The organism is Flavivirga jejuensis, from assembly GCF_030540765.1.
GTDB lineage: Bacteria > Bacteroidota > Bacteroidia > Flavobacteriales > Flavobacteriaceae > Flavivirga > Flavivirga jejuensis.
This window is the reverse complement of the sequence record NZ_JAUOEL010000006.1, coordinates 346,028-403,698: the sequence shown is the minus strand read 5'-3', so window position 1 is coordinate 403,698 and position 57,671 is coordinate 346,028. Positions and strand designations below refer to the sequence as shown.

At 31.9% G+C, this 57,671-nt stretch carries 51 protein-coding genes and 1 other RNA gene (1 of these 52 cut by a window edge); 24 read left to right on the top strand and 28 right to left on the bottom strand.

Going from position 1 to position 57,671, the window contains the following annotated elements; all coding sequences use genetic code 11:
• Window positions 1-27 precede the first annotated feature (27 nt).
• The 5 genes from pyrR to Q4Q40_RS17835 all read left to right on the top strand — a co-directional run bounded on the left by pyrR (window position 28) and on the right by Q4Q40_RS17835 (window position 3,329).
• A complete protein-coding gene (pyrR, locus tag Q4Q40_RS17855; RefSeq protein ID WP_303303321.1) occupies window positions 28-567 on the top strand; it encodes a bifunctional pyr operon transcriptional regulator/uracil phosphoribosyltransferase PyrR in 540 nt (179 codons plus the stop codon).
• 117 nt (window positions 568-684) lie between these two features.
• Window positions 685-1,614, top strand: a complete 930-nt coding sequence (locus Q4Q40_RS17850; RefSeq protein WP_303303320.1) for an aspartate carbamoyltransferase catalytic subunit — start codon at window positions 685-687, stop codon at window positions 1,612-1,614.
• A 3-nt stretch (window positions 1,615-1,617) separates the two neighbouring features.
• Window positions 1,618-1,950: a ribonuclease Z gene (locus tag Q4Q40_RS17845; RefSeq protein ID WP_303303319.1), complete on the top strand. Its 333-nt coding sequence runs from the start codon at window positions 1,618-1,620 to the stop codon at window positions 1,948-1,950.
• A gap of 1 nt (window position 1,951) precedes the next feature.
• Complete coding sequence (locus Q4Q40_RS17840) at window positions 1,952-2,419, top strand: DUF3291 domain-containing protein (protein ID WP_303303318.1); 468 nt, start codon at window positions 1,952-1,954, stop codon at window positions 2,417-2,419.
• A gap of 4 nt (window positions 2,420-2,423) precedes the next feature.
• Entirely contained in the window at window positions 2,424-3,329 is a 906-nt protein-coding gene (locus Q4Q40_RS17835) for a ribonuclease Z (protein WP_303303316.1), read from the top strand.
• Here Q4Q40_RS17835 and Q4Q40_RS17830 read toward each other — a convergent pair.
• Complete coding sequence (locus tag Q4Q40_RS17830) at window positions 3,326-3,739, bottom strand: hypothetical protein (RefSeq protein ID WP_303303315.1); 414 nt, start codon at window positions 3,737-3,739, stop codon at window positions 3,326-3,328. The two genes, Q4Q40_RS17835 and Q4Q40_RS17830, sit on opposite strands and share 4 nt — an antisense overlap.
• A gap of 87 nt (window positions 3,740-3,826) precedes the next feature.
• Between Q4Q40_RS17830 and pdxH the strand changes: the two genes are divergently transcribed.
• Both pdxH and Q4Q40_RS17820 read left to right on the top strand, forming a co-directional pair.
• Complete coding sequence (pdxH, locus tag Q4Q40_RS17825) at window positions 3,827-4,474, top strand: pyridoxamine 5'-phosphate oxidase (RefSeq protein WP_303303314.1); 648 nt, start codon at window positions 3,827-3,829, stop codon at window positions 4,472-4,474.
• Window positions 4,475-4,639: 165 nt separating this feature from the next.
• Window positions 4,640-5,137 (top strand): CAP domain-containing protein, encoded by a 498-nt coding sequence (locus Q4Q40_RS17820; protein WP_303303313.1) that lies wholly within the window; start codon window positions 4,640-4,642, stop codon window positions 5,135-5,137.
• A 292-nt stretch (window positions 5,138-5,429) separates the two neighbouring features.
• Here the strand turns inward: Q4Q40_RS17820 and Q4Q40_RS17815 are convergent, their stop codons facing one another.
• The 5 genes from Q4Q40_RS17815 to Q4Q40_RS17795 all read right to left on the bottom strand — a co-directional run bounded on the left by Q4Q40_RS17815 (window position 5,430) and on the right by Q4Q40_RS17795 (window position 17,894).
• Window positions 5,430-7,352, bottom strand: a complete 1,923-nt coding sequence (locus tag Q4Q40_RS17815) for an OmpA family protein (RefSeq protein ID WP_303303312.1) — start codon at window positions 7,350-7,352, stop codon at window positions 5,430-5,432.
• An 85-nt stretch (window positions 7,353-7,437) separates the two neighbouring features.
• On the bottom strand, window positions 7,438-9,357 hold the full coding sequence (locus tag Q4Q40_RS17810; RefSeq protein WP_303303311.1) for an OmpA family protein: 1,920 nt from the start codon (window positions 9,355-9,357) through the stop codon (window positions 7,438-7,440).
• Between the two features lie 13 nt (window positions 9,358-9,370).
• Window positions 9,371-10,297 carry a PorP/SprF family type IX secretion system membrane protein gene (locus tag Q4Q40_RS17805; RefSeq protein WP_303303309.1) on the bottom strand — a complete coding sequence of 309 codons (927 nt, stop codon included), beginning with the start codon at window positions 10,295-10,297 and terminating at the stop codon, window positions 9,371-9,373.
• 106 nt (window positions 10,298-10,403) lie between these two features.
• Entirely contained in the window at window positions 10,404-17,342 is a 6,939-nt protein-coding gene (locus Q4Q40_RS17800; protein ID WP_303303308.1) for a T9SS type B sorting domain-containing protein, read from the bottom strand.
• A gap of 33 nt (window positions 17,343-17,375) precedes the next feature.
• Window positions 17,376-17,894, bottom strand: a complete 519-nt coding sequence (locus tag Q4Q40_RS17795; RefSeq protein ID WP_303303307.1) for a hypothetical protein — start codon at window positions 17,892-17,894, stop codon at window positions 17,376-17,378.
• Between the two features lie 488 nt (window positions 17,895-18,382).
• Here Q4Q40_RS17795 and Q4Q40_RS17790 point away from each other — a divergent pair, with 488 nt between their 5' ends.
• The 4 genes from Q4Q40_RS17790 (at window position 18,383) to Q4Q40_RS17775 (ending at window position 22,651) form a co-directional block, all read left to right on the top strand.
• Window positions 18,383-18,868, top strand: coding sequence for a SixA phosphatase family protein (locus tag Q4Q40_RS17790; protein WP_303303306.1), 486 nt, complete (start codon window positions 18,383-18,385; stop codon window positions 18,866-18,868).
• A gap of 182 nt (window positions 18,869-19,050) precedes the next feature.
• Complete coding sequence (gene ppk1 / locus Q4Q40_RS17785; RefSeq protein WP_303303305.1) at window positions 19,051-21,114, top strand: polyphosphate kinase 1; 2,064 nt, start codon at window positions 19,051-19,053, stop codon at window positions 21,112-21,114.
• Between the two features lies 1 nt (window position 21,115).
• The gene (locus Q4Q40_RS17780; RefSeq protein WP_303303304.1) at window positions 21,116-22,021 is read left to right on the top strand and encodes a Ppx/GppA phosphatase family protein; all 906 of its coding nucleotides are present in this window, start codon (window positions 21,116-21,118) and stop codon (window positions 22,019-22,021) included.
• A 102-nt stretch (window positions 22,022-22,123) separates the two neighbouring features.
• A complete protein-coding gene (locus Q4Q40_RS17775; protein WP_303303303.1) occupies window positions 22,124-22,651 on the top strand; it encodes a porin family protein in 528 nt (175 codons plus the stop codon).
• A gap of 162 nt (window positions 22,652-22,813) precedes the next feature.
• On the opposite strand, the gene Q4Q40_RS17770 is transcribed toward Q4Q40_RS17775, so the two are convergent.
• From Q4Q40_RS17770 to dnaX, 3 genes are read right to left on the bottom strand one after another with little or no spacing between them, the layout of a single operon-like run.
• On the bottom strand, window positions 22,814-23,395 hold the full coding sequence (locus Q4Q40_RS17770) for a MiaE family protein (RefSeq protein ID WP_303303302.1): 582 nt from the start codon (window positions 23,393-23,395) through the stop codon (window positions 22,814-22,816).
• A 2-nt stretch (window positions 23,396-23,397) separates the two neighbouring features.
• On the bottom strand, window positions 23,398-23,967 hold the full coding sequence (locus Q4Q40_RS17765) for a hypothetical protein (RefSeq protein ID WP_303303300.1): 570 nt from the start codon (window positions 23,965-23,967) through the stop codon (window positions 23,398-23,400).
• 10 nt (window positions 23,968-23,977) lie between these two features.
• Window positions 23,978-25,717, bottom strand: a complete 1,740-nt coding sequence (gene dnaX, locus Q4Q40_RS17760) for a DNA polymerase III subunit gamma/tau (RefSeq protein WP_303303299.1) — start codon at window positions 25,715-25,717, stop codon at window positions 23,978-23,980.
• A gap of 274 nt (window positions 25,718-25,991) precedes the next feature.
• On the opposite strand from dnaX, the gene rnpB reads away from it, so the two are divergent.
• An RNA gene (rnpB, locus tag Q4Q40_RS17755) (RNase P RNA component class A) lies at window positions 25,992-26,341 on the top strand.
• Window positions 26,342-26,524: 183 nt separating this feature from the next.
• Here rnpB and Q4Q40_RS17750 read toward each other — a convergent pair.
• From Q4Q40_RS17750 to Q4Q40_RS17730, 5 genes are all read right to left on the bottom strand, one after another.
• Window positions 26,525-27,271 (bottom strand): hypothetical protein, encoded by a 747-nt coding sequence (locus Q4Q40_RS17750; RefSeq protein ID WP_303303297.1) that lies wholly within the window; start codon window positions 27,269-27,271, stop codon window positions 26,525-26,527.
• 50 nt (window positions 27,272-27,321) lie between these two features.
• Complete coding sequence (locus tag Q4Q40_RS17745; RefSeq protein ID WP_303303296.1) at window positions 27,322-27,840, bottom strand: ester cyclase; 519 nt, start codon at window positions 27,838-27,840, stop codon at window positions 27,322-27,324.
• Between the two features lie 156 nt (window positions 27,841-27,996).
• Complete coding sequence (locus Q4Q40_RS17740) at window positions 27,997-28,536, bottom strand: RsmD family RNA methyltransferase (RefSeq protein WP_303303295.1); 540 nt, start codon at window positions 28,534-28,536, stop codon at window positions 27,997-27,999.
• The gene (locus Q4Q40_RS17735; RefSeq protein WP_303303294.1) at window positions 28,536-29,357 is read right to left on the bottom strand and encodes a DUF3822 family protein; all 822 of its coding nucleotides are present in this window, start codon (window positions 29,355-29,357) and stop codon (window positions 28,536-28,538) included. The genes Q4Q40_RS17740 and Q4Q40_RS17735 overlap by 1 nt, the downstream gene beginning before the upstream one ends.
• On the bottom strand, window positions 29,341-30,078 hold the full coding sequence (locus Q4Q40_RS17730) for a hypothetical protein (RefSeq protein ID WP_303303293.1): 738 nt from the start codon (window positions 30,076-30,078) through the stop codon (window positions 29,341-29,343). The genes Q4Q40_RS17735 and Q4Q40_RS17730 overlap by 17 nt, the downstream gene beginning before the upstream one ends.
• 118 nt (window positions 30,079-30,196) lie before the next feature.
• Here Q4Q40_RS17730 and Q4Q40_RS17725 point away from each other — a divergent pair, with 118 nt between their 5' ends.
• The 6 genes from Q4Q40_RS17725 (at window position 30,197) to Q4Q40_RS17700 (ending at window position 35,589) form a co-directional block, all read left to right on the top strand.
• Entirely contained in the window at window positions 30,197-31,624 is a 1,428-nt protein-coding gene (locus Q4Q40_RS17725; protein ID WP_303303292.1) for an ATP-dependent DNA helicase, read from the top strand.
• 185 nt (window positions 31,625-31,809) lie between these two features.
• The gene (gene kdsB, locus Q4Q40_RS17720) at window positions 31,810-32,538 is read left to right on the top strand and encodes a 3-deoxy-manno-octulosonate cytidylyltransferase (protein WP_303303291.1); all 729 of its coding nucleotides are present in this window, start codon (window positions 31,810-31,812) and stop codon (window positions 32,536-32,538) included.
• A 47-nt stretch (window positions 32,539-32,585) separates the two neighbouring features.
• Entirely contained in the window at window positions 32,586-33,290 is a 705-nt protein-coding gene (locus Q4Q40_RS17715) for an HAD family hydrolase (protein ID WP_303303290.1), read from the top strand.
• Window positions 33,291-33,806 (top strand): CatA-like O-acetyltransferase, encoded by a 516-nt coding sequence (locus Q4Q40_RS17710; RefSeq protein ID WP_303303289.1) that lies wholly within the window; start codon window positions 33,291-33,293, stop codon window positions 33,804-33,806.
• Between the two features lie 150 nt (window positions 33,807-33,956).
• Entirely contained in the window at window positions 33,957-35,039 is a 1,083-nt protein-coding gene (locus tag Q4Q40_RS17705) for an iron-containing alcohol dehydrogenase family protein (RefSeq protein ID WP_303303288.1), read from the top strand.
• A 1-nt stretch (window position 35,040) separates the two neighbouring features.
• Window positions 35,041-35,589: a 1-acyl-sn-glycerol-3-phosphate acyltransferase gene (locus Q4Q40_RS17700; protein ID WP_303303287.1), complete on the top strand. Its 549-nt coding sequence runs from the start codon at window positions 35,041-35,043 to the stop codon at window positions 35,587-35,589.
• Between the two features lie 277 nt (window positions 35,590-35,866).
• Here Q4Q40_RS17700 and Q4Q40_RS17695 read toward each other — a convergent pair whose 3' ends face one another.
• Window positions 35,867-38,464 carry a zinc-dependent metalloprotease gene (locus Q4Q40_RS17695; RefSeq protein WP_303303286.1) on the bottom strand — a complete coding sequence of 866 codons (2,598 nt, stop codon included), beginning with the start codon at window positions 38,462-38,464 and terminating at the stop codon, window positions 35,867-35,869.
• Between the two features lie 155 nt (window positions 38,465-38,619).
• On the opposite strand from Q4Q40_RS17695, the gene Q4Q40_RS17690 reads away from it, so the two are divergent.
• Window positions 38,620-39,348 carry an NYN domain-containing protein gene (locus tag Q4Q40_RS17690; RefSeq protein ID WP_303303285.1) on the top strand — a complete coding sequence of 243 codons (729 nt, stop codon included), beginning with the start codon at window positions 38,620-38,622 and terminating at the stop codon, window positions 39,346-39,348.
• Window positions 39,349-39,434: 86 nt separating this feature from the next.
• Here the strand turns inward: Q4Q40_RS17690 and Q4Q40_RS17685 are convergent, their stop codons facing one another.
• The 10 genes from Q4Q40_RS17685 to Q4Q40_RS17640 form a co-directional block, all read right to left on the bottom strand.
• Window positions 39,435-40,430 carry a Gfo/Idh/MocA family protein gene (locus Q4Q40_RS17685; RefSeq protein WP_303303284.1) on the bottom strand — a complete coding sequence of 332 codons (996 nt, stop codon included), beginning with the start codon at window positions 40,428-40,430 and terminating at the stop codon, window positions 39,435-39,437.
• A gap of 570 nt (window positions 40,431-41,000) precedes the next feature.
• Window positions 41,001-41,492: a DUF6169 family protein gene (locus Q4Q40_RS17680; protein WP_303303283.1), complete on the bottom strand. Its 492-nt coding sequence runs from the start codon at window positions 41,490-41,492 to the stop codon at window positions 41,001-41,003.
• Window positions 41,493-41,497: 5 nt separating this feature from the next.
• Window positions 41,498-41,629, bottom strand: a complete 132-nt coding sequence (locus tag Q4Q40_RS17675; protein ID WP_303303282.1) for a hypothetical protein — start codon at window positions 41,627-41,629, stop codon at window positions 41,498-41,500.
• Between the two features lie 352 nt (window positions 41,630-41,981).
• A complete protein-coding gene (locus Q4Q40_RS17670) occupies window positions 41,982-42,701 on the bottom strand; it encodes a YebC/PmpR family DNA-binding transcriptional regulator (RefSeq protein ID WP_303303280.1) in 720 nt (239 codons plus the stop codon).
• A gap of 185 nt (window positions 42,702-42,886) precedes the next feature.
• Entirely contained in the window at window positions 42,887-43,180 is a 294-nt protein-coding gene (locus Q4Q40_RS17665) for a 4a-hydroxytetrahydrobiopterin dehydratase (RefSeq protein ID WP_303303279.1), read from the bottom strand.
• 249 nt (window positions 43,181-43,429) lie between these two features.
• Window positions 43,430-44,269, bottom strand: coding sequence for a sugar nucleotide-binding protein (locus Q4Q40_RS17660; protein WP_303303278.1), 840 nt, complete (start codon window positions 44,267-44,269; stop codon window positions 43,430-43,432).
• A gap of 74 nt (window positions 44,270-44,343) precedes the next feature.
• Complete coding sequence (gene gcvT / locus Q4Q40_RS17655; protein WP_303303277.1) at window positions 44,344-45,426, bottom strand: glycine cleavage system aminomethyltransferase GcvT; 1,083 nt, start codon at window positions 45,424-45,426, stop codon at window positions 44,344-44,346.
• A gap of 375 nt (window positions 45,427-45,801) precedes the next feature.
• Window positions 45,802-47,232 (bottom strand): SDR family oxidoreductase, encoded by a 1,431-nt coding sequence (locus tag Q4Q40_RS17650; protein ID WP_303303276.1) that lies wholly within the window; start codon window positions 47,230-47,232, stop codon window positions 45,802-45,804.
• Between the two features lie 128 nt (window positions 47,233-47,360).
• Window positions 47,361-47,783: a 3-hydroxyacyl-ACP dehydratase FabZ family protein gene (locus tag Q4Q40_RS17645; RefSeq protein WP_303303275.1), complete on the bottom strand. Its 423-nt coding sequence runs from the start codon at window positions 47,781-47,783 to the stop codon at window positions 47,361-47,363.
• 150 nt (window positions 47,784-47,933) lie between these two features.
• Window positions 47,934-48,929: an AraC family transcriptional regulator gene (locus tag Q4Q40_RS17640; protein WP_303303274.1), complete on the bottom strand. Its 996-nt coding sequence runs from the start codon at window positions 48,927-48,929 to the stop codon at window positions 47,934-47,936.
• 83 nt (window positions 48,930-49,012) lie between these two features.
• Between Q4Q40_RS17640 and Q4Q40_RS17635 the strand changes: the two genes are divergently transcribed.
• Window positions 49,013-49,264: a DUF983 domain-containing protein gene (locus Q4Q40_RS17635; protein WP_303303273.1), complete on the top strand. Its 252-nt coding sequence runs from the start codon at window positions 49,013-49,015 to the stop codon at window positions 49,262-49,264.
• A gap of 178 nt (window positions 49,265-49,442) precedes the next feature.
• Window positions 49,443-49,757, top strand: coding sequence for a Dabb family protein (locus Q4Q40_RS17630; RefSeq protein ID WP_303303272.1), 315 nt, complete (start codon window positions 49,443-49,445; stop codon window positions 49,755-49,757).
• Between the two features lie 157 nt (window positions 49,758-49,914).
• On the opposite strand, the gene thrC is transcribed toward Q4Q40_RS17630, so the two are convergent.
• From thrC to thrA, 3 genes are all read right to left on the bottom strand, one after another.
• Window positions 49,915-51,207 carry a threonine synthase gene (gene thrC, locus Q4Q40_RS17625; protein WP_303303271.1) on the bottom strand — a complete coding sequence of 431 codons (1,293 nt, stop codon included), beginning with the start codon at window positions 51,205-51,207 and terminating at the stop codon, window positions 49,915-49,917.
• A 110-nt stretch (window positions 51,208-51,317) separates the two neighbouring features.
• Window positions 51,318-52,241, bottom strand: coding sequence for a homoserine kinase (locus Q4Q40_RS17620; RefSeq protein ID WP_303303270.1), 924 nt, complete (start codon window positions 52,239-52,241; stop codon window positions 51,318-51,320).
• Window positions 52,242-52,327: 86 nt separating this feature from the next.
• Window positions 52,328-54,772: a bifunctional aspartate kinase/homoserine dehydrogenase I gene (gene thrA / locus Q4Q40_RS17615; protein WP_303303269.1), complete on the bottom strand. Its 2,445-nt coding sequence runs from the start codon at window positions 54,770-54,772 to the stop codon at window positions 52,328-52,330.
• A 398-nt stretch (window positions 54,773-55,170) separates the two neighbouring features.
• Between thrA and Q4Q40_RS17610 the strand changes: the two genes are divergently transcribed.
• The 3 genes from Q4Q40_RS17610 to Q4Q40_RS17600 form a co-directional block, all read left to right on the top strand.
• Window positions 55,171-56,724, top strand: coding sequence for an NAD(P)H-hydrate dehydratase (locus Q4Q40_RS17610; protein ID WP_303303268.1), 1,554 nt, complete (start codon window positions 55,171-55,173; stop codon window positions 56,722-56,724).
• Between the two features lie 153 nt (window positions 56,725-56,877).
• A complete protein-coding gene (locus tag Q4Q40_RS17605; RefSeq protein WP_303303267.1) occupies window positions 56,878-57,414 on the top strand; it encodes an RNA polymerase sigma factor in 537 nt (178 codons plus the stop codon).
• A gap of 110 nt (window positions 57,415-57,524) precedes the next feature.
• Window positions 57,525-57,671, top strand: the 5' end (the start) of a protein-coding gene (locus Q4Q40_RS17600) for a FecR family protein (protein ID WP_303303266.1). The gene runs 783 nt beyond the window's last position; only the first 147 of its 930 coding nucleotides appear in the window; its start codon is at window positions 57,525-57,527; the stop codon falls past the right edge of the window.

The window sequence follows — 57,671 nt, the reverse complement described above, 5'->3', positions numbered from 1 at the left end:
TACTCCAAACACGTTTGGATAGTATATATGAGTCAAAAAGTTTTACTTAACGCAAAAGAGGTAAACATCATTCTTCATCGATTGGCTTGTCAACTTATTGAAAAACATACCGACTTTTCTAATACCGTTTTAATTGGATTACAGCCACGTGGCGTATTTTTGGCAGATAGAATAGCAAAAATATTAGAGGAAGATTATAAGGTTAAAAATATTCAATTGGGACAGCTGGATATTACATTTTATAGAGATGATTTTCGTAGAGGAGAAAAGACACTTGAAGCTAATGCCACTAAGATTAACTTTTTAGTTGAAGATAAAAACATAGTCTTTATTGATGATGTTTTATATACAGGACGTAGTATTAGGGCAGCTTTAACAGCAATTCAATCTTTTGGCAGACCAAATGAAATAGAACTATTAACGCTAATAGACAGGCGTTTTAGCAGACATTTACCTATACAGCCAGATTATAGAGGCAGGCAGGTAGATGTTATAAATAACGAAAAAGTTAAAGTAAACTGGAAAGAGCATGACAATGAAGATTCCGTTTATTTAATTGAAAAATAATAATTTAGCTAGGAGCTAGGAGCTAGGAGCTAGGAGCTAGGAGCTAGGAGCTAGGAGCTAGGAGCTAGGAGCTAGAAGATAGATCGAGGAATACTGGTAACTGAATATTAAAAAAACATGAGCGAATTAAGTGTCAATCACTTATTAGGAATAAAATATCTTAAAAAACAAGATATCCAACTTATTTTTGAAACTGCCGATCATTTTAAAGAAGTGATTAATAGACCCATTAAAAAAGTGCCTTCGCTTAGAGATATTACCATTGCAAATCTTTTTTTTGAAAATTCAACAAGAACAAAATTATCATTCGAATTGGCAGAAAAACGTCTGTCTGCTGATGTTATAAATTTTTCGTCGGCACAATCTTCTGTAAAAAAAGGGGAGACTTTAATTGATACCGTTAATAATATATTATCTATGAAAGTAGATATGGTTGTGATGAGACACCCTAATCCAGGAGCAGGTGTCTTTTTATCAAAACATATTGATGCGAGTATTATTAATGCTGGTGATGGCGCTCATGAGCATCCAACGCAGGCGCTTTTAGATTCGTATTCTATAAGAGAAAAGCTAGGAGAAGTCGCAGGGAAGAAGGTTGTTATTGTAGGTGATATTCTTCATAGTCGTGTAGCGCTTTCAAACATATTTGCACTACAACTTCAAGGTGCGGAGGTAATGATTTGCGGACCAAAAACCTTAATACCCAAGTATATAGGTGGTATTGGAGTAAAGGTTGAAACAGACTTGCGCAAAGCCTTGAATTGGTGTGACGTAGCAAATATGCTACGTGTGCAAAACGAACGTATGGATATTAATTATTTCCCATCAACAAGAGAATATACACAACAGTTTGGTGTTAATAAAGAATTGCTAGATTCATTAGACAAAGAAATAACGATCATGCATCCAGGACCTATTAACAGAGGTGTGGAAATTACCAGCGATGTTGCCGATTCAAAACAATCTATTATTTTAGACCAAGTTCAAAACGGAGTAGCTATTAGAATGGCAGCTATTTATTTATTAGCATCCAAAATAAAACAGTAGATCATGATTTTAGACCAAAACGGAAACACTTCTATAATCACACAAGAAAAAGCCACGATTATAGAATTAGTTAAAAAACTACAGGCTTTATATCCAAAGTTTAAGAGCAATAATATTATAGTTGTTTTAACCTCTTTGAAAGAACTGAATTTACAAGATATTATTGAATTTCTTGAAATATCGAATACGCATCGCGCATCTAAGCAATCCTTTGTTGTTGTCTCAGATAAGATCAATTTAGAGGATATTCCAGAGGAAATTATATTAGTGCCTACTATTCAAGAGGCCTATGATATTATTGAGATGGAAGAAATAGAACGCGATTTAGGGTTTTAATATGAACGAATTACATCTTGCGCAGGTAAACATAGCAAAAAGGTTGGCTCCAATGGACGACCCCATCATGCAAGATTTTGTAAATAATTTAGATAAGATCAATGCTTTAGCTGATAGAAGCGAAGGTTTTGTATGGCGTTTAAAAGATGAGGATAAAGATTTAGCCAATCAAGTTTTTCAAGACGATACGTTACTTATTAATATGTCTGTCTGGGAAAATTTAGAAACGTTATTTAATTATACATATAAATCAGATCATATTGAGGTTTTTAAGCGTAAAAAAGAATGGTTCAGTAAAATGAAAATGATGCATATGGCATTTTGGTATGTCCCAAAAGGTTATGAACCAACGTTTCAAGATGCTAAAAATAGATTAGATTATTTAAATAAACATGGTGATACGCCATATGCTTTTAGTTTTAAAACTAAATTCACGGTATCAGATTCACTAAGCTACACACCTCTTTAGTAATATGAAATTAACTATTCTGGGTTGTTATAGTGCAACTCCAAGAACACTAAATAATACAACATCTCAAGTACTAGAAATTAATAACCACATGTTTCTAATTGATTGTGGAGAAGGGACACAGGTACAACTTCGTAAGCATAAAATTAAGTTTAATCGTATTAAACATATTTTTATATCACATTTACATGGTGATCATTTTTTTGGCTTGATTGGCTTAATATCAACTTTTAGATTACTTACAAGAGAAGCAGATTTACATATTTATGGACCAAAGGGCATTAAAGAAGTTACTATAATGCAACTAAAATTAGCAGATTCCTGGACTAATTATAATCTTATTTTCCATGAATTAACTTCAGATAGTTCTGAATTGGTTTTTGAAGACGAAAAAGTTGAAGTGTTTACGATTCCATTAAACCATAGGGTATATACAAATGGCTTTTTATTTAAAGAAAAAGAAGGAGATCGTAAGTTAAATATTGGAGCCGTTGAGGATGCGAACATAAATGTTGCATATTACCGAAAACTAACACAAGGTTTTGATGTTGTTAACGAAGCTGGTAAAACCATAAAAAATGAATCGGTTACCAAAGCGGGATTAAAACCAAAAAGTTATGCGTTTTGTAGTGATACTATGTACAAAGAGGACATTGTACCCATTATTAAAAACGTAGATGTTTTATACCATGAATCCACTTTTCTGGAAAAGCATGCGCATTTAGGCCCTAAAACAAAGCATTCTACAGCAAAAGAAGCGGCTACAATAGCGAAATTAGCAGACGTAGGCACTTTATTGTTAGGGCATTATTCGACGCGTTATGATAACTTAAATGCTTTTAAAGATGAAGCTCAAGAAGTTTTTGATCACGTAGAATTATGTGAAGACGGTAAAACGTTTGATTTTTAAACGAGTTCCTTCATACTTGAAACCCAATCCATAGCTTCAGTTAAACTAGTACAGCGTTTGATTTTTTTTGAAGAAAACTGTTTCTCAAGTTTTGCATTCATAAGTGTAAAGTTATTGTATGCTATAATGGCACTAAATTGAATAATGCCATATTTTTTATATACTTTTTCCCAAGATTGCGGATCTAATGAATAAGAATTTATTCTATTAGAAACATAGCCTAGTTTAGCATCTTTGCCATAAAAATCACGTACTTCATTCATAAGATAATCAACCATATCCCACTCAAAATGTATACCTTCAAATATTTCTCCAATAAAAAAATTATCGCAAAAATAAAAGTCTCCATAGGTTGTTTCTAATTTATAATGCTTTAAATTTTTATAATATTCGGAATTTTCAAATCTCATGTTAGTTCTATTTGGGGGGTACTAAATTAAGAAGTTTATGAGAACATTATAACATAAAAAAGTTATTTTTTTTGTTATTTTGTACTTATGGAAAAGGATTTAAGTAATTATAGAAAATCTTACGAAAAACACGAATTACTTATAAAAGACGTGCCTAAAAACCCGATGGAATTATTCCAGAAATGGTTTCATGATGTAGATGAATTTTTTACTCAAGATGAAACTAATGCTATGACGGTTTCTACAATTGGGTTAGATGGATTTCCGAAAAATAGGGTAGTGCTACTTAAACGTTTTACATATGAAGGGTTTATTTTTTATACGAATTATAACAGTGAAAAAGGAAAAGCAATAGCTAAAAACCCCAATGTATGTTTATCTTTTTTTTGGCATGGAGCAGAACGTCAAATTATTATTAAAGGGCAAGCAGAAAAGATTGCTGAGAATTTAAGTGATGGTTATTTTGAGTCCAGACCCAGAGGAAGTCAATTAGGGGCAATTGTTTCAAATCAGAGTGATGTTATTGAAAGTAGAGACATTATTGAAAAAAGGCTTTTAAAATTAGAAAAAGAATTTGAAGGTAAAGAAATTACAAGACCTGCCAATTGGGGAGGCTATATTGTAAAGCCATTAGAAATAGAATTCTGGCAAGGCCGTCCTAATAGATTACACGACAGAATTAGATATAAACTCGATGCAGATTACAATTGGGTGATAGATCGATTATCTCCATAAATTATCGTTTAAATACTATGTTTTTGTTTGTAAAATCGCACTTAGTCGATTAAATGCTGAATAACTCGATAAAAACCAAGTTTTTAATCGATTTTAACATTTTATTAACATTTACTTCAGAGGTAGGTTGCTAATTTTACAGAACCTAATCTAAATTACCTACTTATGAAGTTATTAATAAAACTGCCTTTATTGGTATTGTTTGCTGTATTGACAATTACTTCTTGTTCAACAGACAGCATAGATGATAAGGCTGATACTATAGAGTTAAGCCTTATAACACAAGAAACAAAAACCATTGAATTAGAGATACTAAAACGCATTAATGATTATAGATTGTCATTAGAATTGACTGCTTTAGATGATATGTCTTTAGTGAAATCTGTAGCATATAGTCATACTGATTATATGTTGAATAATGGCAAAGTATCGCACGATAATTTTTATACTCGTAGTGATTATTTAAAAGCTAATGCTGGTGCTGAGAAAGTGTCTGAAAATGTTGCATATGGATATAGTACTGCTGAAACTGTTGTAACGGCTTGGATAAAGAGTGATGGACATAGAGGGACTATAGAAGGCGATTTTACAAACTTTGATATTTCAGCAGAAAAAAACGAAAATGGAAGATGGTATTTTACTAACATCTTTATAAAAAAATAAGATTGCTTTTTAAAAAAGCAATTAAAATATAGCCTAATTTAATGTACTAATTTTTAGCAAAAAACGCATGACTTAATTGTGCAACGTAGAATTAAATGGGTTATTTATTGATAACTTCATTGTTATTGAAATTTAGCTTTAGGTAAAAAATCCTCTCATAAACGAGAGGATTTTTGTTTTAAAACTATTTTTAGAATAGACTTCATATTCTTAGGATTAATCACGCTAAACTAAAAACCATCAAAAGATATCTCTCCTGATGGTTTTAATTATTTATTGAATTAAGTTTAGATTATTCCATTTTGACCACTATAAATTGTGTACGTCTGTTTGTTTCATGTTGCTCTTCGGTACATTTAACAGAATCATCGCAATCATTAGCCAATTTTTGCTCCCCATAGCCTTTATACTCAGTGATTCTGGCTGGATCGACTCCTTTCTCTATTAAGTAATTATATGTGGCTTTAGCTCTATCTAGAGATAGCTTATTGTTGTATTCAAATGAGCCTCTAGAATCTGTATGCGACTCTATTTTAATGACCATGCTTGGATAGATATTCATCATTAAATTAACGATTCTATCTAATTCCACAGTGCCATCACGTCTAATATCAAATTTATTAAAGTCGAAGTAAATAGGATAGAATTCTGTAATAGGAGCCACCTTTTTTATAATACGATTTAGATTAAAGTTTTCAGTAATGCTTGTTACTTTATTTTCGACACCTTTAGAAGTGATATGTCTAGTATCGTCTATATAATTATCTTTTTTAATGTTTATTTTATAATCGGTATCTCTATCTATATTTATTTCATAATACCCATTTTCATCTGTTTCTAAGCGTGCAATTTGTTTATCGTTAGTATCTAGTAGCGTCACTATAGCGTTTGGTACAGACTCGTTTGTGGTAACATCTGCTACAGTTCCTTCTATTTTTAATTGTGGAATTCTGATGTATGCGTAGATATCATCACTGCCAACACCACCGTCTCTATTGGATGCAAAATATCCAGATACCCCATCTTCATTCATAAAAAATGAAAAGTCATCTTTACTTGAATTTACAGGAACGCCAAGGTTTAGAATATTTATAATGTTATTGTTTTTATCAGAAACGGTTCCAAAAATATCTAACATACCTAATCCTGGATGTCCATCGGAAGCAAAGAAAAGAACGCCTTCATTATTAATAAATGGGAATCTTTCATTTTTATCTGTATTCACCACATCTCCTGAGTTTTGAGGTGTTCCAAAAGAACCATCACTATTTATGTCTACATAGTAAATATCTGTTCCACCAAAACCACCAGACCTATTAGAAGCAAAATATAACTTTGTCTCATCATTGTTTAATGCTGGATGTCCATTAGAAAAGGCCTTGTTATTAAAAGGTAGTTCTTCAATATTTGTCCATTTACCTTCGATTAGCGTAGCTTTATATATTTTAAGATTTGTCATACCTTCTTCGTCTTTTCCTAAAACATCTTTGTTATAATTATTTCTAGAAAAATAGATTGTTTTACCATCTTTTGTTATGGTAATTGGCCCTTCATGATAGATAGAATTTATGTCTCCTTTAAGTTTAGATTTATGATCGACGATACTATCATTAGCACTCTTATCGGTTGCATATATGTCTAAAAAAGGTTCTTCATTCCAGCCGTAAATATGTTTTGTAGACACACCTACATTTCTAGAAGATGCAAAGTAAATGGAACCATCGTGTTCGTAAGCTCCAAAATCGCTATACTTTGAATTGAAATTGACATTAGATAAAAAGTATTGTTGTTTCGCGTTGAAAATAGCGTTAATAAAATCTGAATCTTTTAAAAACGTGGCTTCTTTTATTTCGCCACCAGCTTTTTTATAGCGTTTCATCCAAACACGAGATTCTTTATAGTTTTTTATGCCTCTTAGTGCTTGTGCATAATTATAATAGTATGCAATAGGAACATGAGGTTGTTCTACTACTTTTTTATAGTAGACCACAGCGCTATCTGGGTTCCTCATAAAGGCATAACTATCTGCTAGTTGTCTTGTTGCATAATCTGCATTAAAGTCTTTTTCTATAAGATTATAGTAAACTTGAGAAGCGCTAACAAACGAAAACTTATTAAATAGCTTGTCTGCTTTTTTTTGAGAACCATATTGAGCAAGTGCCGAAAAACTTGACAGCAATATGATACTAGTTAATATGTGATTTTTAAATGCCATGGGGTCTATTAGTTTTAATTAAAAAGCTATTACTATTTAGTAATAGCTTTTATTTCTTATACACAGTTTGGTTAATGCCGTGTTGTTATTCCATTTTTATAACTATAAATTGAGTACGTCTGTTTAATTGATGTGCTTCTTCTTCACAGTCTTGCCCATCTTCACAGCCATTGGTTAGTCTACGTTCACCAAAACCTTGATGTTCTGTGATTCTAGCTGCATCAATTCCTTTAGAGATTAAATATTCATAAGTTGCATTTGCTCTATCGATAGATAATTTATCATTATATGTTAAGTCTCCTCTTGAATCTGTATGAGATTCAATTCGTATTACCATTTCTGGGTAATCATTTTGCATTAAACCAACAATTTTATCTAATTCTAAAGCTGCATCCTCTCTAATATTATACTTGTTGAAATCAAAATAAATAGTGTTTAATTCTGCAAGTTTTATAACATTAGGTACTGGGTTTAATAATAAATTAGCATTAATCGTGATGAGTTCGGTTTGAATATTTTTAGATGTAAATGTTCTGTAGTCATCAATATATTTATCTTGACTTGCCACAATTTTATAATCTTTATTTCTATCAATGTTTATTTGATAATAACCATTTTCATCAGTAATCATATCGGCTATTTTATTATCCTGATCGTCATATAGAGCAATTACAGAATTAGCAATAGGTTTTGTATTGATCGCATCGGTTACAACACCTTCAACATGAAGTACAGGTTCTCTGTGGAAGGCATAAATATCATCACTACCACGACCACCTTTTCTGTTTGACGCAAAATAACCAGTAATACCATTTGGGTTCATAGTGAATGAAAAATCATCTTTATTAGAATTAACTGGTACTCCTAGATTTATAACATCTGCTATGCTATCTTCTTCTTCACCTTTAATGGTTGCAAAAATATCTAATAAGCCTAAGCCTGTGTGTCCATCTGAAGAGAAGAATAAAACGCCTTCATTGTTTATAAACGGAAATCCTTCGGCACTTTCTGTATTTACAACGTTTCCAAGATTTTGTAAATCTGTTAAAGTCCCATCGGGGTTTATATTAATGACCCATATATCTGAACCTCCTTTGGTACCAGGTCTATCTGATGTAAAGTATAATTTAGTATCATCTATATTTAATGCAGGATGTTGTGTTGAAAAATCATCTCCATTGATTGATAGATCTTCGATGTTTGTCCATAAACTATCCACCAAGGTGGCTCTGTAAATTTTCATATTTGTTAAGCCTTTCTTGTCCTTGACTTCTACACCTTCAGTAAAATTATTTCTTGAAAAATACATGGTACGTCCATCTTTTGTAATGGTTACCGGGCCATCGTGATAAACAGAATTTATATCTCCTTTTATTTTTCCTGTGTGATCCACATTTCTTTTAGAGCCAACATCTGTTACGTAAACGTCTAAAAAAGGTTGTTCATTCCAGCCATATAGACGTTTTATAGAAACACCTTCATCTCTAGAAGACGCAAAATATACTTTGCCATCATGTTCGAAAGCGCCAAAATCACTATATTTTGAATTGAAGCGAACTCTATCTAAAAAATATTGTTTTTTAGCACCAAATACACTAGTAATAAAATTTATATCCTTAGAGAAGTCATTTGAACTTACTACGCCTCCAGAATCTTTAAAGCGTTTTAACCAAATTTGAGAATCGTCATATTTTTTCATACCACGAAGTGCTTGTGCATACTTATAGTAATAATCAATAGGCACATTTTTTTGCTTCACGACACTTTTATAATATCTCGAAGCATTTCTAGGGTCTCTTAAATAAGCATAGCAATCTGCTAATTGGCGTGTTGCATAATCCTTATTATAATTATTATTAATAAGTTCTCTGTAAACTTTTGCAGCTTTTACAAAAGAGAATTTATTGAATAATGTATCTGCTCTTTTTTGTTTTCCTTGTTGAGAGTATACAGAAAAGCTTAATATTAAAGCGATACAGACTAATATGTAATTTTTATTTTTCATATAAAAAATCTAATTAGAAATATCTTGGTGATTTTAATTTAGAACTTAAGAATTTAAATTCGTAAATAAGTAATATTTCATGAGTACCAGTTGAATAACTCGCTATGTCTGAAATTGCTTTTTCGTAAGCATAGCCTATACGTAATTGTCTTGATACTTGAAAATCTGCAATACCACCAATAGCGGCTGTTTGTTCATTAATTCTATAGGAACCACCTAACCAAAATTTCTCATTGAATAAGAAATTAGCAGTAAGATCGAACGATAGGGGGGCACCATTGGTTGCTTTTATTAAACCTGCTGGTTTAAATTTGATACTATTATTTATATCCAGTACAGTACCTAATGTAAAATAGTAGCTAACACGTTCTAAGGCTTTATAATCGCTTTCTGTGTTTTCATCAGTGTTTAATATTCTAGGGACAGATAACCCTGCATAAAACCTATTTGTATGATAGTAAAGACCAGCACCAATATTTGGAGCCCAACGATTTTCTGTTCCATTAAAAAATGGATCTTGAGATATTGATGGGTCATTTAAAAAATCTTGATCAAAACTATAACCAGTAAAACCACCTTTTATACCAAATGCTAATTTTCCATTAAGTCCAGTAGGAATACTGTATGAAAAATCACCGTACAGGTATGAATAGTTTTGTGGGCCTAAGTCATCTTCGATAAAGGTTAACCCTAATCCAATACGATCATTTCTTAGCGGTGTATGAATGGAAAGGGTTTGTGTTATAGGACCTCCTTTAAAACCAACCCATTGGCTTCGATGTAATCCAACAATGCTTAGCGCTTCTCTACTTCCTGCATAGGCAGGATTTATTGAGATTGTATTGTACATGTACTGGGTGAACTGCGGTAATTGTTGCGCAACTCCAACCGTACAACTTAACAATGCAATAGCGATTATATTATATTTAATAAGTTTCATCTGTTTGAATTTTATTGTTTTTAATTTGCCAGATGTCATTCACCATATCAATTATATTCGGGTACTATCGAATATTCGTTATGGTTCATTTCATAGGTTAATATTTTTATTTGGTTCCTAAGTAAACGGGTCCTGTAACAGGATTCAATCCACTGTTTTGTAATTGTACTATATAATAATATGTTCCGTTAGGGACTTTTCCAGCGGCTCCAATAGCTCCTTTACCAGTTGTACCGTTCCAATCATTTTGATAATTATCAGATTCGTATACTAAAGCACCCCATCGGTTAAATATTTTTACGTCGTATTGAAAGCCACACAATTCAATACCAGAGATTTCGAAAAACTCGTTATATGCATCTCCATTTGGAGTTACCGCTTTAGATATAACAATGTCGTTTTCACCACAAGGTAATACCACGCAATCTGCATGCACATTCATCGTGATTTCTGTAATACTTATACAGCCTTGATCTGTAGTTGTGTATTTGAATTTGTAATCAATTCCACCACTGTCTGGTAAAAAGTCCAGGCTTAGTTCAAGTCCAGAAGGATCAAATATATTACCGTTTAGCGTTGCTGCAGGATCTCCTTCTAACAGTTCCCATGTACCATTTTTATTAAGATCGTCTGATAATAGATTGTCCATATTAATAGGGCCTTCATCATAACACCAGTCTGGAGCAGTTAAATCTGTAATAACTTCGTCAAGAGCAACATAAAGTGTTTGTGTGTAAACTTCTTCATTATCACATTCGTCTCTTACCGTCCAGGTTCTAACAATTTCGTAATCAACGAATGCATTTTCATCAAATGAGTTCGTTTCATTGAATACAACAACAATATCAGTAGAACAGTTATCGGTAAAGGTTACTTCTGGTGCATCAGGTATATCGGTGCAACTAACATTTAATGTTTCGGTAATGTCTGTTGTTGGAGCAGGAGGTGTTGTATCATCAATAGTATAAGTATACATATATACATAAGTATTTCCTGTACAATCTCTATAAGAGAACGCATATATTTTGTCTCCTTTACATACTGGATCAGCATTTTGAGTTATTGTTGGTATAATATCATTACCGCATGCATCTGTAACGGTAGGTGCAATAGGCTGTACTGCATCTGCGATACATTCCACTGTTGAGCCAGTATTAGTAGGAACTACAGGAGCTGTAGTTACCTCGATAGTATAAGTATATGCCCAATCAGCAGTATTTCCAACACAATCCTCATAAGTATAAGTATATGTTCTGGTTCCTTCACAAGTTACAGGATCAGGATTCTCAGTAATTACTGCTGCCGAAGGCAATAAAATATTATTACAAGCATCTACTACATTAGGGAGCGTAAAAGTTTCTGTAGCATCTCCAATACATTCAACAGTGCTGGTTCCATCTGGATCTGTAATGGAGAAAGCAGGAGTGTCTATAGTATAAGTATACGCCCAATTTGCAGTATTTCCAGCACAATCCTCATAAGTATAAGTATATGTTCTGGTTCCTTCACAGGTTAACGGATCAGGATTTTCTGTAATGACTGCTGCCGAAGGAATTATAGTATCCCCATTTGCATCTACAACATTAGGCAGTGTAAAAGTTTCTGTGGCATCCCCGATGCATGCAACGGTACTAGCACCATCAATAGGTACGGTAAACGGCGCTAATTCAATAGTATACGTATATGTCCAATTCGCAGTGTTCCCTGCACAATCCTCATAAGTAAAGGTGTAAACAATCTCTCCTTCACAAGTAGGAGTTGTAGACACAGTTGGAGCAGAAGGTATAATATTAGTGTTACAGTTATCATTAACAGTAGGAGGTGTAGGCTCAACTGCATCGGCTAAATTATCAACAGTTTCCACACCATTAGTAGGTAATGTAAAAGGTAAAAGATCAATAGTATAGGTATATGCCCAATTGGCAGTATTTCCAACACAATCCTCATAAGTATAAGTATATGTCCTGGTTCCTTCACAAGTTACAGGATCAGGACTCTCAGTAATTACTGCATTAGAAGGCAATAAGATATTATTACAAGCATCTACCACATTAGGCAGTGTAAAAGTTTCTGTAGCATCCCCAATACATTCAACAGTACTGGCACCATCTGGATCTGTAATAGAGAAAGCAGGAGTATCTATAGTATAGGTATACGCCCAATTTGCAGTATTTCCAGCACAATCTTCATAAGTATAAGTATATGTTCTGGTTCCTTCACAGGTTAACGGATCAGGATTCTCAGTAATTACCGCAGCAGAAGGTGATAAGATATTATTACAAGCATCTACCACATTAGGAAACGTAAAAGTTTCTGTAGCATTCCCAATACATTCAACAGTACTGGCTCCATCTGGATCTGTAATAGAGAAAGCAGGAGTGTCTATAGTATAGGTATATGCCCAATTTGCAGTATTTCCAGCACAATCCTCATAAGTATAAGTATATGTTCTGGTTCCTTCACAAGTTAATGGATCAGGATTTTCTGTAATGACTGCTGCTGAAGGAGTTATAGTATTCCCATTAGCATCTACCACATTAGGCAGCGTAAAAGATTCCGTAGCATTCCCGATACATGCAACGGTACTGTTACCATTAGCAGGTACGGTAAACGGCGCTAATTCAATAGTATACGTATATGTCCAATCTGCAGTGTTTCCAGCACAATCCTCATAAGTAAAGGTGTAAACAATAGCTCCTTGACAATCAGGTGCTGTAGATACAGTTGGAGCAGAAGGTATAATATTAGTGTTACAATTATCATTAACAGTAGGAGGTGTAGGCTCAACTGCATCGGCTAAATTATCAACAGTTTCTACACCATTAGTAGGTAATGTAAAAGGTAAAAGATCGATAGTATAGGTATATGCCCAATTAGCAGTATTTCCAACACAATCCTCATAAGTATAAGTATATGTTCTAGTTCCTTCACAAGTTACAGGATCAGGAGTCTCAGTAATTACTGCATTAGAAGGCAATAAGATATTATTACAAGCATCTACCACATTAGGTAGCGTAAAAGTTTCTGTAGCATCCCCAATACATTCAACAGTACTGGCACCATCTGGATCTGTAATAGAGAAAGCAGGAGTGTCTATAGTATAAGTATACGCCCAATTTGCAGTGTTTCCAGCACAATCCTCATAAGTATAAGTATATGTTCTGGTTCCTTCACAGGTTAACGGATCAGGATTCTCAGTAATTACCGCAGCAGAAGGTGATAAGATATTATTACAAGCATCTACCACATTAGGAAATGTAAAAGATTCTGTAGCATTCCCAATACATTCAACAGTACTGGCTCCATCTGGATCTGTAATAGAGAAAGCAGGAGTGTCTATAGTATAGGTATATGCCCAATCTGCAGTGTTTCCAGCACAATCCTCATAAGTATAAGTATATGTTCTGGTTCCTTCACAAGTTAATGGGTCAGGATTTTCTGTAATGACTGCTGCTGAAGGAGTTATAGTATTCCCATTGGCATCTACCACATTAGGCAACGTAAAAGATTCTGTAGCATTCCCGATACATGCAACGGTACTATTACCATTAGCAGGTACGGTAAACGGCGCTAATTCAATAGTATACGTATATGTCCAATCTGCAGTGTTTCCAGCACAATCCTCATAAGTAAAGGTGTAAACAATAGCTCCTTGACAATCAGGTGCTGTAGATACAGTTGGAGCAGAAGGTATAATATTAGTGTTACAATTATCATTAACAGTAGGAGGTGTAGGCTCAACTGCATCGGCTAAATTATCAACAGTTTCTACACCATTAACAGGTAATGTAAAAGGTAAAAGATCGATAGTATAGGTATATGCCCAATTTGCAGTATTTCCAACACAATCCTCATAAGTATAAGTATATGTTCTGGTTCCTTCACAGGTTAACGGATCAGGACTCTCAGTAATTACCGCATTAGAAGGCAATAAGATATTATTACAAGCATCTACCACATTAGGCAGCGTAAAAGTTTCTGTAGCATCCCCAATACATTCAACAGTACTGGCACCATCTGGATCTGTAATAGAGAAAGCAGGAGTGTCTATAGTATAAGTATACGCCCAATTAGCAGTATTTCCAACACAATCCTCATAAGTATAAGTATATGTTCTGGTTCCTTCACAGGTTAATGGATCAGGATTTTCAGTAATGACTGCTGCTGAAGGAGTTATAGTATTCCCATTGGCATCTACCACATTAGGCAGCGTAAAAGATTCTGTAGCATTCCCGATACATGCAACGGTGCTATTGCCATTAGCAGGTACGGTAAACGGCGCTAATTCAATAGTATACGTATATGTCCAATCTGCAGTGTTTCCAGCACAATCCTCATAAGTAAAGGTGTAAACAATCTCTCCTTCACAAGCAGGTGCTGTAGATACAGTTGGAGCAGAAGGTGTAATATTAGTGTTACAATTATCATTAACAACAGGAGGTGTAGGCTCAACTGCATCGGCTAAATTATCAACAGTTTCTACACCATTAGCAGGTAATGTAAAAGGTAAAAGATCGATAGTATAGGTATAAGTATAAACAGAAACATTTCCTGCACAATCTGTATAAGTAAATGTATAAATTTTGTCTCCTTCACAAACAGGATCTGCGTTTTGAGTGATTACAGGTGTGATATCTCCACCACATACATCTGCAACCACAGGAGCCGTAGGTTGTGTTGCATTAGCAAGACATTCTACTGTATCACTGCCATTAGTGGGTACTATAGGAGCTGTTGTATTAATTACATTAATGGTTTGAGTGGTTGTAGTAAAATTATCACAAGCATCCGTAATAGTATACGTTCTGGTAACAACAACTGGACATGTACCTGTGGCACTATCAGAGCTAGTCACGACAAGATTGGCATCATTCGTACAATTATCATCTATAGTCAATCCTAAAACTTCAAGAGCCGCTACTGTATTAACTGGAGCAGTAACATCGGAAGCAACACATCCTTCTGCGGTAGATTCTGGAATTGTTCCTGATATAGTAGGATCAGTCACATCAGTAATATTAATAATTTGTATTGCAGTATCTGTATTACCACAATCATCGGTAGCGGTATAAGTTCTGGTTATTGTATAAGGACAACTTGTACTTTGTGTAATTTCATCAATATAAGTTATACTAACGATAGTACCATTATCTGATGCTTCATAACCTGTTGTTACATAGGTATCTTTTATATCTGCTGATTGCGATGCACTATAAACATATCTTGTATTTAATGCTGTCATATCATTTTCGTCACAGCCTTCAATATCTAAAGGGCTAGGAGCTGTAATAACTGGAGCTTCATTAACGTAATTTAAATATTCAATAGGTATAATGCTTGGAACGGGTATTGGGTCTCCAATACAAAGGCCTGTTGTTTCATAACCTTGTATTAAATCAAAGTTGAAAGGTAAATTTGATATGGCACCAACACCGCTAATGTTTCCGTTTACAGATACATTAGGATCGAAAGCAGGATCGCTTAGAATAGAACAATCTGTTGTAACAGTTAAAGTAAAGCTAATATCTGCTAGTACGGTGTCTGGATCTGTTGGTACTGGTAATGTTCCTATGTTCCATACAATAGAACCATTTGATCCTGGACTAGGAACGTGAGTAGGAACGTTTGGGTTTGTAATTGGTGTTAAAGGTGGGTATAAATGATAATCTATATTTAAATCATCAGGATTAACAGACTCTGGCAGAGGAATTGTAATTATAGTGTTATTTGTAGCCTCTGTACCTTTGTTTTTTATCTCAATAGCATAATCTGCATTTTCATCTGGTTCTAACGATGAATTTCCTGCGCCAGGTGTATTTCCATCTATGAGTACATTTGTTAAAATACCTTCTAGTTCAGGAACATGCGCATCTACTGAAAATGTGGTATTAAAGATGACATAAGAATCGACACCAGCACCATATCTAAAGGATGTATTGCTTTGAGAGTTTCCAATAAGACTATTGTTGTTATTAGGTATATCAAACATTATTATATCTAATCCAGTATTGTTGACCAGTTCAGGCTCTCTTGCATTACCACCAGTTATTATAGATGAATCAAAAAAGTTATTGGTAGCGCCTCTATTATTAGTTAACCTTTGATAGTTTCCTGTTTCTAATATTTCTATCTCGAAATAATCACCATTCCATTGTAATTCCCCTTCACCAGCCATAAGACCTAGCTTAACATTTACATCTCCTGCTTGTACAGCATTGAAACCATTAATATCGATTTGGAATTCATTATTACCTTCTGGTACATAGGCATGTCCATCAAAAACAGTAATGTTTCTCCATTTCATCTTAGAATTCTCATAAACAATTACCATACCCCATCCACCAGAAAAACCAGTGAGATCTTGACTTCCTTCGTTTAAAGCTATATCGGCTACAAAATATTCACCAAGCCCGTTATCTCTTACATATTGTGTTACTTCTTTGTAAGCTGTAAAAAGGTTTTCATCAATATTTGAAGGGTAATATATATCGGACGGATCTGCAGTAAGTTCTGTATAATTAGAAGATCCAGGCCCTTTTATTAATACTTTTTGCTTATCAAAATTTTTAGTAATATTATTTTTTGTAACCTGAAATGTATTTGGATTATTATCTCCATCATTATTACTGTCACTACCAGTATCTGCTCTACCTACCCAATATAATCCTGCAAAAAGAATATCTGAACATTCTGGGATAGCTCCATTTTCAGTTGAAAAACCTAATGTAGAAGAAGAAGAGTTAAATGTATTGTTACCAGGAACAGCGAACTCATCAACATCTACATATCTCATATCACCGTTATTCGGACTCGTCTCATTATAATTAACAAGTGTGAGGTTCGTGTTACCGATCATAGTAAAATCCCCTTTAATGTTATATAATGTTTGTGTCGGAGTTAAGTCTGATGTTCTTGGCGTAAAAGGTACTCTAACTTGACTATAACTATTAGTAGTAGAGTAAGCGATTATAAGCAAAAAGGCAAATAACACCAATTTTAGTGAGGGTATATTTGCGAAGGTTTTCTTAGCGTATCGTTTTTTCATGTTTTAATCTTTTAAATTGGCCTTATGCTTTATTTAAGATGGTTTTTTTGAAGTATAAAAAACTCTTATTTGAGGGTTTACTTTTATAAATCCTTTTATTAGCTCTGCTGTACATTTAAAATTGCATTTTAGATATATATATATTAATTTGTTTAAGCCAGGTACATTAGATAAATCTAAAGTGTTATTTAAATCGTTAGTACTATTAATTTTTATAGTTATTAGTTGTACTTGATTGTATTTAACATTTTCACTATTCAATAAGTTTAAAGATTTGGTATCTTCAAATGTTAATTTAATAGGTAATCCTTCACCGTAAGTCTGCTTTTCAAGACCGTTTTCTATATATACAGTTGGGTGTAAATTATAAGCAAGCTTATTAAATTGAGTCCTTCCTTCATCAGTCTTCTTATTTATTGCTGATTTCGAAAAATTATTATTGCTTAATTCATAGATACCATTTTCCTGTGCTATTGCCTTATTGGAAAAAAATAATGAAATGAAGCACGTAAAAAGAAAAGTACAAAACGTTAAAGTCAATTTATTTTTCATGATTTAGTATAATTATTTTATTTAGAAACTATATATTATAAACACATAATATGTCGAAATAGTCACATAGAGGGATTGATGTTTATTATTAATGAAAACAGTAAAAAAGTTTTTGAGGGAAAAAACTGTGAGGGATAAACATTTGTTAATAATGCTTTTTTTTTATTTGGTATTTTATTCAGGGTCATAACTTTAAAAACTTTAGTAGGCGTTACAAAAAAACGTATATACTATTGTCTGTTCAAAAATATATGGTAAATCACTTATAAATTCGTTTAAAAGCTTTTAGTGGGCTTTTAGTCGTTGTTATAAGTTTTTAATCGATTTTCATAATTACGAATCGTTTTAATTTATATAAACACCTGGTATTTAGGTGTTTGTAGTGTTTTTCATATACGATTATTTTAACTAATTTTACAAACTAACAACTTGAATTTTATCAATAAAATAACTTTTTATCGATAAAAAAGTCACTTAATCGGTATATTATGAAAAAATTAATCTTGATAAGGCATGCTAAATCTTCATGGAAACATGATGTAATAGATCATGAAAGGCCTCTTAATGAAAGAGGTTTTAAAGACGCCGATTTAGTTTCAATTAGTTTAAAGGAAGATGATTTAAATATAGACTTGGTCTTGACTAGTGATGCTATGCGTGCAAAAACCACGGCAAATATCTTTATTTCTAACCTCGATATTGATACAAATATTGTGCATTTAAATCATGAGTTATATGATTTCTCAGGAATCAATCTTGTTGAAGTTGTTAAAACATGTGATAATACTGCTAATACTCTTATGCTTTTTGGGCATAATCATGCCATTACAGCTTTTGTAAATACGTATGGCAGTAGTTACATAGATAATGTTCCAACGAGTGGTGTGGTTATTATAGAATTTGATATTGATAATTGGAAAGATTTAAATAAAGGAACTACTACAAAAACTTTATTTCCTAGAGACTTAAAATAATATAATTATTGAGTAGGGACCAGTTTTTGTATGATGCTTGTTTATGTTTTATAAGAGCCGCTATCTGATATATACATAGTGTATAACCCTTTCTGAAACCTTTAGATTTCATATTTTTTTAATAATAATGTTTAGCTTAAATAGAATATATTTGTACTCATTATTAAATAATGAGTTATTCAATGACAAAACCAGAATTACAAAATAATAATTATATAAATAGAGAAATAAGTTGGTTGCAATTTAATGCTCGAGTTTTACAAGAAGCGTCAGACGAAAACGTACCATTAATAGAACGTCTGCGGTTTTTAGGTATTTTTTCTAACAATTTGGATGAATTTTTTAAAGTTAGATATGCTACTGTAAAACGTATTGTAGAAGCTGGGAAAGGAGGAAAGAACGCTTTAGGAGGTATAAAAGCAAAAGAACTGCTGGAAATTATAACTCAAATTGTAATAAAACAACAAAGTAAAAGTTTAGAAATATTAAATACGATTCATCAAAGACTAGAGGATGAAAATATTTATATTATTGATGAAAATCAAATTGATGATGCGCAGCATGATTTTATAAAAAAATACTTTTTAACGAAAGTTAGCCCTGCTTTAGTAACTATTATTTTGAACGACTCTGTAGTACTTCCTAATTTAAAAGATAGTGGTGCTTATTTAGCGGTTAGAATGTTAATGTGTAATGATGAAAGGCAGTTTGCATTAGTAGAGATTCCAAAATCCTTTAATAGATTCGTTGAGTTGCCAAAAGATGGTGAGAAGAGTTATATTATAATGATTGATGATTTACTCCGTCATTGTTTAAGTGATATTTTTAATATTTTCGACTATAAGAGTATTTCTGCTCACATGATAAAAATTACTCGTGATGGCGAGTTGGATTTTGAAAGTGATTTAAGTAAAAGTTTTATCGAGAAGATCTCCGATAGTGTTAAACACAGAAAAATTGGTGAACCTGTTCGTTTTGTATACGATAAGACTATAGATCAAGAGACCTTACAGTATTTAATGACTAAGATGGGGATTGATGATACAGATAGTATTATACCTGGAGGGCGCTACCATAACAGAAGAGATTACATGGGGTTTCCTAGTTTGGGTAGAAACGATCTTCTTTATAATAAAATAGAAGCTTTACCTATTAAAGGGCTTAGCTTAGAGGCTAGTATTTTTGAAGCTATTAAGGAAAAAGATTATTTACTTCAAGCTCCATATCAAACCTTTTCTTATGTTGTTAAGTTTTTAAGAGAGGCTGCTTTAGATCCCAGTGTAAAAACTATAAAGATTACTATTTATCGTTTAGCTGAAATATCGCATGTAGCGAGTTCGCTTATTAATGCAGCTATTAATGGTAAATCGGTTACCGTGTCTATAGAGCTACAAGCTAGATTTGATGAGCAAGCCAATATAGATTATGCACAACAAATGGAGGGAGAAGGTATTAATTTAATTTTTGGAGTAACAGGTTTAAAAGTGCATAGTAAAATGTGCGTTGTAGAACGAGAGGAAGGTAAAAAACTGAAGCGTTATGGTTTTGTGAGTACTGGAAATTTTAATGAATCTACGGCGAAAATTTATACAGATTATACTTTGTTTACTTCAGACCAGCGTATTTTAAAAGATGTAAATAAGATTTTTAGTTTCTTTGAGACTAATTATAAAATTTATACCTATAAACACTTAATAACTTCGCCACATAATACTCAAAAAGAAATTTTTAAATTAATAGATGCTGAAATTGAAGCTGTTAAAAACGGGGAATTAGGATATATAAGGTTAAAAATGAATAGTATTTCCAGCTATAAAATGGTTGATAAGCTTTATGAGGCAAGTAGAGCTGGTGTAAAGATTCAAATGATAGTTAGAGGTATTTGTTGTTTAATCCCTGGTGTAAAAGGAATGAGTGAAAATATTGAAGTTATTAGTGTTGTAGATAAGTTTTTAGAGCATTCCAGAGTTTATATATTCGGAAATAATGGCGATTCTAAAATTTATATTTCTTCTGCAGATTGGATGACCAGAAATATTGATAATAGAGTAGAAGTGAGCTGTCCTATTTATGATGATGATATTAAAAAAGAAATTATAGAGACGTTTAATATTAGCTGGAGTGACAATGTTAAAGCCAGACTATTAGGTGAATCACAAGAAAATAATTATAAAATAAATGATAAAGAAAAAGTAAGGTCTCAATTTGCTACTTACGATTATTATTTAAAAAAGTTAGATAGTTAGTATGCTTACAATAAAGAAATACGCAGCTATAGATATTGGTTCTAATGCTGTAAGGTTACTTATTTCAAATATCATTGAACAAAAAGGAAAACCTGTACAATTTAAGAAAAACTCATTGGTTCGTGTGCCTATACGACTAGGTGCTGATGTATTTGTGGAAAATAAGATTTCCAAAGAAAATTCGCAACGAATTGTTGATACCATGGTAGCATTCAAATTATTGATGAAATCGCATAAAGTGGTAAAATATAAAGCTTGTGCAACATCTGCGATGAGGGAATCTGGAAATGGTAAGGCAGTGGTCGATCTGGTTTTAAAAGAAGCAGGAATAAGTATAGATATCATTGAAGGAGAAGAAGAAGCTGCCATAATAGCAGCAACCGATTTGCATAAGTATATAGATAGTAATAAAACGTATCTTTATGTTGATGTGGGTGGTGGTAGTACTGAATTTACTGTAATACATAGAGGCGTACAAGTCGCTTCGAAATCTTTTAAAATAGGAACGGTTAGACTTCTTAATGATATTGTTAAAAAGAAATCTTGGAAAGAACTAGAGGCATGGATCGAAAAACATGCAAAAATTTATCATAAAATTGAAGTTATTGGTTCTGGTGGAAATATTAATAAAATATTTAAAGTATCAGGAAAAGCCATGGGGAAGCCGCTTTCATATTTTTATTTAACGACCTATTACAATATGCTTCAGAGTTATTCTTATGAAGAACGTATTACAGAACTAGGGTTAAATCAAGATAGAGCAGATGTTATTATTCCTGCCATGCGAATTTACCTTTCTTCGATGAAATGGAGTGGGGCAAAAAATATTTATGTTCCAAAAATTGGTTTAGCAGATGGTATAATTAAAAGTATCTATTACAATACTGTTTCTAGTAATACACAGTAAAATTATGCACTTTACCTTTTATAGTTGTTGGTTTTTGATTTTATAATATATATTCGTACCCGTATAATTACTTATGATTATATCCCAAACCTTTATTTTATTATGAAAAGAATATTACTATTTACAATCTTATTTGGTTTTTCATTTTATGGTTTTTCTCAAGACATAAAGTATGGTGTAAGAGGCGGCTTAAATATTTCAAATTTAGATTTTGATACTAACACTATTGTTAGTAATAAACATAGAAATAGTGTTTATATTGGTTTTTTTGCAAGCATAGGTTTGTCTAAAACCATTTCTTTGATGCCAGAAATACAGTTTTCTGCAGAAGGTGCTAAAGATGAACCTTTGCATTTGGATTACATACAAGCTCCTATTTTTTTTAGATTTAAAGTGAGTCAAAAAATTCATATTGGAGTAGGTCCACAGGTCGGAATTAAAGTGCACAAAGAAGACGATGGGATTAAAAACTTTGCTTATTCTGGTGTTGGCGGTGTTGAATACAGAATAAGCCATGTATTATTTGCAGATGCCAGGTATACATACGGTTTTTCTAATGTTTTTGACGATGATTTACTTGTTGAGGCTAAAAACTCAAATATACAAATAGGTATAGGTTATAGGTTTTAGAAACTGTTTAAGTTTAGTTTTTGGAATTAGTTTGGGTGATTACGTTCTCAGTCAAGGTAAAATAAATGCGAATAACATCACTATTTAAAGACATTTTGCTGCAGAATGAAGGCTTAGTTTAAGACGACAAAATAAGCTAAAGGATAAAATTTAAACAATTTCTTAACCGTGTATTGTTTCTTGAGTTCCTAAGTTAGACATAATTTCCGCTTCATATTCTAGAAGTTGTTGCCATTTGGTATCAACTTCTTTTTTATTTCCGTACTTACGGGCAAAACCTAAAAACATAGTGTAATGGTTGGCTTCACTAGCCATTAGGTTTCTGTAAAAGGTCGCTAATTCTTTGTCTTGAAGTTCTTCGGAAAGCAACCTAAAACGTTCGCAACTTCTGGCTTCTATTAACGCAGCATAGAGTAAACGATGTACTAATTGTGTTGTTCTGCTACCTCCCTTAGGAAAGAATCTTATAAGTTGAATAACATAATCGTCGCGTCTATCACGACCAAGTGTCCAACCACGTTCTATAATTATATCATGTACCATTTTAAAATGACTCATTTCTTCTTTTACCAAGGCTGTCATTTCTTGTACTAATTCGGTGTACTCTGGAAAACTCACAATTAGAGAAATAGCTGTGCTTGTTGCTTTTTGTTCACAAAAAGCATGATCGGTAAGTATTTCTTCAATGTTTTTTTCTACAATATTAACCCAACGTGGGTCTGTTGGAAGTTTTAGTCCTAGCATGATTATATGGTATTAGAAACGATATCTATATTTTTAATTTGAAGCACACCTTGTTTATTGATTTTAATAGTAAAATCTTTGCATTCATTTGTGCTTGGAGTACAAAAAGAAGTGTTTAAGTATAGTGTGTCTTCGTTTGAAGTATCATAATCTATCCATATAAATTGCATGATGGCATGGTTCCAAAACGTAGCGCTTCCAAAGTCATAAAAAAGTTTTTTATTGATTAAACTTTCGTTAATAATAGTATTGTTTTTTAACACCAGAAGTTGTGCTTCAAAATTTTTATGGTGAATTTTTATTATAGAATCATTTTTTGATTTTCTGTTTTCTAAAACAAAATTGCTTTCTAAAGAATGATATTTTATTTTAACTTCAAACCCATTATTAAAAATAGTATCTGTTTTAATTTCTGTATATGTTTCTGGAACAAATTTTATTTCTTCAGTAAACGATTCTAAAAGCTTATTTTCTTTTAAAATTTCGGCATTGGTTTTATATATTCGATCTCTACCGTCGCAACTTGATAAAAAAACAATTGATAGTATAGTAAAAAATAAAAACTTACTCATATGTAGTATTTTATATGTCTAGATCGAAAGTTCTTCTTAAAATTTCGATATTTGGGTTTTTATCTTTTAATTTCTCGAATTTATCCATAGCAGTATAAGCGTATTTCTTTTCCATAACTTCGTTTACACTAATGGATAAATTAATATCGAAATTGTTTAAGGACTTTCTAACAAAACCTAAAAGACCGTATTGTTGGCGTTCTACTTCTACTTTATTTGTAGCATTAGGAAATTCTAAATGCACAGTAGTTCCTTTTACTTTTGGCGTGTCAATAGATAATATTGAAGCCAGATTGTGTTTTCCGTTTGCTTGTAATTGTTCTATATAAGTATTCCAAACGGCTATAAGTGCCTCTTCGGTAAAATCTTCAACAGGTAAGTCTTCTTCGTCAATAACAACATCCATTTGTTTAATAAGATGCTCTTTTTTTGCTCTTATACTACTTAAAGATAGACCAGATGTTCGTTTGGTTTTTTGCTTTAAAATAATTTTTGAGGGTTCGTTAACTTGAAAAGTCTCTGAAGTATCAGATTTATATGCTTTAACCTTTACATTTTCCTGTTTTGGGCTAGCATTAGCACTTTCTACATTATTTTGCTCCTGTTTAGGAGTTGTTATAGGAATAGGAGTAATGCCTTTCTTTTTGAAGTAAGACGCTGGAATTATGTAATGTCTGCTATTTTTTTTTTCTCCATCAAAAGTGATAGAGGCAAGCTGCATTAAACATAATTCGATAAGTAACCGTTGGTTTTTACTGGTTTTATATTTGAGATCGCAATCATTTGCCAGATTGATGCCTTGGAGTAGGAATTCCTGGGAGGCTTTTTTAGATTGCTCTAAGTATTTAGTTTTGGTTTGATCACCTACTTCTAGTAGTTCAATCGTCTCTGGGGTTTTACTTACTAGTAAATCCCTAAAATGTGATGCTAGTCCTGCAATATAATGATGTCCATCAAAACCTTTAGATAATGTATTGTTGAATTGTAATAGGAGTTGAGGAATCTTATTTTCTAAAATGAGATCTGTGCTTGTGAAATAGGTTTCGTAGTCAAGCACATTTAAATTTTCTGTAACGGCTTGTCTGGTTAAATTTTTACCCGAAAAGCTTACCACTCTATCAAAAATAGATAAAGCATCTCGCATGGCTCCATCTGCTTTTTGAGCAATAATATGTAGTGCGTCATCATCAGCAGTTATGCCTTGTTCTTCTGCAATATATTTTAAATATTCTTTAGCATCTTTTACTGTAATGCGTTTGAAATCAAATATTTGACAACGAGATAAAATAGTTGGAATAATTTTATGCTTTTCTGTAGTCGCTAAAATAAAAATACAATGTTTTGGAGGCTCTTCCAGTGTTTTTAGAAATGCATTGAAAGCAGCCTGAGATAACATATGTACCTCATCAATAATATAGACTTTATATTTTCCAACCTGAGGCGGGATACGAACCTGGTCTGTTAAACTTCTAATATCATCGACAGAATTATTTGAAGCAGCATCAAGTTCAAAAATATTAAAAGCAAAATCTTCTTCATTGGTTTCTGTGCCATCACTATTAATCATTTTGGCAAGAATACGAGCACAGGTCGTTTTACCAACACCTCTGGGCCCTGTAAAAAGTAAGGCTTGCGCTAAATGGTTATTATCGATGGCATTCAATAATGTATTTGTAATAGCTTGCTGCCCAACAACATCTTTAAATGTTTGAGGTCTGTATTTTCTAGCCGATACTACAAAGTGCTCCAATTTTTCTTAATTTACTTGTGTTTAACAAAGTTAAAAATTCAGTTTAAAATTAAAGATAAAGCTCACGAAATTTAAAGCGAGTTATTAACAACTATAGGTGATAAGTGTTTAAGCCCTCATTCGATGCTGTACTGAAATTAAGAAATACCAGATTTCATCGCATTTTCACCCTTCATTTCGAAGTTGTGAGTTAAAGTGATGTGTATTTTAAAGTTATGGAATAGTTCTGTTTGTTTTTTTGAAATTTAAAATTTCTTTATTGTAATTTTGCTATTAAGTAGATTGCCTTATCGCTCATGTGCCGATTTATTTCAGTATTTGGGAGGAAAGTCCGAACACCATAGTGCAACATAGTGGTTAATGGCCACCAGTCGTGAGACTAGGAAAAGTGCAACAGAAAGTATGTACAGGTTATGCTGTAGTGAAACCAGGTAAACTCTATGTGGTGCAATGTCATGTAAACCAGTGTTTGAGGGCTGCACGCTCGATGCTGGAGGGTAGACAGCTAAAGTGTATTGGTAACAATATGCGCAGATAAATGATAAGGTATTTTTGTGCTTGTTTTAGGAAATCCTGAAATGAGTTTAGAATGAACAGAATTCGGCTTATAGATTTACTTGAATATAAGAAACCCCTTCTTGCTTTTAAGAAGGGGCTTCTATTAAAATTGGTTAGCAGTAGTATATATTTTATTGGTATCAGCTGTATTTCAAAGGATATCCTGTACTTTAATTCATTTCGCTTTCAACTTCTAAAAAATTTTGACACGAATTTCACGAATTCACATTAATTAAGTTTTACAATAGTTTATTTTGGAGCATAAGATAAATCAGGTCTCATTTCTCCATGATATTCTTCTATTCTGGATATGTGATTTATTACTTTGCTAAAAGTTTCCCAGCGGTCTGGTCCCAGCAATTCTTCATTGGCTTTGGCTTTGGTTGCTTCATCTATTTCGTCTTTAGCCGAAATAGCCACCATATAGTAATTTTCCATGGCACCATACCCATTTTTGTAAATTCGGTAATAATTTGTAGACCCTTTACTTATAAAAAGTTCTTTAACAGCTTTCATACCTTCCTTTACTTTATCACCATTTTCGGGTGTGTAATACATATAAATCCATTTGCGATAATTTTGACCTTCTTGTGCTTCTCTGGATCCTTCAGGCATATAGCTTAGTGCTTCATCAAGTACAACTATGTATGAACCATGTGCTGTTAAACATTTATCAAGACGATTAAACAACTCTTTGAATTTACCACCCATAGTTGTTGCCATTTCTACATATGGATTTTTATCTAATTGAGCAAAATTCTCAATTGGAGTTATGTAGAAATATTTAAAGTCATTAGATACTGCCGACAACCATTCATCTTGTACATTATGCTCTACTGTGGCTGCAATAAATTCTTTTGCAATTTTCTCGTACTCTATAAGCATTGAAGGTTTTACGTTGTCTTGATGTACTGAGAACATTTTCTGAGCCAATGACACGTTACATGTAAAGCATAGCAAGCATGCTAAGGTTAAAGTTGTTTTAATTGCTTTCATAAATTTATAAATTAATTGATTTTTAGTTAACTAATACTTGGTTAGTAATTTTAGTCTTCTAAAACTTCGGCTTCGGCTTCTAATTTGGCAGCTGCTATAGCAGCAAATTCTAAATTCATACCTGTACCATCAAAGTAAATAAACTCTTCTACAATTTTTCCATTAACGAATTGTACAGCTAAGTGCACAGGCACAGATAATTCTTTATTGTTAGCAGCAAAAGTACCTTTGTGTGTTGCCCAATAATAAACCCATGTTTCATCCTCTTTATCTAAAACCATTTCAATGTATTCTTTGTCATGGTTAAAACCATAAGCAGACATAGCGCTAGTCATGGCTTTTAAACCTTCTAATCTTTTTTTAACAGTTAAAGGTTTAATAGAATTAACAAATATTTTTGCAGTGTCTGCAAAATGACTTTCCCATTTGTCCCAGTTGCCTGTTTCGTAGGCATTGATACCAGCTTTTAATGTTTCAATTTCAGCAGATTCTGCAAAGTAACGTTGTGTTTTTTTTTCGCAAGCAATAAAAAGAATCACTGCTAATAATAATAATAAGAGTTTTTTCATTTTATTTATGGTTTTTAAGGTTAATACTCAATATTGAACCATAAATAATCATAATTTTTTGATGAGATAAAGCATGTATAGAACTCGGGAAATCTTAGGAATTAAGTCTAAAATACTGAAAAAAAAATAATTAACAAAAAAAAGAAGAGGTAGACTTTAAGCTATTTCGAAAAAACTAAACATATTACCGCCATAACTTTTAGAATAGCTATAATGATTTAGGTTAGATAAATTAGTGTGTTTAGAGTGCTCTAGAATTAGAATTCCATCTTCTAGTAATAAATTATTTTGAAACACTAATTCTGGAATTTTAGCAAATTGTTCTTCTAAAAAGTTATAAGGGGGATCTGCAAAAATAATGTTGGTTTGCAAATTAGATTTTTCTAAAAATTTAAAAACATCACTTTTAATAGTGTTTATTGGCATTTCTAAATTTTCAGCTGTTTGGTTTATAAATTTTATACAGCCATAATCTTGGTCTACGCAGGTAATATTTTGGGTGCCTCTTGATGCAAATTCATAGCTTATATTCCCCGTGCCAGCAAATAAATCTAAAACGGAAATGTCGTCAAAATAAAACAGATTATTTATAATATTAAATAAGGACTCTTTAGCCATATCTGTTGTTGGTCTCACTGGTAATTTTTTTGGAGCAACAATTTTTCTGCTTTTATGAGTGCCTGATATTATACGCATTAGAAACTTTTTATTAATGTGAAATCTGAATGATTGTATTTTGGGTTTTCAAGATATTTGTAATTATCATTTCGGTTGATAAAACTTATATTTCTTATGTATTTATAGCCTATTTGATACAACTCATCATCTTTATGTATATCACCAATAAAAACCAAATTTAATGTTTCTGGGTTTAGTTTTAGTTGTTCTGTAGTAAATAGAACATAATATATAAAATCTTCTTTTGTTGTATATTCAAATGTATTATAAAGTAAAAGTTTCCCTTTTTCTGTAATGATTATTTCAAAATGATTTTTGTTTATGTTTAAATATACTTTGGATGCATTGGTGTTTTTTTCAAGAAGTAAAATCTCTTCAATTAAGATGGTGGACACATGCTTAAAAGTAAAAGCCCCAAATTTTTCATATATAAAATTATTAATATTTATATATGGCACATATACATTAACGCTATCATTTAACAGAATATCATCGTAAGTGATAAAATCTGATTTAAGAATTTTAGAATTAAATTTTAAATAATCAGCTAAATTGTCTTTTTCAAATAAAGGTTTTGGTACTAGAGTCGATAATTCGTTATCGTGAATGACACAAATATTAGTAAACGATTCTTGGAGAATAGTTTCTGTATTAAAAACATTTTTCAAATGATCTAAAAGCTCTAAATGATTCAGTTTTTTATTAAAATCAAAGTGTTTTAAGGCAGAAATTGTATTGGATTCTTTTTGTAGTATACAAAAAGAAAGTCCACTCAAATTTATTTGAATGGACAATTCTAAATTAGTTAGTTTGCTAGAAGTCTTATTCTGCAGCGGCATAATTTGTTGGCCAATTTCCAGTTGTATTAACTTCGTCCATAGAACCTACTTTTAAAGCATTTCCATTTACACCATCTACTGATACCACTTGATTTTCTTGAGAAAGAAGATCTGGGTTTTGATCATATAAAATAACATCTTTTTTTACTAAAGCTTCAAAAACAGGTATTTGTAACTTGTTTTGTTCTATAAATCCAGCATTTAGTGTAAATCTAGCACCTTCTTTACCTACTGGCACAAACATCATGCTTTTGTAACGATCTGAAGTTTTAAATAAAGAATCCTTCACAGAAACAAAGCCTAAAGTATCAATAACTACAATTTCTTTGGTAGTATCAACACCATATAATTTTGTTAATTCTTCATCAATAATAGTAGAATCACGACGTTGTGTAATAGTGTATTCTGCTGTATCAACAAATTTAATTAAGTTTTCAAAACTCCCTGAAAATTTACCAGTTACTTGTTTATGTGCAAGTTGAGCATCTCTAATATCAATCAAACTTGTAATGACTGTTTTGTAACGTTTGTTTTTAAGTTTGTTAAACTGAATAGGCTCGTAAATAGACATATACGTTTGATAGCCTAAAACCCCAATTATTATCCAAAGGGCAATTGTTAGAATAGGCTTGAATTTAGAAGGTATGAATTTGTCAACTAGCTTAACCAAGCCAATTGTAATCAATATCACTGCTACTGCAATAAGAATAAATGTTAACATAGTATGTGTTTTGTTAAAAGTCTTTTCGCAAATCTACAATTTTTTTTTAACCGTAAAAACCTATGGGAGTAAAAATCATTTCTATATTTGAATAATTTTTAATTAGTCTATATAATAAATGACGTCATCCGAATTTTATTCCCTTATAAAACAGCAGTTTCCGTTTAAACCAACGTTAAAGCAAAATATTGTTCTACAACAGCTTTCAGAATTTATTTTTAATCAAGCACCAAATGTGCTTTATGTGTTAAAAGGATATGCTGGTACGGGTAAGACTACAATAGTAGGAACCATTGTTGCTAATTTGTGGAAAGCAAAAAAGAGTGCCGTTCTAATGGCTCCAACGGGTAGAGCTGCAAAAGTGATTTCTAATTATTCGCAAAAAGAAGCATTTACTATACATAAAAAGATATATTTTCCGAAGAAAGAAAAAAGCGGGGGCGTTAAGTTTGTTTTACAGCCAAACAAGCATAAAAACACCATTTTTATAGTAGATGAGGCTTCAATGATACCAGATACCCCTGGAGAATCAAAACTTTTTGAAAATGGTTCGTTATTGGACGATTTAATGCAATATGTGTATTCTGGTCATAAGTGTAAATTGCTTTTAATAGGTGATACTGCTCAATTACCACCAGTTAAATTAGATTTAAGCCCAGCTTTAAACGAAGCTTCCCTTGGACTAAATTATAATAAAGAGGTTACCAAAATGGAATTGGATGAAGTTGTAAGGCAAGAACAAGATTCTGGTATTCTTGCAAATGCAACTGTATTACGAGAAGCGTTGTCGCATAGCATTTATGATAGTTTTAAATTAGATTTAGCAGATTTTAAAGATATAATCAGGTTAATTGATGGTTATGAGATTATGGATGCTATTAATGATGCTTATAGTGATTTGGGAAAAGAAGAAACGGCAATTATAGTAAGAAGTAATAAGCGAGCAAATTTATATAATCAGCAAATACGTAATAGAATACTGTTTAATGAAAGTGATCTGACTACTGGTGATTATTTAATGGTGGTTAAGAATAATTATTTTTGGGTTAAACCAACTACTGAAGCAGGGTTTATAGCTAATGGCGATATTATTGAAGTTCTCGAAATCTTTAATATTCAGGAACTTTATGGCTTTCGATTTGCAGAAGTAAAAATACGGATGGTAGATTATCCAAAAATGGCACCTTTTGAAACCGTTTTGCTTTTAGATACTATTGATGCAGAAACGCCGTCGTTATCTTATAACGACTCTAATAAGCTGTATGAAGAAGTCATGAAAGATTTTGAAAATGAATCCAGTAAATATAAAAAGTTTTTAAAAGTTAAAGGGAGTAAACATTTTAACGCACTTCAAGTAAAATTCTCTTATGCGATTACTTGTCATAAATCACAAGGAGGTCAATGGAATACTGTTTTTGTTGAGCAGCCTTATTTACCAAACGGTATCGATAAAGAATATTTACGTTGGTTATATACAGCAATAACAAGAGCTAAAGAAAAATTATACCTTATTGGCTTTAAAGATGATTTTTTTGAGGAAGATTAGTTTAAATGGATAGTCTTAGGTCTTGGCTTTCTTCGCATTGTATTTTTATAGTACTTTTTAGAGATCATAGTATTAAGTGATTAATTATAAGTGATATTGCTTGTAATTATAAAATTTTTAAATCATTTAAAGGTGAAACCTCTAATAATTATTCTATTTTTGAATTGGATTTTGACCAAATAGTTATGAAAATAATTTCAATGATTCCTGCGCGTTATAGTGCTTCGCGGTTTCCAGGAAAACTTATGCAAGACCTAGGGGGAAAAACGGTTATATTGCGTACTTATGAAGCTACAGTCGCAACTCATTTATTTGATGATGTGTTTGTTGTTACAGATAATACTATTATTTATGATGAAATTGTAAATAATGGTGGGAAAGCAATAATGAGTAAAAAAGAGCATGATTGTGGAAGCGATAGAATAGCAGAGGCCGTAGAGTTTATGGATGTAGATGTTGTTATCAACGTTCAAGGGGACGAACCTTTTACAGATAAAGAGTCTCTGGCTAAACTAATTGAAGTCTTTAAAGATGATCATGATAAAAGTATCGATCTGGCGTCTTTAATGGTGCATATTAACAATCTTGATGAGATTAACAATCCAAACACAGTAAAGGTTATTGTAGATCAATCAAATTTTGCTCTTTATTTTTCTCGAAGCCCAATTCCATATCCTAGAGAAGAAGATGCGGGCGTGACATACTATAAACATAAAGGCGTTTACGCTTTTAGAAAAGAAGCTATATTGGATTTTTATAAGTTACCAATGTTGCCATTAGAAGCTTCAGAAAAAATTGAATGTATTCGTTATTTAGAATATGGAAAACGAATTAAAATGATAGAAACTAATGTTCAAGGTGTTGAAATTGATACGCCTGAAGATTTAGAACGCGCTAAGAAATTGTGGAAGTAGTTTTATGCTAACCTCCTTGTTTTAATAATTCATTAAATGAAAATAGATTGATAAAAGAATATGAAAATATAAAAGTTATCGGCTTTGATGCGGATGATACGCTTTGGGTCAATGAAACTTATTTTCGCGAAGCCGAAGAAACCTTTGGAAGATTGTTATCTGGCTATGAAACTCCCAATAAAATAGACCAAGAATTGTTTAAAATGGAAATAAGCAATTTGCCCATATATGGATACGGAGTTAAAGCATTTGTGTTATCCATGATTCAATCTGCTTTAGAATTATCTAACTATAATGTAACCAATAAAACCATTGAAGCGATACTTAATATTGGTAAAAATATGCTTGAAAAACCAGTAGAGCTATTAGACGGTGTTGAAGAGGTTTTAGAAATATTATCAAAAAAATATCGTTTAATACTAGCCACTAAAGGAGATTTGTTAGATCAAGAGAATAAATTAGAAAAATCTGGTCTCACAAATTATTTTCATCATATAGAAGTTTTAAGTGATAAGCAAGATACTAATTACTCAAAATTATTAAACCATCTAGATGTTAAGCCATCAGAGTTTTTAATGATAGGAAATTCTTTGAAGTCGGATGTGTTACCCTTGGTAAATATAGGAGCTTCTGCTATTCATGTTCCCTTTCATACAACTTGGGCACATGAGGAGGTAACTAAAAAAGAAACAAACGGAAAAACGTATAAAACGGTAGATAGTTTACGAAATGTTATAAAACTATTGAGCTAATTGAAGGTCATAGATATAAATACTTGGAATAGAAAGCAGCATTATGAGCATTTTATTGGGTTAAAAGACCCTTATTTTGCTGTAACTATACCTTTTAATGTTACTAAGGCATATAAGTTTTCAAAAGAAAACCATACAAGCTTTTTTGGGAAATATTTACATGATTGTATGTGTATGAAAGCCATAAATAACGTTGATAATTTTAGGTATAGAATTGAAGAAGATCATGTAGTTGATTATAATATTATTCACGCATCGGCTACAATTATGAGAAGTAATAAAACGTTTGGCTTTTCATTTATTGAGTATCATGACGATTTGAATATTTTTATTAAAAATATAGCTGTAGAAAAAGAAAGAATTGAAAACACAACAGATTTATATCCGCCTCAAAATGGATTAGACTGTATCCATTGTTCTGCGATGCCTTGGCTATATTTTTCTGGACAAAAAGAACCTGTTTCTGGAGTTCTAGATTCAGTACCAAAGATTGCGTTTAGTAAAATAAAAAAATAAATAAAGAATTAATGATGAATGTTTCTGTTAATGTAAATCATGCTTTAGTTGATGGTTATCACGTTGGTTTGTTTGCAGAAAAGTTTCAAGAAAATTTAAACCTGTAAAAATTAAATACTATTTTTACTTTTGAAAAAGAAAACAAACTAAATGAGTTATAAAAACTTTCCAATGGTACCAAGAATTATTTTTGGTAGAGGTAGTTTCAATCAATTAAACGAAATTTTGACCCCAAAACGTTTAAACATCAATGCGCCATTTATTTATTTGGTAGATGATGTTTTTAAAAACAATTCTTGGTTAACTTCAAGAATACAGTTATCATATAATGATAAAATTATTTTTATTTCTTCAAAAGAAGAACCAAAAACGTCTCAAGTAGATGCATTGGTTGAAGAAATTATTTTAGAAAATAAAGAACGTCCTTCGGGTGTTATTGGTATAGGAGGCGGGACACTTTTAGATTTAGCTAAAGCCGTTTCTATAATGTTAACCAACGAAGGGGAAGCTAAAGATTATCAAGGATGGGATTTAGTGAAAAATGCAGCAATATACCATGTAGGTATTCCAACAATATCTGGTACAGGAGCAGAAGTATCTAGAACAACTGTTCTTACTGGACCGCATAAAAAGCTTGGTATAAATTCAGACTTTACACCATTTGATCAAGTTATATTAGATTCCGAACTCACAGATAATGTTCCTAAAGATCAATGGTTTTATACAGGAATGGACTGTTATATCCACTGTGTAGAGTCATTAGATGGCACTTATTTAAATGCTTTTAGTGAAAGTTATGGTGATATGGCTTTAGAGTTGTGTAAAGAAATATTTTTAGGTGACGATCTTACAAAGGTTGAAGCTCAAGAAAAATTGATGATGGCTTCATGGCATGGTGGTATGAGCATTGTTTACTCTCAAGTTGGTGTTGCACATGCTATGAGTTATGGTTTATCTTATTTGTTAGGGACTAAACATGGTATTGGTAATTGTATTGTTTTTAATCATTTAGAAGAATTTTATCCAGAAGGGGTAAAACTTTTTAAAGAAATGAAATTAAAACACGATATTGAGCTACCAGAGGGCATTTGTGCTAATTTAACAGATGAAGAATTTAATGCCATGATTGATATTTCATTTAGTTTGGAACCACTTTGGGAAAACGCTTTGGGTAAAAATTGGAAAAAAATAATTACTCGCGAAAAATTAAGAGCTCTTTATCAAAAAATGTAGTATGCGATGGCTAGCCGAATTTATTTATTTCAAATTATTAGGATGGAAAGTTGTAGGTAATACTGATATTTCAAAAAATTCAATTAAAAAAGCTATAATCATAACAGTACCGCATACAAGCTGGCATGACTTTTATATTGCTATTCTGTTACGTTCTGTACTAAGAATAAAAACAAATTTTATTGGAAAAAAAGAATTATTTGTATTTCCAATAGGATGGTTTTTTAAAGCCTTAGGGGGGGTACCAATTAATAGAGACACCAAAGAAAAAAAAGTAGATATAATCGCTAAGTTATTTGATGTAAAAGAAGAATTCAGGATGGCTTTAGCTCCAGAAGGAACTCGTAAAAAGGTAAATAAATGGCGTACAGGATTTTATTATATAGCTAAAAAAGCAAACGTACCAATTGTAATGATTTCACTTGATTTTGAAAATAAACAAAATAAAATTTCAGAACCCTTTTATCCAACAGATAATATAGAAGCCGATTTTAAGTCTATGCATTATTTCTTTAAAGACGTAAAAGGAAAAATACCTAAGTTTTCTTAATTGTTTTGAGGTTCTTATATTTTATTATAATTGCTTTTGTTTTCCCTGTAGTGTATTCAAAATGAATGACTTTGATTCAATTCATTTCTAAATATTTATGTTTTAATTGTTAAAGTGGCATAGAATTTGAAATATAATAATTGTATTAGAAATGAAACATAAAGTAAACAATTATTTGTTCCTAAAAAGAAACATTTCTACTTCGTATAAACAATAAGGCTACCACATTAAATATATGGCAGCCTTTTTTGTTTGGAATACTTTTTATTTATATGCTTTATTTTATTTCTTTTAAAGCATTATCAATAAGAGTTCTTAAATGTTGTTTATGAGCTCTAGATGCTATATTACCTGTGTTAGAAGCCATTTTTTTGATGTTTTTTAAATTATACAAAGCCATAGATTTAGCATGGTTTGTATACCTGTTACTTTGCTTCCCTGTAAGCATGTTTATAAGCATGTTAGTATATGCCAGCTGTAAATTTTGTCTAAAAGAGTTTATATTAGAATATATATCAGTCTTAAAAATAGCACTATTTAAATCATTCATAAAAGTAGCTAGCTTATATGTATTACCATATAATTCTGAATCTGTAATTCTTTGTAATGTATTGACATGTAATAGATGATTAAGCACACCTTTCTGATAGCCTAATACTTGACTATGAATTTTAGGATCTTCTGTAGCTCTAAAGAAATCAAAGCCCCTTCTTTGCATTGCTAAGTAGTTATATAAGTTGTTGGGAGCATTAAAAGCATCTGGTGCAAATACATATTTACTTAAAGTTGCCATGGCTCTTTTTTGATCTTTTAAACTTACTGGTGTGTAGGGCTGTTTTTCTCCATTTTGTTTTGCCATAGCTCTATCTACATATACGCCTCCAATAAATCTAGATACAACATTGGCAGCATCTATTCTTTGGCTACTTAAAATATAATAAGCTTGTCTTAATTCTTGATAAGACTGTCCAGATTTAGTAAACTTATCTTTTATACCACTCATTATAGTGTTGATCGTTTCAAAACGATCAATAGAATATCTAATTTGATCGTTAGACATATCTCCAATCATAACTCTTGGGTCAATAGCTTTTCCAGGAGCCCGCATATCATCAGCATCATTTCCAAAAATAAGTTCAGGTTTGGTTGATTGTTCTAATAATTTTGTTCTTTCAAGTTCTGTTTTAAAAGGCGTATATCCAAATTGAATGGCCCAAACATCATAAGGTCCAACTGCTGTATCATAAAACTGACCTTGCTTTGTTCTGTCTTTCGTTATGTTAATGGCAGCATAATCCATTACAGAGCCTGTTAAACATTTACCTTTAATAAAATCTGCATCGGCTAATTGTTCTGGAGAGAATAATTGACTTGCTTTCATATTATGGTTTAAGCCTAAAGTATGCCCAACCTCATGCATAATTAAAGACGTCATTGCTTCTTTTTTCATGCGTTTCATTTCTAAATCTGAAGCATCACTGGCTTTTAACACGGCGTTTCCAAAAAGAGTGTTTTCATGCATCACATGGCCTAAAGAGCAATACATTGTATGGTCTTCTTCTGTATTTGAATTCTCAAAAGTCTCATTTAATGATGCCAGGTTAAATAATTTATCATACATAACTCTGTTCGTGAAATGCACATATTCTAGCATAATATCTGCTCCTAAAATTTGTCCTGTTTTTGGGTTTACAAAACTAGGGCCATAACCACCAAAAGGAGGTTGCGGAGACGATGTCCAACGTAATACATTATATCTTATATCTCCAGCATCCCAATTGGCATCATCTGGTTGAATTTTAACAGCCATAGCATTTTTAAACCCAGCTTTTTCAAAAGCTACATTCCATTGTAAAACAGCTTTTTTTATCGTTTCACGCCATTCTACTGGTGTTGAATTTTCTATCCACCAAGTAATGGGTTCTACAGGCTCTGAAACGGCTGCACTAGGATCTTTCTTTTTTAAATTCCAGCGATGTACTAAATCGCGGTATGATGTCGAGCTCGTTGATGTTTGATCGTCTACTTGCGTTGTAAAATAACCAACCCTAGGGTCATCATACCTAATTTCATAATCGTTTTCTGGCATTGCTATCAAGCTATGAAATACCTTAATACTTACATTTCTTCCATCTGCCAAGGCATTTGAACCACGATTTAAAACAGAAGGCGAAGAATATATATATTCTACTACCAGATCTGTATTCTTATCATAATTACGAATAGCGTTTATTTTAGTTTTTGCTTTATTTAGGCTTCCTAATTTAAAAGCGGTAGGTGGTGTTCCAGGAGATTTTGGTCGCTTAATTTGTGATAGTGTTTCGGCTAAAAATAAATTATCTGCCTTTATTAAATAAAGCCCCTTTTTTTTATCATGGCTTTCAATTTTTATACTAGCCATATTTCCATTGCTAATATTGGCATCTTTAGATTTTGAAAGGGCGCTTTTGGGATCAAAGTAAAACGACGTATTTTGTGTTATAAATTCAATCTTATTAAAATATTTTTCAATTTTAAACACTTTAGAGCCTTTGTAAGACCCTCTAATAGTTCTTCCAGCATCCATAACCCCATTGGCTACTTGGCTAAAGTAAATGTACTCTTTGTTTATTTGATCATCCGATATAATCATTTGTATAGAACCTGTTATGGTATCTTGGTAAATAGGGAAGAGGCCTTCTATTTTTTTACTAGATTTAACTAGATCTGCAATTGTTTTTTCTTTTTTCTTAACAGGCTTATCAATAACTTCTACTTGATTTTTTTTCTTTCCTTTTTTTCTTTTTTGGGCTTGTATATTTTCAGATACAGAAAAAAGCACTAGTGTTAATACAAAACAAATGAGTTTTGTGGAAATCCGTTTTTTTAATTTCATAATATTAAAACGATTAGATTTTTGATTATTTTGAATTAGTCAGGATAAAATTAAAAATAAAGGACAGGTAATCACCTAAAAAAATGTTAAAAGGCATCTAATGTTATAGATTTTGAAGGTATTTAATATTTAATATATCAGTATCTTTAACCATTATGGTAAAAGACACTAAAATTGCAGTATTAATTGATGGCGATAATATACCATCAAAGTATATTTCTGAAATGATGGAAGAAATAGCAAAGTACGGAACTCCAACAATAAAACGAATTTATGGAGATTGGACGAAGCCGCATTTATCAAAGTGGAAAAACATACTACTTGAAAATGCCATTACACCCATTCAGCAGTATGCTTATACTACGGGGAAGAATGCTACAGATTCTGCGATGATAATTGATGCGATGGATATTTTATATTCTGAAAAAGTGAATGGTTTTTGTTTGGTGTCTTCTGATAGTGATTTTACAAAATTAGCAACTCGATTACGAGAAGCTGGTATGCAGGTTTATGGAATGGGAGAAAAGAAAACTCCAAACCCATTTATTGTTGCTTGCGATAAGTTTATTTATTTAGAAATTCTTAAAAAAGATATTGAAAAAGACGATAAAGAAGGCAAATCTATAAAGGCTAATTTATATAATATTACGCCTAAAGTGATTAGACTTCTTAAAAATTCAGTCTCTGATGCTGCAGATGATGATGGTTGGGCTTTTTTAGGAGATGTTGGTTCTTTAATTCTTAAGAAACAGCCTAATTTTGATTCTAGAAACTTTGGTTTTGATAAATTAACTCCTCTTTTTAAATCCTTGGATCATTTTGAAATGGAACAACGAGACCAAAGTAATGGGCGATTTAAATTAATTTATGTTAAGAATAAATAGTTAAACCTAAAAGTTTTTTGATAGAGGAGGAATCTACTTTGGAAGCTACTAATAACTAATAATAATAATCCTACCTTCACAGGAATTTATGGTTTAGCCAATATTTTATCCATAATCCAGCTAGTATGAAGGGCAGAGTCTCCAGAGGAAGGGTGGATGTAGTTTTTTTTGATTAGCATGTCTCTCATTCCCTCTACATGATTAAGTTGTATATGTTTTGGATTTTCAATGACTAATTCTTCGCTTTTTGTATCGCTGTTTAATACGATTGGGTTATCATGAAAAACAGAGAATTGGATGGTACCTTTACTGCCAGAAATTTGAACCTTATCAGTGTGGTTATCGCAACCAAAATTCCAATTACCCGATCCTGTAGCACCATTTTCATGTACCCAACAGGCTGTTACTGCATCATCTGAGGTATAAAGGTTTTGTTGATTAAGGGTGATTCCATGTGCATTTTTTATATTGCCTAGTAGGTAGGTAAATAAATCAAGCCCATGACTTGCCAAATCATCAAAATATCCAGCAGGAGCTATTTTAGAATCAGTTCGCCAATTATAGGCTTCTGATTTATCTAAATCGCTTGCTGGTTTATTTAATTGCCAATTTATATGTCTAATGTCTCCAATATAATTGTTTTCTAACCAGTCTTTAACCTGATTGAATCGAGGTAAAGACCTTCTGTAATAAGCAACGAATAAAGGGAGGTTTTTCTCTTTAAATGCTTGGTAGATAGCTAAACTCTCAGGATAACTTGGTGTCATTGGTTTTTCAATACAACAAGGTTTACCAGCATTTGCAACTTTTAAAGCATAAAGCTTATGCGTGTCTGGAGGTGTTGCTATGTAAACTGCATCAACAGCAGGATCATTAATTAATTGATCTGCATTAGTATAAAAGGTGCTTATGTTATGTCTTTGGGCATAGTCCTTAGCTTTATCAAAATCTCGCCTCATAACAGCGACTATTTCAAAACCTTCTGTCTCTTTATATGCAGGACCGCTTTTAACTTCTGTAACATCACCACATCCAATAATCCCCCATCTAATTGTTTTATTTAATTTTTGAGAATTGGACATGTGGTCTTTATTAATTGGATAAAAAATTTACTCATTAGTTTCTTTTATGGTATGATACAGATGTTGTTTGTTATTGTTTTAATGGTAATCGTAATAAATATAAGAGTTAAGGAGAATTTTATTTAAAATTGGTTTAGTATTGGTTCTAAAACGATGATATTTAATTAATAGAGTTAATGAACTTTACAAACATACAAAAAGTCTTATAATAACCAAACGAGAGTAATTAGCATATATTAAATTAATATAAAATGATCAAAAAGCAAGTAATTTCTGTAGTTTGGATATAATCGACAAAGCGTAATTTTATTTGATTTTAAAATTATCATTTGTTAATTATTTTTAAAAGAAAAAAGTCACATTTGTTTAAAAATCGTTGAACTGTAGTGATGACTAAGAAGGGGATTAAAATAATGAAAAGCTCTTAGTTTTCATCAAAAATATCTAAAGATAAATATGTAAGAGGTCGTAACAAGTATATTAAAGAGAAGACTAAAAGGAATATATATTCTATAAAACAAAAAGTTAAAAAGTATAATTTGGATGAAATTCTTAAATAGCTAATTACAATTATTTGTCGATTATTGTCTCTAATTGTCTTTCAGACATAGTCTTTATAAGTTTTGTTGAGTAAAATTTAGAATCAAAAATAATTCCAGTCAAGTATTCTTTGTTTTTCTCTGGTTTTGATAATTCAAAATGAAGCACTTGATAATCTCCGCTGTCGCAATTTTCTGCCCATCCCTTAAATTTTTTAAACCTAGAATAGTGTCTCTGATCCGCGTCGTCACATAAATAAGTAATTAAGGACTCTGGGTTGGCTTTAATGAAGTTTGTTAATATGTGGCAAATAGTAGCTCCAATCTTAATGTCTTTTACTCTGGTACTATTAACACCGTTACGAATGGAATCAATGTCTATATTGTATATAGAACTAATAGATTTAAATGATTTTAGTCTGTTTTTAATAGGATGGAAAGATAGAGATACCCTGTAATTGTTGTCTGTCTCAAAAATAAAAAGAGGGTGATCTTCACCCTCAATTGTACTGTATTTATACATTTAGATTATTTAGCTACTTTGAATTCACCATTTTCTAATTTACGTCTTAATTCATTTTGTCGCACTTTTTTTTCTTCCAACATCTTATCAAAGAAATTAGCGACCTTATTACTTATTATTCTAGGTTTTTTATTCATAACTAACAGAATATTAGTGGGATTCATTCTTCTGTACAGTACAAATGTACAATAACTGTACCATTATTTGTAACAATAAGAACAACTATATTTCTATGGTTTTGGGTTGTGCTATAAATTTAATTTATAGTTAATGAATAAGTTATTGTTATATACTATTCATCAAGTTAGACGGTTTAACCTTCAATAAGTTACGATATATATATGAGAAAAAAAGTTTAATATTGGATAGTTTACTTAAGTAAATTATTAACCATTGGTTCTCAAATGTAACTAATATTAGTAAATAATCCTAGATATTAGTAGTTCGTAAGGTGCTCATACTTTTGGTTGTGTGCGTGATGACGCGGTATCACTCATTAGTTTCTTCCATGGTGTGATACACATTCTGTACATCATCGTCATCATCTAATTTTTCTAAAAGCTTTTCAACATCTGCAACTTGTTCTGCAGTAAGTTGCTTTGTTACTTGAGGAATGCGTTCAAAACCAGAAGATAAAATTTCTATTTCACGGGTTTCTAATTCAGCTTGAATGGCTCCGAAACTCTCAAAGGGGGCATAGATCAATATCCCGTCGTCGTCTGCAAAAACTTCTTCGGCACCAAAATCTATAAATTCCAGTTCAACTTCTTCGGGATCTAACCCTTCAGCATTGATTCTAAAATTACATGTATGGTCAAACATAAAAACGACCGAACCTGATGTTCCTAAACTACCGTCACATTTATTAAAATAGCTGCGTACATTGGCCACGGTTCGTGTATTATTATCGGTTGCTGTTTCAACTAAAACGGCAATACCATGAGGTGCATATCCTTCAAAAACAACTTCTTTATAATCGCCTTGGCTTTTATCACTTGCTTTTTTTATGGCACGTTCTACATTGTCTTTAGGCATGTTTACTGCCTTAGCATTTTGTATAACAGCTCTCAAACGGGAATTACTAGCAGGATCTGGACCTCCTTCTTTTACAGCCATAACAATATCTTTACCAATGCGAGTAAAGGCTTTGCTCATAGCAGACCAACGTTTCATCTTTCTTGCTTTTCTAAATTCGAAAGCTCTTCCCATAATACCGATATTTTATTTTTAGTTTCCTCGTAAAGAGGAAGTCTCATTAATTAGCAAATTTAAAAAAATCTACTAACCAAAATAATACTAATCTATTTAATTTTTAGAGTATATTGATTACTTACTGAACACTGAACACTGAACACTGAACACTGAACACTGAACACTGAACACTGAACACTGAATTACTCCTCATCTGGTTCAACAATTGCCTCAATAGCTTCTGCTAATTTGAAATCTCTGCTTGTTACACCATTTGCATCATGGGTTGATAGAGAAATAGTAAGTATATTGTATACATTAAACCAATTTGGATGATGGTTTAGAGCTTCACACTCGAAAGCAATTCTACTCATGGCACTAAAGCAATCTTTGAAATTTTCGAATTCAAATTCGGCATGTATCGCATCATCATAATATTCCCAATCTGGAAATTGTAATAATCGCTTTTCTATATCATCTTCTGAAAGTTTACTCATAATATTTAAATTTTTAATGAAATTATTACTTAGTCAAGTGTAATGTAACTATCGAAAATCAAATTTATGATTTTCAAACTAGTTTTCAATACAATTTTCTATCGAAAATTACTACGATAGATGTAATATACAGAGAACTATTGTCAGACATTTTTAGAACAGTGCTCATAAGTTATCTAAACACAAATCTTTATTTTTGGTTCTAAAAGTGAAGCGGTTTTGGTTGTTTTCACATTATACATAAATCAACTATAGTTTTAATTCTGATATTATTTGATGACTTACAAGTTGAAGGTGTTTAGGTAGTAAATTATATTTTGGTAATACGGCTAAGTATCTGTCGTCATTGGTTGTGTAAACGTTTTTGTATGTCACTTTGTTTTTGTATTCAAAAGAATCTACAATTTCTTTTATAAAATCGTCATGATGTACTAAATCACTGCTCCCCAGATGAAAAACCCCAGATTTATTTCTGTTGATAATGTAATGAATTTGTTGGGTAACTTTTAGATCGTTAGTTACATTTATTATTAAGTTGGGAAACACTTCTATCGGGATTTTCTCTTTTATGTTTTCGTGTATTTCAACCATTCTGGGAGATTGTGCTCCAAAAACCATAGGTAATCTTAAAATGGCTACTTGCTTTTTAGGCATGCGTAGTAGCATGTTTTCAATTTTAATTTTAAAATGGCCATAAATACTATTACTTAAAGTTTTATCGGTTTCGTAACTTGGGTATTTACTATAGGCATCAAAAACATTGGCAGAGGATAAAAAAATGAGTTTTATTTTCTTTGTAAATACGTATTCTGCTAAATGTTGATGTGCTACTAATTGCGCCGAAAAATCACCGCGAAGTGCAGAAATAACAATGGTCGGTTTTACTATGTTTAATATCTCATAGACATCATCTTCCTCAATATTGTATTGAAAGAGATGTTTGTTCTTTTCATGCTGTTTATTGGAAGTCCTGTAAGTTCCAAATGTTTTAAAGTAGGAGCAGAGTTCTTTATAAACAGAACCGCCTAAAAAACCACTGGCTCCTAATATTAAGATTCTATGTTTACTTTCTTTCGGCTGCCTTTTCATTTTTTTAATCTAAAAATTCCCTGACCAAAGGTAAGGATAGTCGGTTTCAAGAATTTTTTTATTAGAAAATACTTTTAGCCTTTATAGAAAGGGAGTTTTATTACCGTTGCCGAGATAGCCTTTTTACGTATTTGAATATTAATTTTACTGTTTACATCTGCAAAAACAGTAGGAACATAACCTAAGCCAATACCTTTGTTTAATGATGGAGACATGGTTCCTGAAGTGACCACTCCAATTTTGTTTCCGTTGCCATCAACGATGTCGTAACCATGTCTGGGAATACCGCGTTCATCTAATTCAAAAGCAATTAGTTTACGTTCTGCACCTTTTTCTTTTTGAGCTTTTAAATTTTCTGAGTTTGTAAAATCTTTAGTGAATTTTGTAATCCACCCTAAACCAGCTTCAATAGGAGAGGTGGTATCATCAATATCATTTCCATATAAGCAATAACCCATTTCTAAGCGCAAGGTGTCACGAGCGGCAAGACCAATAGGTTTGATGCCATAATCTGCACCTGCTTTAAATACGTTATCCCATATTTGCTTTACTTCACTGTTCTTGCAATAAATTTCAAAACCACCGCTTCCTGTATATCCTGTGGCCGATATAATAACATGTTCAACACCTGCAAAATCACCTACTACAAAATTGTAGAATTTTATAGTTGATAAATCATGACTGGTAAGGGATTGCATTGCTTCAATTGCTTTTGGACCTTGAATGGCAAGCAATGCGTAGTCTTCACTTAAATTACGCATGGTAGCACCATCATCATTTTTAGATGCGATCCAGTTCCAATCTTTTTCAATATTACTGGCATTAACAACCAATAAATAGGTGTCTTCTTTTATTTTATATATAATTAAATCGTCTACAATACCACCATCGTCATTTGGTAAGCAGCTGTATTGGGCTTTACCAATGGTTAATTTAGAAGTGTCATTGCTAGAAACTTTTTGTATTAAGCTTAGAGCATGTTCACCTTCAATTAAAAACTCCCCCATATGAGATACATCAAACACGCCAACAGCTTGTCTTACAGTTTCGTGTTCTATGTTAATACCTTCGTATTGTACAGGCATATTGTAGCCAGCAAAAGGCACCATTTTAGCTCCAAGAGCTTCGTGAGTTGATGTTAATGCAGTGTTTTTCATTGTTGTTTATTAATAATTAAATTTTGTAGCGCAAAACTACACAAATTCGTAATATTCTTATTAAAAAAGTTTTATTAAAAAATGAAACATCAAATTGTTGAAAATAAACCCTTTGTATATTAAGTGGTTGATGATTTTTGTGAAGTGATGAATGGTTGCTTTTGAAAGTTTTGAATAAAAACTTAATATGTTTGTTAGGTTAATTTTTTTAAGGAATGTATTTTGCCTGTGTTCTTTAGGTAACTCTTTGAGTTTCTAAAAATTTTTGACACGAACTTACAGGAACTAAGTTTTTACCGTGTTTATTATTTAAATTTTGGTATGTCAGGAAGCAGATTTCCAGTTTATAGTGTTACATGTATAAATCAAATATTTTCATGAGACGTCGTTGTGTTTGGTTAAATTTTGAAGCATTCCTTTGAAAATAAATCCATGAAAAGGAAGTACTGCATACCAATATAATCTTCCAATTAAGCCCAAAGGTCTAAAGGTAGCAGTTTGTATTAATTTGTTATCAACGATTCTAAATTCCAGCCAAGCTTCCCCAGGTAATTTCATTTCAGCAAATAGCAGTAAACGCCCCTCATTTTTATCGGCATACAAAACTCTCCAAAAATCTAAGGCATCTCCTGCATTTAGTGTGTTTTCAGAAGTACGCCCTCTTCTTAAACCGACTCCTCCTGCCAATTTATCTAGAAAGCCTCTAAATCGCCAAAGCCAGTTTCCAACATACCACCCGTTTTCACCGCCAATACGCCATATTTTGTCAATACAAGCATCTCGATCGGAGTAAATATTTTTTTTTATGTCTTTAAAACATCCAAAAGATGGAACTTGAATGAACTCTGATATATTAAAGCTGGAATCACTACTTATAAAGGCATCTTTCCAGCTAGAAACGACTTCATTTCTTTCAATTTTACTAAAAGCCCTTTCAATTGCTGTTTGGTAGTTTATTGGTTCTATATCTAATATTTTGTTGATTTCATCATTTCGGCATATAACTTCTATTTTCATACTATTTACTAATGCAATAGCAAGTTTATAAGAAGTTGATGTTACAAAATACAACCAGTATGAAGATAGTTTGGGCGTCATAACAGGAACAATAAAAATAATGCGTTTTAAGTTTCTTTTTTGGCCTAATTTTAAAAGCATATCCTTGTAAGACAATATATCGGAACCTCCAATATCAAAATCTTTATTAAATGTCTTTGGATTAAAAATTGTTTTGGAAAGGAATTTAATAACATCTGATATACCTATAGGCTGACATCTAGTCTTTAACCATTTAGGTGTAATCATAATAGGAAGTTTTTCTACTAAATCTCTCATTATTTCAAAGGAAGCACTTCCTGATCCAATAATGATACCTGCTCTTAAAGTTGTTAAATTATAGTTGCCCTTGCTAAGTTCTATTTCTACATTTTTTCTGGAAGTTAGATGCTTAGACAACGCAGATTCATTTACTATACCACTTAAGTATACAACATGTTGTACGCTGGTTTGATTGATTGCATTTCTGAAATTAATAGCAGATTCTTGTTCTAATGATTGATAATCGGAAGATGCAGACATAGAATGTACTAAATAATAGGCTCCATCTATATCTTTTGGAATATTTTCTAACGAAGTTTTATCTAGCAGGTCTGCTTGAACTATTATTATTTTTGATTTAAGTGATTCTGGGGGCGTAAACCTTTTAAGATCTCTAACACAACAGATCACTTCATGACCACTTTCTACCAAAACAGGGAGAAGTCGTTTTCCAATATATCCAGATGCTCCTGTTAGTAGTAATCTCATTTTGATAATTTAGTTAAGATATTCACTAACGGTCTATGAAAAGTAGGTTGGTTGATAAACATCTACTTTTCAAACTAATTCCAAAAACAAAACTGAAACAAGTTTCTTAACCTTATTTTTTATTCGGTTTAAGATTTGTCAATTCTTGCACAAACCCAAGTCGCTTCAGCAATAGGTTCGTTTTGTGCATATGCTATTCCTGTTTGTTTTATCAATCTATTGCTTACCCGAATATTCTTGATTATATATTTGATTTCCTCGCTATAAGTTACTCCTTTTAAAAATTGCACATTTTCCATACTGACTAATCCAAAAAAGCCTTCTGCGAGTTTCGCTTTTTTAACACCAGCACCTCCACATTGCGCCATAGATTCAATTAGTATCATTCCAGGAATAAAATCATAATTAGGAAAACTCCCTGTTAGCATTCTGTCATTTGACTTTTCAAAACTTTTTAGTCCGATGACTTCTTTTTCATTCGCAGTTATAATTTTGTCTACGAACAAAAAAGGGAATCTATGTGGTATTAGTTTTTCTATTTCGGTTTTCATTTTATTAGGTTTTTCAAAATGAGGCATAATTATTATATAAACACAATGATGTTATTTTTAATAACGTTATTTACAAATGTAGGGTGTTTTTTATAAAAAAAGTTGACTAATTATTTTAAGATGTCATCTTTTCGATTCAAATTCTATAAATTATTGATACTTTTTTTTGAACTCCAAAGGCGTCATAAGCGTTTTCGATTTAAATACTTTAGAAAAATAACCATAGTCCTGAAATCCTAATATCTCCGAAATAACAGATAAAGAATTGTTTGAATGAACGATTAAACGTTTAGATTCTAATATTACACGTTCGGTAATTAAATCGGTTGTTGTTTTACCTAAAGTTGCTTTTGCTATTCTATTTAAATGTTTGGGAGTGATGTTTAGTTGGTTTGCGTAAAATTTTGCCAATTTTTCTGTTCTGTAATGTGTGTCAAGTACAGTTTCTAAAGATCTTAATGTTCTAATATAAGTGAGAGATGTTGTGTTTTTTATAGATTTATGTGTGCTATATAACCTGGATAGGTCTATGTAGGTTGTGTTGATAAGGCTTGCTATTTTTTGTTTTTTATAGGGGAGATTTTTATAATATTCATCATTGATATCTTTAAATTTAGATTCTAAAGTCTTAATTTTATTAGACTCTAAATGAAGTGTTGGTGTATTTTTAAGTGAATAATAATATGGGAATTGTTCAAGTTTACTTTTTGAAAAGTGAAGTTCATAAAAATCTTGTGTATGAAAAAAAATGAACCCTTCTGGAATGTCATCGAATTTCCAATAATGGGTTTGTCCTGGTCTTAAAAAAAATACAGAACCTGCTTTTATAATGTAGGTATTAAAATCTATTTCATGAATTCCAGAGCCTTTAGAAAATAAAACACAAAGAAAGAAATCATGACGATGGGGTTTCTCAAAAAAGCTTTTATTCTTATCTAAATGATTCCTTAAATCATTGCTATAAAAATCGGATAGAGGAACGTCTTGTTCAAATTGCTGAATATTTAAAACTGGAATACCGTTCATAAAGTATGAATTATGTCTTAAAAGTACAAAAAAAGGCGCATTATTTATGAGTGTTCTTTTTTGATAGCATATTAATTTTGAAAAATGATTTTCAATTGTATAAAATGAAGTTAATTTCAATTTTAAGAGGTAGATGTCCCCAGTGTAAAAAGAACAATATTTTTAATTTTAAAGGTAATTTGTTATTATTTAAAATGCCACAAATGCATGATAGGTGTGATAATTGCGATTTTAAATTTGAAAAAGAGCCTGGTTTTTTCTTTGGAGCTATGTTTGTGAGTTATGCGCTTGCAGTAGCCGAGTTTATAGGTGTTTTTATAACGTGTTATTTTATTATTGGGCTATCGCTTTTAACTTCTTTTTTTTGTATTATAGTGGCGGCTATTTTGTTTAGTACGATTAATTTTAGATTGTCGCGAATTATTTGGATCTACCTTTTTTCTAATACAGAATAAAGGAGTAGACATAAGACCGCTTTGTTGTTAGAATCTAGAACAAAGACTTGTTTTTAGATAGCTTGGGCATTATATTCATAATTTATACGAGCAGTTTTACAGGAGGTTTAACAATGATTCCTTGTACCTCCATCTTAAATTTCTATGTATTATTTTTACTTTAGCAAAAAAATAATAAATGGGACCACTCGTACATCATGTTTTTTTCTGGCTTAAAAATCCAGATTCTTTAGAGGACAAACAATTACTTATTAATGGTATTAAAACTTTGAAAACCATTGAGCAAGTTGAAGATATTCATATTGGAATTCCAGCTTCTACTGAAAATAGAGATGTTGTAGATAACAGTTATTCCGTTACCGAAATGTTAATCTTTGCAAATGAAGCAGACGAAGCTACTTACCAAAACCATCCAATTCATTTAGATTTCGTGAAAAACCACCAGCATTTATGGGATAAGGTTTTGGTATATGACAGTAGGAGTGTGCTGTGAACTTTAACTAATATTTGACATTCACTTCAAGTAGTGCATTTCGCTTCTAAAAATTTTGACGCGAATTCGCACTAATTTAGTTTTACTATATATTTCACGAAGCAGACTTTTCAGTCTGCCAAAACGAACCTATGGATTTCCAGTCTATAGGAATGGGTTAGTTCAATAAGAAAGCTTTCAAATCTTCATAAGTAGAAATTTCTACGGACACTTTTTCTTTACCCATTACCGATTGAATCTGTTCTGGCAAAGGCTGTTCTTCTTTAATCACTTCTTCAACCACATCTAAAAACTTGGTTGGATGTGCTGTTTCTAAAAAGACGCAGTGTGCCTTAGGGTTTTCTTTTAAATACGCTTTAGATCCTAAATAACCAACAGCTCCGTGTGGATCTGCTACATAGTTATATTTGGTATAGATTTCTTTCATGGCTTCTCTGGTGTCATCGTCAGAGAAACTATAAGAAGATATATTGTCTTTTAATGTTTCAAATTTGTTTTTATAAATCTCCTGAATACGGATAAAGTTACTAGGGTCTCCAACATCCATAGCATTGCTAATCGTTTGTACTGATGGTTTAGGAGTGTATAAATGTGTTTTTAAGTATTCAGTCACCACATTGTTTTCATTATTTGAAGCAATAAAGTGATTAATAGGCAACCCTAATTGTTGTGCCATCATACCTGCACATACATTCCCGAAATTTCCGCTTGGTACAGAAAATACGATATCATCGTACTTTTTATGCAATTGCTTGTATGCAAACATAAAATAGAACAATTGCGGTAACCAACGTGCTACATTTATGGAGTTAGCAGAGGTTAATTGCATCTTACTTGTTAAAGTGTCGTCTAAAAAAGCAGTTTTCACCATGGCTTGACAATCGTCAAACGTACCATTAACTTCTAAGGCTTTAATGTTCTGCCCAAGTGTCGTTAATTGTTTTTCTTGAATATCGCTCACTTTTCCGCTAGGGTAGAGGATTACTACATTTACGCCTTTAACACCTAAAAAACCATTCGCTACAGCGCCACCAGTATCGCCAGAGGTTGCTACTAAAACGGTAACCTCATTGGTGTTGTCTTTATTGAAATACGCTAAACAACGCGCCATAAAACGGGCACCGACATCTTTAAATGCCATAGTGGGACCATGAAATAACTCTAAAGTAGATATATGTTCACTTAATTGGACTACAGGGAACTCAAAAGACAGTGTTTCTTCAACAATCGTTTTTAAAACAGCTTCAGGAATCTCTGGAGATACAAATTGTTTAATCGCTTGTAATGCTATTTCGGTATGCGATAATTGATCTATATTCTTAAAAAAATCATCACTTAAAGGCGTTATACTTTTTGGGAAATACAATCCTTTATCTGGTGCTAATCCTTTTATAACAGCATCTTTAAAAGATGTGTTTGCTGCTTGTTTGTTTAGAGAGTAATAGTTCATTGTTCTATTATTTCTGCTTTTGCAGGAATCTGTTTATTAGTAATTTTATTTTTATAATGTCATTTTTGTCTCATCACTTAAAAAAGGAGTGATTCGCAATGACGATCAATTTACAATATTTTTATGCCTTCTGTATTAATTTTTGTTACGTGAATTTCGAATGCTATTCCCGTTTTAGAATATACTTTTTCTAAGGCATCTTGTACTTTGTTAGCGTTTTCTAATCCTTTGCTTAATGTAAAAATAGAAGGTCCAGAACCAGATATACCAGCACCTAAAGCGCCGTGTTGTAATGCCGCTTTTTTAGCTTCTTTATAATGAGGAATTAGTTTGCTTCTATGTGGTTCTACAATAACATCGTGTAGCGATCTTTGTAATAACTCATAATCACTTGTATGTAGGCTATGGATTAAACTTCCAAAATTAGACCATTGTGTAATAGCATCTTGCAGGGGGATTTCTTTAGGAAGTATCGCTCTGGATTCAGATGTTTTAATTTCTATTTGTGGATGAATAATAGTCGCATATAAATTTTTTGGTGATGGAATTTCTAAAATCTCTAATGGTGAGATGCTTTTTACCAATGTAAAACCACCAAAAAGAGCTGGCGCCAAGTTATCGGCATGCTCACATTTACTAGCTAAAGCTTCTCCTTTAATAGCAAACTGCGTTAGTTCGGTTTGGTTATAAGGTTTGCCTAAAAGTTCATTCATTCCAAAAACACTACCAACAGCACTTGCGGCACTACTGCCAATGCCACTACCAGGCTTTATATTCTTGTAAATTTCAATTTCGAAACCACAATCTGGTTTAGCGGCTTCATACATCGCCAAAGCTGAAACACCTGCAACATTCAGTTCTGCTTCAAATGGCAAGTCGAAACCTTCAATTTTAGTAATATGAATGCCTTTTTTATCGGTTTTTCTAATAACCATCTCATCACCAATACTATCTAAGCAGAACCCTAAAACATCAAATCCACAGGCTACATTAGCAACAGTTGCGGGTGAAAATATTTTTATTTCGTTTTTCATATATAGAAAAAAGAAAATAACGAAAAGAAAATAGTCCTCAATTACTAAGTTTTATTCTCTTTTCTTTATTCTCTTGTCTTTTTTAATTAATCATTTCCTATTCTAATAATATCTGCAAATAACCCAGAAGCCGTTACTTCGGCACCAGCCCCAGCACCTTTAATAATCATAGGTTGTTTTGGGTAGCGTTCTGTGTAGAACATAACGATATTGTCACTACCTTCAAGATTATAGAATGGATGTCCTGCTGGTATTTCCTGTAAGCCAACACTTGCTTTGCCATCATTTAGCTGTGCTACATATTTTAATTGACAGTTTTTCGCTTTCGCGGAAGCATATATGCTTTGATAATGGCTTTCGTCATCAATTAATGTTTGGTAAAAATCATCGACAGAATCACTTTTTAATCCTGATTCTGATAAGAAAGGGGTGTTTGAAATGTCTTCTAAATTCATCTCCATACCACTTTCACGAGCTAGGATTAATATTTTTCTAGCCACATCCACACCACTTAAATCTATTCTTGGGTCTGGTTCTGTATAACCTTCTGCTGCGGCTTGTTTAACAACATCATAATACTTCGTAGTATCGTTAAAATTGTTAAATACAAAATTTAAACTTCCAGATAATACGGCTTGGATGGATGTGATTTTATCGCCTGAAGCAATTAAGTTATTAAGTGTGTCAATAATTGGTAAACCTGCACCTACATTGGTTTCGAATAAATATGACGCGTTATATTTAAGCGATAAACGTTTTAATAAACTGTAGTTTTCATAATCACTTGAGCATGCAATTTTATTACAAGCAACAACACCAATACTTTGACGTAAATAATTGGCATATAAATTAGCAACATCTTTATTTGCTGTTACATCAACAAAAATACTGTTGCGTAAATTAAGTGATTTGGTTTTTTCGAAAAAGCCTTCTAATGTTGCTTTTTCTCCCGATGCTAGTTGATCTTTCCAGTTTTTTAAATCGAGACCACTTTCATTAAAAATCATCATTCTAGAATTTGATAATCCTGCAACGCGTAAATTGATTTTTAAGTTTTCTTTTAAATAGGTGTTTTGCTGCTTTATTTGCTCCACCAGTTTTTCTCCAACATTTCCAACTCCAGTAATAAATACATTTAGTTGTTTTGTTTTAGTTTCAAAAAATTGCTCGTGTAAAGTGTTTAAAGCTTTTTTTACATCGTTTTCTGATATGACTGCAGAAATATTCTTCTCTGAAGCTCCTTGAGCAATGGCGCGGATGTTAATATTATTTTTTCCTAAAGTACTAAACATTTTACCGCTAATCCCTTGGTGATTTTTCATGTTATCACCAACTAAAGCAATAATAGAAAGATCCGTTTCAACAATTATGGGATTTATTTTATTTAAAGCAATTTCGTTTTCAAAAACAGTGTCAATAGCTTGTTTTGCTAAATCGGCATCTTTTGCTTCAATCCCTAAACAAATAGAATGTTCAGACGATGCCTGAGTAATCAAGATAATATTGATTTTTTCCTGAGATAAGGTTTCGAATAAACGTTTGGAAAACCCAGGAATACCAATCATACCACTACCTTCCAACGTTAATAAAGCAATATTTCCTATATTACTAATACCTTTTACGGGTAATACAGAGTTGGTTTCATCATTAGAAATTACAGTTCCAACTGCATCTGGCTCTAGTGTGTTTTTAATGTGAATAGGAATTTGTAGGTCTAATACAGGTTGTACTGTTGGAGGGTACAATACTTTGGCACCAAAATGAGACAATTCCATAGCCTCTTGGTATGATATTTTGTCGATAGGGTAGGCTTGTTTTACCAATTTTGGATTGGTAGTATACATGCCGCTTACATCGGTCCAAATTTCTAACTGATCTACTTTTAATGCCGCAGCAACAATGGCAGCAGTAAAATCGGAACCACCACGACCTAAAGTTGTTTGTTCTCCTGTTAAAGATTTTGAAACAAACCCAGGGAGTATCGTAATTTGTTGCGTTGCTGTTTTAAAATAGTCCGCGATATTTTTATTAGTAAGACTATAGTCAATTTCGGCTTTAGTGAAATTTGAATTTGTTATAATTAATTCTTGAGAATTTTTACGATCTACAGACAAACTACGATTTTTCATAGTTTCAGAAATAATATATGATGATAGCAACTCACCAAAACTCACTAATTTATCTGATGTTTTTGGAGATAACTCATTTATTAAATAAATACCATCTAGCAAATTTTTTAACTCAGCTAATCTGGTTTCTACATATTCTATAATTGAATTAGCATGGTTTGGATTTAACTCATTTATAATATTTAAATGAGTGTCTTTAATAGTTTCGAACGTTTCTTTAAAACGAGTGTCCTTATTTTGAGCCTGTTTACCAGCTAAAAGTAGTTTGTCTGTAATGCCGCCAACTGCAGATACTACACATGTAATGGTATCTTTTTGTGAGTACCTTGTTAAAATATCTATGACGTTATTTATGTTTTTTGCAGAACCTACCGAAGTTCCGCCAAATTTTAAAACTTTCATTTTTTAATGAATTGATAATTTAAAAAAATATTTTTGATGTTGTAATTATAGAAATTACAAAAATAGCCCGAAGAATATGTAGTTAGCAACCCCAAAGGGTTGTAGTAATTGTAGTTGTTCCAAAAATAGTAGTGGTTCCTTCTGTTAAAGAAGAAAAACGCACATCTATATTTTGGTTTAAATGATTCATTATATTCTATAAATACTATTCAAAAGTATTACTTTTAACCCAATAAAAAAATAACTTTTGTTTTTTTATAGTATTCTTATATAGAAGCTATTTTCTTAGAATAAAAATGACGAAAGTAATTGAGAATTGAAAAATTAATAATTGAACGCATCTCACTTTTATAGTAGATCCTAAAAAGTTAAGATGTGTCCATTAATAAAAAGTATAAATGAAACTATTTTCTAAAGAACAAATTTATAAAGGTGATAAACTAACCGCAGCACGTCAAAATATATCCTCAACAGATTTAATGGAGCGTGCTGGTACGCAAATATTTAATTGGATGCACATGCGTATGCAGGGCGCGCAGGTTCCTATACATATATTTTGTGGCATAGGAAATAATGGTGGAGATGGATTGGTACTTGCCAGACATTTAATTTTAGATGGCTATAATGTTAAAACCTATGTTATTAATTGCAGTGATAAACGATCTAAGGATTTTTTAATTAATTATGATAGAATTAAAAACGTTACTAAAGATTGGCCAACACTTTTAAGTTGTACTGAAGATTTTCCTGAAATCCATCAAGATGATATTATTGTGGATGCCGTTTTTGGTATTGGGTTAAACAGGCCTGTAGATGATTGGGTAAAATCATTATTTATTCATTTTAGAAGCACAAAAGCATTTACCTTATCTATTGATATTCCTTCAGGCTTAAGTACAGATAAAGTTCCAGAAGATGAAGATGCTGTTGTTTGGGCAGGATATACACTAAGTTTTGTATCACCTAAATTAGTTTTCTTTTTGCCAGAAACGGCAAAGTATACGGTACAGTGGGAGGTATTAGACATTGGGTTTGACCAAGAGTTTTTATTCACTACTAATACAGAGGTAGAATTAATAGGAAAGCATGAAGTACTACCTTTATATAAACCACGAGAAAAGTTTTCGCATAAAGGGCAGTTTGGTCATAGTCTTATAATTGGAGGTAGTTATGGTAAAATAGGTGCCGTCACATTAGCTAGTAGAGCAGCTCTATCTGCAGGTTCAGGGCTTGTTTCTACATATATTCCTAAATGTGGCTATATCCCTTTACAAACAGCTTTCCCTGAAGCTATGGTAATAACTGATGCCCATGAGGAACTAATCACAGATATTAAATTCGATATCGAACCTACTGTTATTGGCTTTGGAATAGGTGCAGGGATCAATACAAAAACTGTGAATGCTTTTGAAACCTTTTTAAAAGGGAATAAAAAACCTTTAGTTATTGATGCAGATGGGATTAATATTTTATCTAAAAATAAAGCCTTGTTAAAATTACTACCAGCACAAACCATTTTAACACCACATCCTAAAGAGTTGGAACGTTTAATTGGTACTTGGAAAGATGATTTTGATAAGTTGAAAAAAGTAAAAGCGTTTTCAAAAAAACATGCCTGTATTATTGTTATAAAAGGTGCTAATACTATTACCGTGTTTGATGATAAGTTATATGTGAATACCACTGGGAATCCTGGTTTGTCGACTGCTGGAAGTGGCGATGTGTTAACTGGAATTATTACGGGATTGATTTCACAAGGTTATACCCCTTTAGAAGCTGCCATATTTGGAGTGTATTTACATGGTAGATCGGCAGATATTGCTGTTGAAGGCTTGGGCTATCAAAGTTTAATAGCGAGTCATGTTATAGACTATTTGGGAGAAGCTTTTATTGATTTGTTTAAACAGCCAGAACAACCGATACAACAAGAAGAAAAACAAGAACAAGCATAGTTTGAAATAGTTTGGTGCTCCAATCTTGAGGGCGTCTAAAGTTTTTATACACACTTTACAGATAAAAAGATAGTGTCAATTGGAGGGTTTTTTTAATTTGAAACGTTTGCTATTTGATACTATTAATTTGAACCCCAAAAAATATTAAAATTAATGAATTGTGATGATTATTCATCTAAAGATTCTATTTGTGAAGAACATAATTATAACATCGCTTTTAAGAAACATTCTAAGGAAGTTTTTAACTTTTTAATGTACAATTATGGAGATAAACAATTAGCCGAGGACATTATACAAGAATCATTTTTAACATTATGGAAGAACTGCAAAAATGTCCCTTTAAAGAATGTAAGAGCCTATTTGTATACCATTTCTAAAAATAAAATAATTGATGCTTTTAGAAGTAATAAGCATGCTCTAAACTATAAAAAAAACACCACTAAAATTGTAGATAAGCAAACGCCTGAGTATATTTTTGAAGAAAAGGAATTTCATCAAAAACTAAATCGGGTTCTCGATAAAATGCCAGAAAACTACAGGATTCCTTTTTTGTTAAATAGAGTAGATAAAAAGAAATATAGAGAAATCTCTGAAATAATGGATGTTTCAGTAAAATCGGTAGAAAAAAGAATTTTTAATGCCCTAGAATTTCTACAAAAAGAATTACAAATTAATAAAAAACGATTTTAACGGAGGTTTTTTTTAGTTTGAAACGTTACCTGTTTAATTAGTATCTGGTCTGAAATATAGCCATATTATAAAAATAATCTATTTACTATCAGGTACTTAAAATCACTATTATGGAAGAAAATAAATCTAATAATATAGAGAAGTTTTTAAATTTTGAATTGGCTTCAGAAGAAGAGAAGGAAGCTTTTAAGAAAACATCTGATGCTTATTCAGAATATAAAGAAATCATAGAATTATTTGACACTGTTAAATCTGTA

Excerpts from the sequence above, each read along its gene's own strand:
- Q4Q40_RS17610 (WP_303303268.1), top strand. The coding sequence starts at position 55,171 with ATGAAACTATTTTCTAAAGAACAAATTTATAAAGGTGATAAACTAACC.
- Q4Q40_RS17775 (WP_303303303.1), top strand. The coding sequence starts at position 22,124 with ATGAAAAGAATATTACTATTTACAATCTTATTTGGTTTTTCATTTTAT.
- Q4Q40_RS17705 (WP_303303288.1), top strand. The coding sequence starts at position 33,957 with ATGAGTTATAAAAACTTTCCAATGGTACCAAGAATTATTTTTGGTAGA.
- thrC (WP_303303271.1), bottom strand. The coding sequence starts at position 51,207 with ATGAACTATTACTCTCTAAACAAACAAGCAGCAAACACATCTTTTAAA.
- Q4Q40_RS17700 (WP_303303287.1), top strand. The coding sequence starts at position 35,041 with ATGCGATGGCTAGCCGAATTTATTTATTTCAAATTATTAGGATGGAAA.
- Q4Q40_RS17650 (WP_303303276.1), bottom strand. The coding sequence starts at position 47,232 with ATGAGATTACTACTAACAGGAGCATCTGGATATATTGGAAAACGACTT.
- Q4Q40_RS17630 (WP_303303272.1), top strand. The coding sequence starts at position 49,443 with ATGGGACCACTCGTACATCATGTTTTTTTCTGGCTTAAAAATCCAGAT.
- Q4Q40_RS17680 (WP_303303283.1), bottom strand. The coding sequence starts at position 41,492 with ATGTATAAATACAGTACAATTGAGGGTGAAGATCACCCTCTTTTTATT.
- Q4Q40_RS17635 (WP_303303273.1), top strand. The coding sequence starts at position 49,013 with ATGCATGATAGGTGTGATAATTGCGATTTTAAATTTGAAAAAGAGCCT.
- Q4Q40_RS17770 (WP_303303302.1), bottom strand. The coding sequence starts at position 23,395 with ATGCTAGGACTAAAACTTCCAACAGACCCACGTTGGGTTAATATTGTA.
- Q4Q40_RS17810 (WP_303303311.1), bottom strand. The coding sequence starts at position 9,357 with ATGAAAAATAAAAATTACATATTAGTCTGTATCGCTTTAATATTAAGC.
- Q4Q40_RS17675 (WP_303303282.1), bottom strand. The coding sequence starts at position 41,629 with ATGAATAAAAAACCTAGAATAATAAGTAATAAGGTCGCTAATTTCTTT.
- Q4Q40_RS17820 (WP_303303313.1), top strand. The coding sequence starts at position 4,640 with ATGAAGTTATTAATAAAACTGCCTTTATTGGTATTGTTTGCTGTATTG.
- Q4Q40_RS17790 (WP_303303306.1), top strand. The coding sequence starts at position 18,383 with ATGAAAAAATTAATCTTGATAAGGCATGCTAAATCTTCATGGAAACAT.
- Q4Q40_RS17850 (WP_303303320.1), top strand. The coding sequence starts at position 685 with ATGAGCGAATTAAGTGTCAATCACTTATTAGGAATAAAATATCTTAAA.
- pyrR (WP_303303321.1), top strand. The coding sequence starts at position 28 with ATGAGTCAAAAAGTTTTACTTAACGCAAAAGAGGTAAACATCATTCTT.
- thrA (WP_303303269.1), bottom strand. The coding sequence starts at position 54,772 with ATGAAAGTTTTAAAATTTGGCGGAACTTCGGTAGGTTCTGCAAAAAAC.
- Q4Q40_RS17795 (WP_303303307.1), bottom strand. The coding sequence starts at position 17,894 with ATGAAAAATAAATTGACTTTAACGTTTTGTACTTTTCTTTTTACGTGC.
- Q4Q40_RS17620 (WP_303303270.1), bottom strand. The coding sequence starts at position 52,241 with ATGAAAAACGAAATAAAAATATTTTCACCCGCAACTGTTGCTAATGTA.
- gcvT (WP_303303277.1), bottom strand. The coding sequence starts at position 45,426 with ATGAAAAACACTGCATTAACATCAACTCACGAAGCTCTTGGAGCTAAA.
- Q4Q40_RS17670 (WP_303303280.1), bottom strand. The coding sequence starts at position 42,701 with ATGGGAAGAGCTTTCGAATTTAGAAAAGCAAGAAAGATGAAACGTTGG.
- Q4Q40_RS17765 (WP_303303300.1), bottom strand. The coding sequence starts at position 23,967 with ATGAGTAAGTTTTTATTTTTTACTATACTATCAATTGTTTTTTTATCA.
- Q4Q40_RS17845 (WP_303303319.1), top strand. The coding sequence starts at position 1,618 with ATGATTTTAGACCAAAACGGAAACACTTCTATAATCACACAAGAAAAA.
- Q4Q40_RS17695 (WP_303303286.1), bottom strand. The coding sequence starts at position 38,464 with ATGAAATTAAAAAAACGGATTTCCACAAAACTCATTTGTTTTGTATTA.
- Q4Q40_RS17730 (WP_303303293.1), bottom strand. The coding sequence starts at position 30,078 with ATGTTAACATTTATTCTTATTGCAGTAGCAGTGATATTGATTACAATT.
- Q4Q40_RS17735 (WP_303303294.1), bottom strand. The coding sequence starts at position 29,357 with ATGCCGCTGCAGAATAAGACTTCTAGCAAACTAACTAATTTAGAATTG.
- ppk1 (WP_303303305.1), top strand. The coding sequence starts at position 19,051 with ATGACAAAACCAGAATTACAAAATAATAATTATATAAATAGAGAAATA.
- Q4Q40_RS17690 (WP_303303285.1), top strand. The coding sequence starts at position 38,620 with ATGGTAAAAGACACTAAAATTGCAGTATTAATTGATGGCGATAATATA.
- Q4Q40_RS17835 (WP_303303316.1), top strand. The coding sequence starts at position 2,424 with ATGAAATTAACTATTCTGGGTTGTTATAGTGCAACTCCAAGAACACTA.
- Q4Q40_RS17800 (WP_303303308.1), bottom strand. The coding sequence starts at position 17,342 with ATGAAAAAACGATACGCTAAGAAAACCTTCGCAAATATACCCTCACTA.
- Q4Q40_RS17665 (WP_303303279.1), bottom strand. The coding sequence starts at position 43,180 with ATGAGTAAACTTTCAGAAGATGATATAGAAAAGCGATTATTACAATTT.
- Q4Q40_RS17725 (WP_303303292.1), top strand. The coding sequence starts at position 30,197 with ATGACGTCATCCGAATTTTATTCCCTTATAAAACAGCAGTTTCCGTTT.
- Q4Q40_RS17840 (WP_303303318.1), top strand. The coding sequence starts at position 1,952 with ATGAACGAATTACATCTTGCGCAGGTAAACATAGCAAAAAGGTTGGCT.
- Q4Q40_RS17780 (WP_303303304.1), top strand. The coding sequence starts at position 21,116 with ATGCTTACAATAAAGAAATACGCAGCTATAGATATTGGTTCTAATGCT.
- Q4Q40_RS17750 (WP_303303297.1), bottom strand. The coding sequence starts at position 27,271 with ATGAAAGCAATTAAAACAACTTTAACCTTAGCATGCTTGCTATGCTTT.
- Q4Q40_RS17605 (WP_303303267.1), top strand. The coding sequence starts at position 56,878 with ATGAATTGTGATGATTATTCATCTAAAGATTCTATTTGTGAAGAACAT.
- Q4Q40_RS17645 (WP_303303275.1), bottom strand. The coding sequence starts at position 47,783 with ATGAAAACCGAAATAGAAAAACTAATACCACATAGATTCCCTTTTTTG.
- Q4Q40_RS17685 (WP_303303284.1), bottom strand. The coding sequence starts at position 40,430 with ATGTCCAATTCTCAAAAATTAAATAAAACAATTAGATGGGGGATTATT.
- Q4Q40_RS17815 (WP_303303312.1), bottom strand. The coding sequence starts at position 7,352 with ATGGCATTTAAAAATCACATATTAACTAGTATCATATTGCTGTCAAGT.
- Q4Q40_RS17830 (WP_303303315.1), bottom strand. The coding sequence starts at position 3,739 with ATGAGATTTGAAAATTCCGAATATTATAAAAATTTAAAGCATTATAAA.
- kdsB (WP_303303291.1), top strand. The coding sequence starts at position 31,810 with ATGAAAATAATTTCAATGATTCCTGCGCGTTATAGTGCTTCGCGGTTT.
- Q4Q40_RS17660 (WP_303303278.1), bottom strand. The coding sequence starts at position 44,269 with ATGAAAAGGCAGCCGAAAGAAAGTAAACATAGAATCTTAATATTAGGA.
- Q4Q40_RS17805 (WP_303303309.1), bottom strand. The coding sequence starts at position 10,297 with ATGAAACTTATTAAATATAATATAATCGCTATTGCATTGTTAAGTTGT.
- Q4Q40_RS17740 (WP_303303295.1), bottom strand. The coding sequence starts at position 28,536 with ATGCGTATAATATCAGGCACTCATAAAAGCAGAAAAATTGTTGCTCCA.
- pdxH (WP_303303314.1), top strand. The coding sequence starts at position 3,827 with ATGGAAAAGGATTTAAGTAATTATAGAAAATCTTACGAAAAACACGAA.
- Q4Q40_RS17745 (WP_303303296.1), bottom strand. The coding sequence starts at position 27,840 with ATGAAAAAACTCTTATTATTATTATTAGCAGTGATTCTTTTTATTGCT.